50 protein-coding genes, 4 tRNA genes and 1 pseudogene are annotated in these 54,909 nt (G+C 67.0%); 34 read left to right on the forward strand and 21 right to left on the reverse strand.

What is annotated here, in order from left to right; genetic code table 11:
- On the forward strand, positions 1–1,042 hold a 1,042-nt coding region (locus AC32QD_RS14525; protein ID WP_492011226.1), incomplete at its 5' end, for a hormone-sensitive lipase.
- Between the two features lie 395 nt (positions 1,043–1,437).
- Here AC32QD_RS14525 and AC32QD_RS14530 read toward each other — a convergent pair.
- The gene (locus AC32QD_RS14530; RefSeq protein WP_492011227.1) at positions 1,438–2,115 is read right to left on the reverse strand and encodes a sulfotransferase family protein; all 678 of its coding nucleotides are present in this window, start codon (positions 2,113–2,115) and stop codon (positions 1,438–1,440) included.
- Between the two features lie 420 nt (positions 2,116–2,535).
- Between AC32QD_RS14530 and AC32QD_RS14535 the strand changes: the two genes are divergently transcribed.
- The 3 genes from AC32QD_RS14535 (at position 2,536) to AC32QD_RS14545 (ending at position 6,349) form a co-directional block, all read left to right on the forward strand.
- Positions 2,536–4,560 (forward strand): hydantoinase/oxoprolinase N-terminal domain-containing protein, encoded by a 2,025-nt coding sequence (locus AC32QD_RS14535; RefSeq protein WP_492011228.1) that lies wholly within the window; start codon positions 2,536–2,538, stop codon positions 4,558–4,560.
- 217 nt (positions 4,561–4,777) lie between these two features.
- Positions 4,778–5,332 (forward strand): phosphatase PAP2 family protein, encoded by a 555-nt coding sequence (locus AC32QD_RS14540; protein ID WP_492011229.1) that lies wholly within the window; start codon positions 4,778–4,780, stop codon positions 5,330–5,332.
- 102 nt (positions 5,333–5,434) lie between these two features.
- Positions 5,435–6,349 (forward strand): carbon-nitrogen hydrolase family protein, encoded by a 915-nt coding sequence (locus tag AC32QD_RS14545; RefSeq protein WP_492011230.1) that lies wholly within the window; start codon positions 5,435–5,437, stop codon positions 6,347–6,349.
- Positions 6,350–6,501: 152 nt separating this feature from the next.
- Here AC32QD_RS14545 and AC32QD_RS14550 read toward each other — a convergent pair whose 3' ends face one another.
- From AC32QD_RS14550 to AC32QD_RS14570, 5 genes are all read right to left on the reverse strand, one after another.
- Positions 6,502–7,683 (reverse strand): diaminopropionate ammonia-lyase, encoded by a 1,182-nt coding sequence (locus tag AC32QD_RS14550; protein WP_492011231.1) that lies wholly within the window; start codon positions 7,681–7,683, stop codon positions 6,502–6,504.
- 359 nt (positions 7,684–8,042) lie between these two features.
- Positions 8,043–8,483, reverse strand: coding sequence for a nuclear transport factor 2 family protein (locus AC32QD_RS14555; protein ID WP_492011232.1), 441 nt, complete (start codon positions 8,481–8,483; stop codon positions 8,043–8,045).
- Between the two features lie 58 nt (positions 8,484–8,541).
- Complete coding sequence (locus tag AC32QD_RS14560) at positions 8,542–9,375, reverse strand: GNAT family N-acetyltransferase (protein ID WP_492011233.1); 834 nt, start codon at positions 9,373–9,375, stop codon at positions 8,542–8,544.
- Positions 9,376–9,565: 190 nt separating this feature from the next.
- The gene (locus tag AC32QD_RS14565; protein WP_492011234.1) at positions 9,566–10,060 is read right to left on the reverse strand and encodes a CoA-binding protein; all 495 of its coding nucleotides are present in this window, start codon (positions 10,058–10,060) and stop codon (positions 9,566–9,568) included.
- A gap of 252 nt (positions 10,061–10,312) precedes the next feature.
- Positions 10,313–11,170, reverse strand: coding sequence for a TrmH family RNA methyltransferase (locus AC32QD_RS14570; RefSeq protein WP_492011235.1), 858 nt, complete (start codon positions 11,168–11,170; stop codon positions 10,313–10,315).
- A gap of 67 nt (positions 11,171–11,237) precedes the next feature.
- Between AC32QD_RS14570 and AC32QD_RS14575 the strand changes: the two genes are divergently transcribed.
- The 8 genes from AC32QD_RS14575 (at position 11,238) to AC32QD_RS14610 (ending at position 18,603) form a co-directional block, all read left to right on the forward strand.
- Positions 11,238–11,723, forward strand: coding sequence for a GNAT family N-acetyltransferase (locus tag AC32QD_RS14575; RefSeq protein ID WP_492011236.1), 486 nt, complete (start codon positions 11,238–11,240; stop codon positions 11,721–11,723).
- A 65-nt stretch (positions 11,724–11,788) separates the two neighbouring features.
- Positions 11,789–11,874 (forward strand) — tRNA-Tyr (locus AC32QD_RS14580).
- Positions 11,875–12,177 (forward strand): universal stress protein, encoded by a 303-nt coding sequence (locus tag AC32QD_RS14585; RefSeq protein ID WP_492011237.1) that lies wholly within the window; start codon positions 11,875–11,877, stop codon positions 12,175–12,177.
- A 281-nt stretch (positions 12,178–12,458) separates the two neighbouring features.
- Positions 12,459–13,535, forward strand: a complete 1,077-nt coding sequence (locus tag AC32QD_RS14590) for an AI-2E family transporter (protein WP_492011238.1) — start codon at positions 12,459–12,461, stop codon at positions 13,533–13,535.
- Positions 13,536–13,820: 285 nt separating this feature from the next.
- Entirely contained in the window at positions 13,821–15,392 is a 1,572-nt protein-coding gene (locus AC32QD_RS14595; protein WP_492011239.1) for an ABC transporter substrate-binding protein, read from the forward strand.
- Between the two features lie 60 nt (positions 15,393–15,452).
- A complete protein-coding gene (locus tag AC32QD_RS14600; RefSeq protein ID WP_492011240.1) occupies positions 15,453–16,373 on the forward strand; it encodes an ABC transporter permease in 921 nt (306 codons plus the stop codon).
- Positions 16,363–17,211, forward strand: coding sequence for an ABC transporter permease (locus AC32QD_RS14605; protein ID WP_492011241.1), 849 nt, complete (start codon positions 16,363–16,365; stop codon positions 17,209–17,211). Before AC32QD_RS14600 ends, AC32QD_RS14605 begins: the two co-directional genes overlap by 11 nt.
- A gap of 75 nt (positions 17,212–17,286) precedes the next feature.
- Positions 17,287–18,603: an amidohydrolase gene (locus AC32QD_RS14610; RefSeq protein ID WP_492011242.1), complete on the forward strand. Its 1,317-nt coding sequence runs from the start codon at positions 17,287–17,289 to the stop codon at positions 18,601–18,603.
- Between the two features lie 18 nt (positions 18,604–18,621).
- Here the strand turns inward: AC32QD_RS14610 and AC32QD_RS14615 are convergent, their stop codons facing one another.
- From AC32QD_RS14615 to AC32QD_RS14630, 4 genes are all read right to left on the reverse strand, one after another.
- Positions 18,622–19,722, reverse strand: coding sequence for an ABC transporter ATP-binding protein (locus AC32QD_RS14615; RefSeq protein WP_492011243.1), 1,101 nt, complete (start codon positions 19,720–19,722; stop codon positions 18,622–18,624).
- The gene (locus tag AC32QD_RS14620) at positions 19,719–20,744 is read right to left on the reverse strand and encodes an ABC transporter ATP-binding protein (protein ID WP_492011244.1); all 1,026 of its coding nucleotides are present in this window, start codon (positions 20,742–20,744) and stop codon (positions 19,719–19,721) included. Before AC32QD_RS14620 ends, AC32QD_RS14615 begins: the two co-directional genes overlap by 4 nt.
- Before the next feature lie 203 nt (positions 20,745–20,947).
- Positions 20,948–21,706: a dienelactone hydrolase family protein gene (locus AC32QD_RS14625; protein WP_492011245.1), complete on the reverse strand. Its 759-nt coding sequence runs from the start codon at positions 21,704–21,706 to the stop codon at positions 20,948–20,950.
- Positions 21,707–22,029: 323 nt separating this feature from the next.
- The gene (locus tag AC32QD_RS14630) at positions 22,030–22,416 is read right to left on the reverse strand and encodes a helix-turn-helix domain-containing protein (RefSeq protein ID WP_492011246.1); all 387 of its coding nucleotides are present in this window, start codon (positions 22,414–22,416) and stop codon (positions 22,030–22,032) included.
- A gap of 766 nt (positions 22,417–23,182) precedes the next feature.
- Between AC32QD_RS14630 and AC32QD_RS14635 the strand changes: the two genes are divergently transcribed.
- From AC32QD_RS14635 to AC32QD_RS14660, 6 genes are all read left to right on the forward strand, one after another.
- Complete coding sequence (locus AC32QD_RS14635) at positions 23,183–23,716, forward strand: TadE/TadG family type IV pilus assembly protein (RefSeq protein ID WP_492011247.1); 534 nt, start codon at positions 23,183–23,185, stop codon at positions 23,714–23,716.
- Positions 23,717–23,720: 4 nt separating this feature from the next.
- Positions 23,721–24,116 carry a TadE/TadG family type IV pilus assembly protein gene (locus AC32QD_RS14640; RefSeq protein ID WP_492011248.1) on the forward strand — a complete coding sequence of 132 codons (396 nt, stop codon included), beginning with the start codon at positions 23,721–23,723 and terminating at the stop codon, positions 24,114–24,116.
- A 20-nt stretch (positions 24,117–24,136) separates the two neighbouring features.
- Positions 24,137–25,552, forward strand: coding sequence for a TadE/TadG family type IV pilus assembly protein (locus AC32QD_RS14645; protein ID WP_492011249.1), 1,416 nt, complete (start codon positions 24,137–24,139; stop codon positions 25,550–25,552).
- A 205-nt stretch (positions 25,553–25,757) separates the two neighbouring features.
- Entirely contained in the window at positions 25,758–25,982 is a 225-nt protein-coding gene (locus tag AC32QD_RS14650) for a hypothetical protein (protein WP_492011250.1), read from the forward strand.
- 553 nt (positions 25,983–26,535) lie between these two features.
- On the forward strand, positions 26,536–26,868 hold the full coding sequence (locus AC32QD_RS14655; RefSeq protein ID WP_492011251.1) for a hypothetical protein: 333 nt from the start codon (positions 26,536–26,538) through the stop codon (positions 26,866–26,868).
- A gap of 331 nt (positions 26,869–27,199) precedes the next feature.
- The gene (locus AC32QD_RS14660) at positions 27,200–28,174 is read left to right on the forward strand and encodes an isoaspartyl peptidase/L-asparaginase family protein (RefSeq protein ID WP_492011252.1); all 975 of its coding nucleotides are present in this window, start codon (positions 27,200–27,202) and stop codon (positions 28,172–28,174) included.
- Between the two features lie 32 nt (positions 28,175–28,206).
- Here the strand turns inward: AC32QD_RS14660 and AC32QD_RS14665 are convergent, their stop codons facing one another.
- The gene (locus AC32QD_RS14665) at positions 28,207–28,542 is read right to left on the reverse strand and encodes a cupin domain-containing protein (protein WP_492011253.1); all 336 of its coding nucleotides are present in this window, start codon (positions 28,540–28,542) and stop codon (positions 28,207–28,209) included.
- 199 nt (positions 28,543–28,741) lie between these two features.
- On the opposite strand from AC32QD_RS14665, the gene AC32QD_RS14670 reads away from it, so the two are divergent.
- The 9 genes from AC32QD_RS14670 (at position 28,742) to AC32QD_RS14710 (ending at position 40,843) form a co-directional block, all read left to right on the forward strand.
- The gene (locus tag AC32QD_RS14670; protein WP_492011254.1) at positions 28,742–29,632 is read left to right on the forward strand and encodes a class I SAM-dependent methyltransferase; all 891 of its coding nucleotides are present in this window, start codon (positions 28,742–28,744) and stop codon (positions 29,630–29,632) included.
- A gap of 456 nt (positions 29,633–30,088) precedes the next feature.
- Positions 30,089–30,583, forward strand: a complete 495-nt coding sequence (locus AC32QD_RS14675) for a chemotaxis protein CheW (RefSeq protein ID WP_492011255.1) — start codon at positions 30,089–30,091, stop codon at positions 30,581–30,583.
- Positions 30,580–31,998: a CheR family methyltransferase gene (locus AC32QD_RS14680; protein WP_492011256.1), complete on the forward strand. Its 1,419-nt coding sequence runs from the start codon at positions 30,580–30,582 to the stop codon at positions 31,996–31,998. Before AC32QD_RS14675 ends, AC32QD_RS14680 begins: the two co-directional genes overlap by 4 nt.
- Positions 31,995–32,537: a chemotaxis protein CheW gene (locus tag AC32QD_RS14685; RefSeq protein ID WP_492011257.1), complete on the forward strand. Its 543-nt coding sequence runs from the start codon at positions 31,995–31,997 to the stop codon at positions 32,535–32,537. Before AC32QD_RS14680 ends, AC32QD_RS14685 begins: the two co-directional genes overlap by 4 nt.
- Positions 32,534–34,213 (forward strand): methyl-accepting chemotaxis protein, encoded by a 1,680-nt coding sequence (locus tag AC32QD_RS14690; RefSeq protein WP_492011258.1) that lies wholly within the window; start codon positions 32,534–32,536, stop codon positions 34,211–34,213. The genes AC32QD_RS14685 and AC32QD_RS14690 overlap by 4 nt, the downstream gene beginning before the upstream one ends.
- Before the next feature lie 13 nt (positions 34,214–34,226).
- Positions 34,227–36,572, forward strand: coding sequence for a hybrid sensor histidine kinase/response regulator (locus tag AC32QD_RS14695; RefSeq protein ID WP_492011259.1), 2,346 nt, complete (start codon positions 34,227–34,229; stop codon positions 36,570–36,572).
- Between the two features lie 26 nt (positions 36,573–36,598).
- Positions 36,599–37,657, forward strand: coding sequence for a chemotaxis-specific protein-glutamate methyltransferase CheB (gene cheB, locus AC32QD_RS14700; RefSeq protein ID WP_492011260.1), 1,059 nt, complete (start codon positions 36,599–36,601; stop codon positions 37,655–37,657).
- A complete protein-coding gene (locus AC32QD_RS14705) occupies positions 37,654–39,402 on the forward strand; it encodes a response regulator (protein WP_492011261.1) in 1,749 nt (582 codons plus the stop codon). Before cheB ends, AC32QD_RS14705 begins: the two co-directional genes overlap by 4 nt.
- Complete coding sequence (locus AC32QD_RS14710; RefSeq protein ID WP_492011262.1) at positions 39,380–40,843, forward strand: ATP-binding protein; 1,464 nt, start codon at positions 39,380–39,382, stop codon at positions 40,841–40,843. The genes AC32QD_RS14705 and AC32QD_RS14710 overlap by 23 nt, the downstream gene beginning before the upstream one ends.
- A gap of 216 nt (positions 40,844–41,059) precedes the next feature.
- Here the strand turns inward: AC32QD_RS14710 and rfbA are convergent, their stop codons facing one another.
- The 6 genes from rfbA to AC32QD_RS14740 all read right to left on the reverse strand — a co-directional run bounded on the left by rfbA (position 41,060) and on the right by AC32QD_RS14740 (position 46,578).
- Positions 41,060–41,950 carry a glucose-1-phosphate thymidylyltransferase RfbA gene (gene rfbA / locus AC32QD_RS14715; RefSeq protein ID WP_492011263.1) on the reverse strand — a complete coding sequence of 297 codons (891 nt, stop codon included), beginning with the start codon at positions 41,948–41,950 and terminating at the stop codon, positions 41,060–41,062.
- The gene (gene rfbD, locus AC32QD_RS14720; RefSeq protein ID WP_492011264.1) at positions 41,947–42,831 is read right to left on the reverse strand and encodes a dTDP-4-dehydrorhamnose reductase; all 885 of its coding nucleotides are present in this window, start codon (positions 42,829–42,831) and stop codon (positions 41,947–41,949) included. The genes rfbA and rfbD overlap by 4 nt, the downstream gene beginning before the upstream one ends.
- Positions 42,828–43,871, reverse strand: a complete 1,044-nt coding sequence (gene rfbB, locus AC32QD_RS14725; RefSeq protein ID WP_492011271.1) for a dTDP-glucose 4,6-dehydratase — start codon at positions 43,869–43,871, stop codon at positions 42,828–42,830. The genes rfbD and rfbB overlap by 4 nt, the downstream gene beginning before the upstream one ends.
- The gene (gene rfbC, locus AC32QD_RS14730) at positions 43,871–44,428 is read right to left on the reverse strand and encodes a dTDP-4-dehydrorhamnose 3,5-epimerase (RefSeq protein ID WP_492011265.1); all 558 of its coding nucleotides are present in this window, start codon (positions 44,426–44,428) and stop codon (positions 43,871–43,873) included. Before rfbC ends, rfbB begins: the two co-directional genes overlap by 1 nt.
- Before the next feature lie 385 nt (positions 44,429–44,813).
- Positions 44,814–45,383 (reverse strand): LbetaH domain-containing protein, encoded by a 570-nt coding sequence (locus tag AC32QD_RS14735; RefSeq protein WP_492011266.1) that lies wholly within the window; start codon positions 45,381–45,383, stop codon positions 44,814–44,816.
- A gap of 262 nt (positions 45,384–45,645) precedes the next feature.
- Complete coding sequence (locus AC32QD_RS14740) at positions 45,646–46,578, reverse strand: glycosyltransferase family 4 protein (RefSeq protein ID WP_492011267.1); 933 nt, start codon at positions 46,576–46,578, stop codon at positions 45,646–45,648.
- A 426-nt stretch (positions 46,579–47,004) separates the two neighbouring features.
- Here AC32QD_RS14740 and AC32QD_RS14745 point away from each other — a divergent pair.
- The 3 genes and pseudogenes from AC32QD_RS14745 to AC32QD_RS14755 all read left to right on the forward strand — a co-directional run.
- Positions 47,005–47,119: pseudogene (locus AC32QD_RS14745) on the forward strand (IS3 family transposase); the annotation flags it as partial.
- Positions 47,120–47,272: 153 nt separating this feature from the next.
- The gene (locus AC32QD_RS14750) at positions 47,273–47,656 is read left to right on the forward strand and encodes a type I restriction-modification enzyme R subunit C-terminal domain-containing protein (RefSeq protein WP_492011272.1); all 384 of its coding nucleotides are present in this window, start codon (positions 47,273–47,275) and stop codon (positions 47,654–47,656) included.
- Between the two features lie 60 nt (positions 47,657–47,716).
- Complete coding sequence (locus tag AC32QD_RS14755) at positions 47,717–48,169, forward strand: tyrosine-type recombinase/integrase (protein ID WP_492011273.1); 453 nt, start codon at positions 47,717–47,719, stop codon at positions 48,167–48,169.
- 66 nt (positions 48,170–48,235) lie between these two features.
- On the opposite strand, the gene AC32QD_RS14760 is transcribed toward AC32QD_RS14755, so the two are convergent.
- Positions 48,236–48,311: transfer RNA gene (locus AC32QD_RS14760), tRNA-Phe, on the reverse strand.
- Positions 48,312–48,953: 642 nt separating this feature from the next.
- Between AC32QD_RS14760 and dgcN the strand changes: the two genes are divergently transcribed.
- The 3 genes from dgcN to AC32QD_RS14775 are packed head-to-tail and all read left to right on the forward strand — an operon-like array spanning position 48,954 to position 51,809.
- Positions 48,954–49,949, forward strand: a complete 996-nt coding sequence (gene dgcN / locus AC32QD_RS14765) for an N-acetyltransferase DgcN (RefSeq protein ID WP_492011268.1) — start codon at positions 48,954–48,956, stop codon at positions 49,947–49,949.
- Between the two features lie 5 nt (positions 49,950–49,954).
- Complete coding sequence (dgcA, locus tag AC32QD_RS14770) at positions 49,955–50,932, forward strand: N-acetyl-D-Glu racemase DgcA (RefSeq protein WP_492011274.1); 978 nt, start codon at positions 49,955–49,957, stop codon at positions 50,930–50,932.
- 22 nt (positions 50,933–50,954) lie between these two features.
- A complete protein-coding gene (locus AC32QD_RS14775) occupies positions 50,955–51,809 on the forward strand; it encodes a D-amino-acid transaminase (protein WP_492011269.1) in 855 nt (284 codons plus the stop codon).
- 47 nt (positions 51,810–51,856) lie between these two features.
- On the opposite strand, the gene AC32QD_RS14780 is transcribed toward AC32QD_RS14775, so the two are convergent.
- Positions 51,857–51,933: transfer RNA gene (locus AC32QD_RS14780), tRNA-Arg, on the reverse strand.
- A gap of 70 nt (positions 51,934–52,003) precedes the next feature.
- On the reverse strand, positions 52,004–52,735 hold the full coding sequence (gene radC / locus AC32QD_RS14785) for a RadC family protein (protein WP_492011275.1): 732 nt from the start codon (positions 52,733–52,735) through the stop codon (positions 52,004–52,006).
- 201 nt (positions 52,736–52,936) lie between these two features.
- Here radC and AC32QD_RS14790 point away from each other — a divergent pair.
- Positions 52,937–53,021 (forward strand) — tRNA-Leu (locus AC32QD_RS14790).
- Positions 53,022–53,178: 157 nt separating this feature from the next.
- Here the strand turns inward: AC32QD_RS14790 and AC32QD_RS14795 are convergent.
- The gene (locus tag AC32QD_RS14795; RefSeq protein ID WP_492011270.1) at positions 53,179–54,687 is read right to left on the reverse strand and encodes an amino acid permease; all 1,509 of its coding nucleotides are present in this window, start codon (positions 54,685–54,687) and stop codon (positions 53,179–53,181) included.
- Positions 54,688–54,909: the final 222 nt, after the last annotated feature.

The following is a 54,909-nucleotide window of genomic DNA, read 5'->3' on the forward strand; positions in this document are numbered from 1 at the left end:
GCTGCGCAAGGTCGCCGCCCGCACCCGCGACAGGCTCTGGGCAGCCGTCGGGCGTATCCTTGACGACTTCACCCCGCAGGAGTGCGCCAACTACTTCACCGCAGCCGGATACGAGCCGGAATACACGGAAAATGCTATAGCCTTCCAAGTGGCGCCGCGGCAGCATGTTATCGCTCGTTGCCGTACGTCGACAGAACCGGGTCAGGGCGTGGATTGGGATGACGCCTACGACAACCGGGGCCATGTCCCGAACGCGGAGACCTACCCGCGACGCTGGGCGGAAACTGCTGCCGCCTTCCGCGACCGGCTGGAGCAGGCGGGTCGCGCCCGGCTCGATGTCCCGTATGGCACGCTGACCCGCGAGCGCTTCGACCTGTTCCTGCCCGAGGGAACCGCCCTGGGCATCGTCGGGTTCGTGCACGGCGGCTACTGGCGCGCCTTTTCGAAATCCGACTGGTCGCACCTGGCCGAGGGGCCGCTGGCTCGCGGTTGGGCCGTGGCGATGGCCGGATACACGCTGTGCCCCGCGGCGAGAGTGACTCAGATCAGCCGCCAGGTCGGTGCGGCCATCGCGGTCGTGGCGCGCCAACTCGGTGGGCCCATCCACCTTGCCGGGCACTCGGCTGGCGGGCACCTGGTGGCGCGCATGGTCTGCGAGGACGCCCCCCTGCCGGCGGCGGTCGCTCGGCGGATCGCCTCGGTGCTTTCTATCAGCTGTATGCACGACCTGCGTCCTCCCATGCGCACCACCATGAATCGCGATCTCCGGCTCGACCGCGCCGAAGCCGCCGCAGAGAGCCCGGTGCTGCTCAACCCGCGCGAGGATGTCCCCGTGACCTGTTGGGTCGGCGCCGAGGAGCGCCCCGAGTTCCTGCGCCAGACGGCGCTTCTTGCCAACGTCTGGACCGGGTGCGGGGTGTCCACACACGCGCACGAGGAGCCGGGCCGCCACCATTTCGACGTGATCGATGCGCTGGCCGAGCCGGACAGCACGCTCGTGCACGCTCTTATGGGCCGCCGCGATGGCGAGGCGCCGGAATAAATTTTGCCGATACGGCGGGGGACCGTAATGGCAAGCACGCCGATGGCTAAGCAAAATCGGTCAGGGGTCTGCCCCTGCAAGCTGCGGTGCATGGCCGCCCAAAACACCCGGTCGAAAGCCGGCTTGTGTCGGCGGGCGTAGTGCCGGCACCCGGAATGTGGCCACGGAGGCTCAGCACGACCGGCATCCAAGGGTCCGCCACCTCTGCGCCAGCTATGACGACATGCAGCCATGGCGTCTCCGACCGGCACGTGATGCGGTCGGGCCCGTCTCCCTTGGGTCAGAGGCACAGGTCGGCGAAGCCGATGTGCCGACCGACGGGACCCCGCGTTTGACTGAGACTTGAGCTGTCTGACAAAGGCTTGAAGAAGACGTCAGCACGAGATGCAGACATTTCAGAAATCGTAGCCGAATTTTTCGATCACCGGAGCAAAGACCTTTGCAACCCAGTCCCGCGTCTGTGGTGTATAGTAGGCACGGTAGTCGGCTTCCTTGCGCCATTTGACCTTGTGGCGCGGGAGGTCGGCCTCACCGAGCTTCAGCTTGTCGACCAGATCCACCATGTGGGTGTCGAGATCCTCGAAGCGATAGACCGCGTCGACTGCGACCTGCCCGTCAATGGTGTAGAGATCCCAGTTCCGTTTGATCAGACCAGATTCGAGAAAGGCGTCGAAGTCCGGCCGTCCGCCGGGTCGTTTAGAGCCTCGGTAATAGTAATGATACATTGAAACAACATAATCCCACGGATTTCTCTCGAAGCAGAACTTGAAATAATTTCTGAAGCGGCGCGCGCCATATCCCCGATAGAGTCGCTTCAGGCTGGCGTGATCATCCAAAAAGCGGAAATAGACGGGGCTCCTTTTTCCGAGACGCCGGCGTACCGGTTTGAACCTCGCGGCCGCGAGATCGAATGGCCAGATGGAATAGTAGCGGTTGCCCGGCACGACAGGTTCAGACAGTGGTGTCCATATATCCTCGCGATCCAGGTAGGGATGCAGGAAGATTTCCACACTTGTGGAAGCCGTCTTACGCGTCTTGACAAAGACGAATTTTCTGCTGTTGCAGACAATCATCAGATCATTCGCTCAAACACGCAGGATGTCATGGCTGCTGCTCCCCGACGAGTGGCCGTCAATTCCCTGAAATCGAGCCAGTATGCCAAAGATGCACTGCGCACAAGCGCTGCGCAACCCGGCTAGCCACCCTGGCCGTGGCGTTTGGATCGGCTCGCCCCAGTGACTGGTCCGACATTGCCTTGCCGGCGAAAATGCGTTCCCGAGCGCCGCGCACTCGCCCGCCCCCCCGGGAGTCGGATCTCGCTCCGGCACCGCTGCGCTCGCTGCAGGCAAGCATCGCCAGGATTATCGCCGCCTCGGCCCTTCGCATTTGCGCGCACAAGACGAATCGTTTGGGAAAGCCAGACATCGCGCTTGCATCGCCGCGCGTTCGAGTCCATGAGGCCGGGCGTTGCGCCGTTCGTTGGAGCTTGCGCCATGTCCCAGCCCGCCCAGCGCGTCCTTCTCGGTGTCGACACCGGCGGCACCTATACGGACGCGGCATTGCTTGACGAATCCAGGCTCGTCGAGGGCCCGGCGGCCATTATCGCGTCGGCCAAGAGCCTGACCACGCGTGATGACCTCGCCCGGGGCATCGGCGCCGCCGTAGATGCCGCAATGGAGACGGCGGGGATAGCCCCTGACCGGATCGCTCTGGTATCGCTTTCCACCACGCTCGCCACAAATGCCCTGGTCGAGGGTCAGGGCGGCCGCGTCGGCCTGGTGATGATCGGCTTCGATGAGGCGGATGCCCGCAGAGCCGGCGTCGCGGAGGCGCTCGGCGGCGATCCGACGCTCCTCATCGCCGGCGGTCACGCGCCAACCGGCGAAGAAATTGCGCCCCCGGACCTGCCCGCGCTGGAGGCCTGGCTGTCGCAAACGCACGCCGATGGCTTTGCGGTATGCGCCTATTTCGCCGTGCGCAATCCCGCCCACGAGGCGCTCGCGCGCGACCTCATTCGCGCCCGGACCGGGCGTCCCGTCACCTGCAGCCACGAGCTCTCGGCGAAGGTCGGCGGGCCGAAGCGGGCGCTGACGGCTCTGCTCAACGCACGCCTGATCGGCCTGATCGACCGGCTGATCGCTTCTGCTCAGAGCACCCTCACGCGACGCGGCATTGCTGCCCCGCTCATGGTGGTGCGCGGCGACGGGGCGCTGGTCTCGGCCGATTTCGCCCGCCTGCGCCCGATCGAGACCATCCTGTCCGGCCCTGCCGCTTCCCTGATCGGCGCCTCCTGGCTGACAGGACGCCCGGACGCCGTGGTCTCCGACATCGGCGGCACGACCACGGACATTGCGGTGCTCGCCGGCGGGCGCCCGCGTCTCGACCCTGCCGGCGCCCGCGTCGGCGGCTGGCGCACGATGGTCGAGGCGGTGGAGATGACCACCCACGGCCTTGGCGGCGACTCAGAGGTCGGGCTTGCGCCATCGGGCCTCGAGAGCCGCCTCGTGCTCGGCCCGCGCCGCCTGGTCCCGGTGTCGCTGCTCGCCGCCGAGCACCCTGCGGTCGTCCACGACTCGCTCGACCGTGATCTCGCCGCCGAGTATGTCACCGATCTTGCCGGCCGTTTCCTGCTGGCCCCCGATCCCGGCCGCGCACATGGGCTCGACGCCCACGAAGCACGCGTCTTCGCGGAACTTGATCGCGGGCCGCGGCCCGCCGCCGAGGTGCTGCGCACCCGTCTGCTGCGCACTGCGCTCACGCGCCTGGTCTCACGCGGCCTGGTCATGGTCTCCGGCCTGACGCCCTCGGACGCCGCTCATGTCCTGGGCATCCACGCCGCCTGGGACGCGAGTGCCGCCGCCAAGGCCGTCCGACTGTTCGCGCGCCAGCGCGCCAATGACGGCCGACCGCTTGCCCCGGATGCGCAGACGCTGGCGCGCCGCATCCAGGACGCACTGACCCGCCGCTCGGCACAGCTGGTGCTCGACGCCGCCTTCGCGGGGGACGGGTTCGATCAGCCCGAGCCCAGCCAGACCTTTCTCGTCGAGGCCGCGCTCGACCGCCATGCGGGCCTGATCCGCCCGCGGCTGTCGCTTGGCGCCCCTCTGATCGGCCTCGGGGCCTCCGCGCCGGCCTACTACCCCGCGGTGGCGCAGCTGCTCGATGCCGAGAGCGTCGTGCCCGAGCACGCTGGCGTTGCCAACGCCGTCGGGGCCGTGGTCGGGCAGGTGCGCGTCGCGCGCTCGGCCACCATCACCTGCCCGGCCGAAGGCAAATTTCGGGCCCACCTTCCCTCTGGGGCACGCGATTTCGCGAGCTATGACGAAGCGCTGGCCGAGGCTGAGGCCGTTCTTGGCGCGCTCGCCCGGGGCGCGGCGGCCGAGGCCGGGGCCGCCGAGGTCCAAATTACCCTAGGCGTCGAGGTTCAGGATGCGGATATCGAAGGGAAGCGCTTGCTCGTCGAAGCGACCGTCACCGCCACCGCAACGGGACGGCCACGTCTTGCCGAGCCCGCCTAGTTGCCGGGCGCCTTGCATCCTTTCTTTCGTCCGCCTGTCGCCGTGACGTCAGCGCGCATGGCCCGCCAATAGGCGATGACATATCTTGCGTTTCGTCATAAAATCGACACGAAACTGGACGGGCTGTCGCGGCAGTGGCGAAGCAGGCAGGCGAGGCGCCGGAGCAGCCGCGAATCCGGTGACAGCGTCCGGGCTCACATCAATTGAACCGAGGCCCATGTATCACCTCGATGCCGTCCTAACGCACTGGATCAATGGATTGTCGGGCCAGATCGGCGCCGTGGACACGCTGATGGTCTGGGTCACGACTCTCGGCGTCCCTCTGATGGTGCTTGCGACCGCCGGACAGTGGTGGGTGCGTCACGACCGTTCGCACGTGCGGCACGTGCTGGTGGCGGCAGGGCTGTCCTTTCTGCTGGGCCTCGCTATCAACCAGCTGATACTTCTCTTCGTCCACCGGCTGCGGCCCTACGATGCCGGCCTGACCCACCTGCTGATCCCGCCAAATCCCACCGATTTCTCGTTTCCGTCGGACCATGCCACCGCGACCATCGCAATTGCTGCGACCTTTCTTCTCCATGGCATGAAGCAGCGCGGGCTCGCCTTCCTCGCCGCTGCCGTCCTGGTGATGTTCTCGCGGGTCTTTGTCGGCACACATTACGTGAGCGATGTGCTCGGCGGCGCCGCTACCGCCCTTTTTGCCGCCTGGCTGGTCCGTGTCGGCTATCGGGAGGGCACGGGTCTCGACCGGCTTGTCACGCGGATCCTGTGAGGCGGGTTTGACCGTACCGTCGGGGCCGACCTTTTCCTTCCGGGAACGTGGCGATAGCATGTCGGCTCGCGCTTTCGCGCCGTTGTCGATGAGGGAGTCCTGATGGTTTGCATCGCCGCTGCCGCCTATCCGTGCGAGTTCCTCGGCGCCTGGTCCGCCTACGAGGACAAGATCTCGCGCTGGGTCGCCGAGGCTGCCAGCCAGGGCGCCGACCTCCTCGTCTTCCCCGAATGGGCCGGCCTCGAGCTTGCCACCCTCGAGGGCCGAGAAACCGCAGCCGACCTGGTTCGCTGCATCGATGCACAGGGCGAGTGGCTGACCGAGGCCGATGCGCTGCACGCCCGTCTCGCGGCCCGGCATCGAGTCCACATTTGTGCCGGTAGCGCGCTGGTCCGCCGTGCCGATGGCAAGGCGGTCAATCGCGCCCGGCTGATGACGCCGGAGGGCGCAGTCGGGGTGCAGGACAAGCTCATCATGACCCGCTACGAGCGCGAGGTCTTCGACATTCATGCCGGCCGCGAGGCCCGCGTCTTCGACACCGCGCTCGGCCGCATCGGCATCGCCATCTGCTACGATGTCGAGTTTCCGCTGATAGGCCGCGCCATGATCGAGGCCGGTGTGGAGATCATTCTCGCGCCCTCATGCACCGAGGCGCTCTCGGGTGCGACCCGTGTCCGCATCGGCGCCCGCGCCCGTGCGCTCGAGGGGCAGTGCATATCCGTGCAGGCGCCGACCGTCGGGGCGGCAGACTGGAACGAGGCACTGGACGTCACCACCGGGGCCGCCGGCATCTTTTGCCCGCCTGACCGCGGCTTCCCCATGAGCGGCATTCTGGCGCAAGGCGAGATCGACCGCGCCGGCTGGGTAATCGCTAATGCCGATCTCGACGCCGTGGCCCAGGTTCGCCGCGACGGCGGCGTGCTCAACATGGCGCACTGGCCGGAGCAGGCCGATGGCCGGCTCGCGCGGCTGGCGGCGATCGATCTCATCTCTGCGCCAATACGGGCTGCCGAGTAATCGACGCAAGACCGGGCCGGATCGCGCTTGTCGATTCCGCGACGGCACAGCACAGGAGAGTCCCGCGTCGTGGTTTCGCGCCCAGGCGTGTGCAAACTCGCGACAGGCCTTGACGGGGACAGAACCAGCCGGACGCTTCAAAAGAGTCGGCGCTATTTTTCGGTCGTCTCGCCCAGGTCCGGGACTGCCTCCGACCCCTCGGTGCCGACAAGCAGGACCCTCGCATCGGCGTTCAGCGCCATTGCCTCGCGGACCTCCGGCATACAGGCAGCACCCATAAGGGCCAACACGCCGGCGGCGGAACAGGGTCCGGCCGGAACCGGTCCGCCTCCCGCGTCTCCGGAGGCGAGCATCTTCAGCGCCGACGCGACCGGCGCATCCGCTACGGTGACGAAGTGCGAGGCGGCCCGGCGCACGATTTCCCATGCGATCAGCGAAGGCGCGCCGCAACTGATACCGCCCATGACTGACTCGTGGCGCACCTTGATGGGCGTCGCACGGCCGCGCCGAGCGCTTGCCATCAGGCACGCGGCGCGCTCGGATTCGACGATCACCAGCCGCGGGCGGGCCTCGCCCATATCCATCCAGAAACGTGCCGCCAGTGCGGCCGCCAGTCCGCCGACCCCCGCCTGCACGAAAACATGCGTGATCGGCTCGGGGGCTTGCTCGGTGGCCTCCGCAGCCAGCGTCGTGTAGCCGGCCATGACCAGGCGGGGCACCTGAAGGTAGTTCTCATAGGAGGTATCCGACACCACCAGCCAGCCATTCCTGGCGGATTCGGCGGCGCAAATCCTGACTGCGTCGTCGTAGTCGCCGCTGATCCGAACGACCTCGGCTCCAAGAGCCTCGATGGCAGTCGCGCGTTGCTCTGGCACGGCGGCATGTACGTAGACCCGACACTGGCAGCCGGCCATGCTGGCTCCCCAGGCAACCGAGCGCCCGTGGTTGCCGGCCGTGGCCGTGGTTACCGTCAGCGCGGCCCCTTGCTCCCCGATACGGCCGGCGCGCAGCCGATCCGTGGTCGTTCCCAGTCGCTCGGCCAGCAATCTCAGGACCGCATAGGCACCGCCCAGCGCCTTGAAAGAGCCGAGCCCGAAGCGCTCGGCCTCGTCCTTATAAAGCACTGACCCGACGCCGAGCGCTGCAGCCATGCGATCCATGCTCCTCAGCGGCGTCGGCGCGTATCCGGGCCAGGTCCGGATCTCCTCTGTGGCCGCTTCCGCCATGGCACGGGAGAACAATGCATCGAGCCGGTCGGGATAGGGGCCGGGGACCGGATTCGTGGCGAAGTGGTCGACAATCCTGGGCGGTTTTCGAAAATGTAAAAGGGGCATACGGACGCAACTCCCTATTTCGAATGTTATTTGCCTAGAACGGATTTCCATTGAAGGTCCAGCAGAAATGCGCCCGACAGTCGAAATCGGGCGCGATGACTCGCCTCTTGCGAGCAAGATTCGCGCGGTCCCACACGGGTAGCCCGTTCCGCCGGACAAGCTCGCTGAACGCGACGCGCGGGCGGGCAACGCATGGCAATTGGGACACGCGCCGGGGGGTTGACGGACAGAAATTTCTGATGGCGTGAGCCGGGGTGCAGCGCCCTATGCGGAGCGTCCAAATTTGGACGCATGGCAAGTGCTTGATCTTGAATGATTTTCCAAATCAGTGTTGTTTGGACGGCATCCCGGGCGGGCTCCTAGGGGGCGAGGTCGGTGGGCACCGGTCGCCCTGCCCCGGCGTTATCCCAGGCCTGGGCGACGATGCGCCAGCGGCCGGCGTCCTTGACCAGCAGGATGGCCTCGACGACACGGGCTCTCCCGGTTTCGTTCTCGGTGTGCTCGGAGGCGGCGAGCGCCACCGCGACATTGCCGAAGACGCGGATATGGGTGCCGAGCACCTGCTCGCGAAACGAGGTCAGGGTGGTGTCCGCGAGCCCCTGCATGCGCTCGATGAAGTCGGCCACGCCCCGCGCCCGCGCCGGCCGCACCGAGGGCCAAAGGGTGGCGCCTTCGGCGAAGTCGGCGGCGAAGGCGTGCCAGTCCGAGGGGCGCCCGGGCGCCCAGTCGAGGCTCGCGAACTGGCGCGCGATAAGCGCCTCGATGGCGCGGATGTCGTCGTCGCAGGCGTGAGTGGGCATGGCTGGCCTCCCGGCGGCATGATGGGAAGGCGCGCAACTCAGGGGTCCCTGCGCGCCATCACCCTAGCTCGAAGCTCGTGATCCCGAAAATATGGTCCAGTGGCAGGTCGGGCGCGGCGCCGCGGTACATGCGCGCGGTCTCGAAGACGGGCGCGAGGCCGTGGCGCTCGGCCAGCCTGAGCGCGGCGGCGTTCGGCTCGGGCGGGTCGAGGAAGACCGGCCCCGGCGGCGCATTGGAGGCCAGTGCGCGGAACAGGAGATCGGCATCGGCATCGGACCGCGCGAAGAGCGGGCCGATCTTCGCGCCCTCGCAGCAAGGCCGGAGCACGCCGTAGCCGGTCACCGCCCCGTCGTCGACGAGGCAGCGGACCACATGTCCGGGCGCGGCCAGCCAGGCGGCGAGGAAGCGCGCGCGGGGCGCCGCGAAAAAGGCACGGTCGAAGTCGATGACGGCGGCGGGGTCGCCCGGCGCGACGAGGCGGGGGTCGCGCGGCGGCTCGATCGCCACCGGGCCGCCATAGCGGATGTTGCGGTGGGCGAGGACGAAGCCCGACCTGGCGTAGTTTCCCTGCTGGGCCACCACCCCGTCGAGGCCGACGGAACGGCCCTCGAGCCGGGCGAGCCCCGCGCGCCAGATGGCGATCCCACGGCCCTTGCCCCGCTCCTGGGGCACCACGATGTAGAATCCCAGGAAGCCAAAGGATCGCCCATAGCGGACCACCGAGATCGAGGCCACCGGGCGGCCGTCGAGCCAGCCCATCAGGAAGCCATCCGGGTCCTCTGGGCGGAAGGGGCCGGCATCCGAGAGGCCTGGGTTCCAGCCCTCGTCCGCCGCCCAGCCGACGGCCGTGGCGAGGTCGGCCTCGGACATCGGGCGGATCTCGAGCGGCATGGCGGGCCTCCGTATAACGGGCAGCCGTCAGGGTGCCCGAACCGGGGCGCGAGTTCCAGCGGCAAGGCCAAACGCGGGAGCCGTGCCGGGTGTCCACGCGTGGACACATGGTCAAGCTGTTGATTCGAATATAGTTTTCGAATCAGCTGGTTCTGCGCGGAGCCGCGATAACCGGGCGCGACCGGCCCGCTCAGCGCAGCTTCGAGGAGATCACGCCGGTGTTGAAGCCGCCCCAGCGCAGCTCGCCCCACAGGCGCTGGTACTCGATCTTGGGGCAGTGGTCCATGATCACCGTGAGGCCCTTCGCCTCGGCGCGGCGGGCGGCCTCCCAGTTCACGATGCCGATCTGCATCCAGATCACCTTGAGCCCGCGGTCCATCAGCTGCTCGATGGCCTCGTCGACCACCCCGCCGGCCTGATCGGAGCGGCGGAAGATCTCGACCATGTCGATGGGGTCATGCGCGCGCGGGATGGCCTCGAGCGACTCGTAGACCGGCTGGCCGAACGCCTCGGCCCCAGCATAGCGCGGGTTGACCGGAATGACCGTGTAGCCCTTCAGCGTGAGATAGCGCGTGACGTAGTAGGATGGCCGCACCTCGTTGAGCGAGACGCCAACGGCGGCGACGGTGCGCACGCGCTCGAGGATCGCGCGGATCTGCTCGTGACTGTAGGTCGGGGGCTCCATGGGGGCGTTGTGCCACAGCCCGGCGCCGGGCGCGAGGGGGTTGGGGGGCAGCTGCAGGCAAAAAAAGTCCGCCGGATTTCCGTGTGGGGGAGAGGTCCGGCGGACGTCAAGTCGGAACGAGGGACAGTGAGTACTGAGGCGGGACGTTCAACTCCGCCTCACGCTTCATAATATGGTCGATGCGTTGCGATTTTGTAACCCTCTGTCGCAATTTCGTGAGCGAAAAATCCCGGCCCGGCGGGTGCGCGGCGCTCACGGCCCGCCGGGGTTGCCCGGCGCCGCGCCGGCTCGCCCTGCGGCTGCATAGAGGGCGACGGCGGCAGCGGTCGAGACGTTGAGCGAGGTAAAGCGGGCGGCGGGCGTGATTCGCGCAAACCGGGTGCAGAGCGCGCGCGTGCGGGCGCGCAAGCCGGGCCCCTCGGCGCCGAGGACGAGCGCCAGCGGGCGCCCGGCGGCCGCGGCGACAGCGTCCTCCAGCGGGGTCTCGGCTTCGCCGGCGAGGCCGACCAGCTCGTAGCCGAGGTCGGCGAGGCGCTCCATGGCGTCGCCGAGATTGGTCACCCTGAGGTAGGGCTGACGCTCGAGCGCGCCCGAGGCGGCCTTGGCCAACGCCCCGGTCTCGGGCGCGGAGTGGCGCGCGGGCGCGACCACGGCGCGGGCGCCGAAGACTTCCGAGCTGCGCAGGATGGCGCCCACATTGTGCGGGTCGGTGACGCGGTCGAGCAATACCAGGGTCGGGGCGGGCGCGCCCGGGGCCGGCGCGGCGAGGTCGGCGAGCGGGCCCCAGTCGAGCGGCTCGGCCTCGAGCGCGGCGCCCTGGTGCACCGATTGCGGGTCGAGCGGCGCGGGGAAGCGCCGCGGGTCGGCGATCTCGGGCTCCAGGCCAGCGGTTGCAATCGCCTCGGCCAGGCGCTGGCGGGCGTTCGGGGTGACGATCAGCCGGCGGCGGCGACGGCGCGGGTTCATCAGCGCGTCGCGCACGGCATGCAGCCCAAACAGCCAGACAGTGCCGCCCTGCGAGGCGGCGGGCCGCCGGTGCCGCCCCGGTCCGCCGCCGGACGTGCCGCGCGAAGGCTTGCGGGGCGGTCTAGGGGGTCGACGTCCAGCCATGCGGCTCTCCGGTTCCGGCGGCGGGCGAGATTAGGCATGATGGCGCCGCAAGGGAAAGGGAGAAGCCATGGCCGAACCCCAGAAAGACGCCGCGGACGCCGCGATCCGTCCCGCCCGAGTCGCGGATCAAGGCGCCATCGAGCGTGTCGCCCGCGCGGCCTATGCGCGCTACGTGCCGCGCATCGGGCGCGAGCCGGCGCCGATGGTGGCCGATTTCGCGGCCGCCATCGCTGCCGGCCGGGTCTGGGTGCTGGGCGAGCCACTCGCCGGCTATGTCGTGGCCTATCCGCGAGCAGACCACTGGCATCTGGAGAACCTGGCGGTCGACCCGGCGGCGCAGGGGCGTGGGCTGGGTCGGGCGCTGATCGCCCATGTGGAAGCGCTGGCCCACCGTCACGGCGCCCGCGCGGTCGAACTCTACACCAACGCGAGGATGACGGAGAACCTGCGCCTCTACCCCCGGCTCGGCTATGCCGTGACCGCTCGGCGCTTCGAGGAAGGCTTCGACCGAGTGTTCTTCCGCAAGGCGCTGGCGGCGGGCGAGGAGTGTTGACACCGCGCCTGCACGCGTCCTACATGCCGCGCGTCGGCGGCACCGCCCGCCGGCCGCCCACCCGTGGAGGGGTGGCAGAGCGGTCAAATGCAACGGACTGTAAATCCGTCGGGGAAACCCTACGCTGGTTCGAATCCAGCCCCCTCCACCAATGACCTGGCAGAAGTCGACCTGGCTCCTTGAGCAGTCCGAGCATTCCTCGGGTCACTGCTTCTCGTTCCCGTACCCGGCAGTGGCGGTTCGCGCCCTTCCCCTGCTTTGCCACCATTCCGTGCGGCTCGAGTCGCGTGACGGCGATGTCGCGCAGGCGATCCTCGATGTCGCCCGGGAAACGCCGCCCGACGTGGTCGTCGTGGGTAAGCGCGGCACCGGGCGCGTTGCCGGACTGCTGATCGGCAGCGTGTCGCAGAAACCGGTCAGTCTCGTGAACAATGTCGTGATTGTCGTTCCCTGAATGCCGCAGAATCAACCTTTTGCCGGCGATGCGTGCCCGCAGACCGGCCGGGCCGAGCAAAGGCAAGACGCACCGCGCCGTGCTTTTCTAGCAGCCGGGGGACGGACCGCGCGCCGGGAAAAGGCGCCATGCATCGGCCAAATCATTGAGCATCAGGGCCAGACGGGTGCATCATCGGCGGCGATGTCGATATTCACAGCAAGCCTCGGACCGACCTGCGTTGCGCTGCCATCTGGCGAGCGGGCAGCGGCTTTCCATCGCCCTTGCCGGATTTTCCAAGCATGACGAACCAGGCGACGCAAGACGAGCCGGAGGACCGCGAGCCATCGTCGGGCCGCAACCTGGCAAGGATCGAGACGCTTCTTCGCGCGACACTGATCGGCGGCCTGATCCTCATTGCGCTTTGGAGCGTCGGCCGGGTGCTGCTGGTGATCTTTGCCGGCGCGCTCTTCGGTGTGCTGCTGAACGGCCTTGTCCGGCTGACCCAGGAGGCCAGCAAGGTCTCTCGATCCTACGCCTTCACGGCCGTGATAGCGGCCCTGGCCCTGATGGTCGCCGGCACGGCCTATTTTCTGCTGCCGGGGATCATCACGCAGACATCCGAGCTCGCCGACAGTCTGTCCTCCGCCTTGGCCAACATCTCGCAGTTGCTGGCCAAGTACGCGCCCAGCCTGCAGGTCTCTCTCGGCCAGATGCTCGGCGCCGCCAACCTGCCTTTCCGCCTGTTCGGGTTCACGTCATCCTTGACGACGGCGCTGATAACCGTCGCCCTGGTCATCTTCATCGGCTTCTATGGCGCGCTGGACGCCTCGCTGTACCGCAGCGGCCTGTTGCGCGTGGTGCCGCGGGCCCGGCGCGACGAAGCAAAGGTCATTCTCACATCCCTGTGCAGCACCCTGGAGTGGTGGCTGCTGGGCCGTGCCATCACCATGAGCGCGGTCGGGCTCATCACGCTGGTCTGTCTTCTCCTGCTCGGCATCCGGCTGGCCGTCACGCTGAGCCTGATCGCCGGGCTGCTGACCTTTATCCCCTATCTCGGCGCCATCGTCTCGGCGATCCCCGCTGTCCTGGTGGCCTTCGTGCAAGGCCCGACGATCGCGCTCTATGTCGTCCTCGTCTACGTCGGGGCCCATACCGTCGAGGGGTATCTGCTGGCGCCGCTGGTGCAGCGGCGAACCGTGCATCTTCCGCCGGCCCTGATGCTGGCCACCCAGGCCCTTCTGGGCACGCTGTTCGGGATTGCCGGCCTGGCCTTGGCCGCGCCACTCGCGGCGGCCGCAGTGGTGCTGGTGCCCGTGCTCGCCGGCCGAGATGACGAGACAGAGGAAGACCAGAGGCTCAGCCTTCGCGGGCGGTAAGGCAAAGTTGTGCGGTCATGCGCAGGCGGGTCTCTGGGTTTGCCCTTGGTGCCAACCCTCCGATGACATGCGCCTATCGACCGAGAGGGCGCGCTCTGCGAGTGGTGTTGACGTTGCCCGGTACCTAATATCCGGCACTTCGGTGATCGGGCGACAGGCGACCCGGCCCGGGGCCGGCGGGCCCTGTCCGGCCAGGGCGCGAACTTTCGCTTGATCGCCGCCATCGTCGGCAGCACGATCACCGCCCAGCATGAAAATGGGAAACGTCAGGAGGAGACACACGTCATGCGCATCCATCCGATGATCCCGGCCTCGCTCGTCGCCCTCGCGCTCTCGGGAGCTCCCTGCGCCCAGGCCGCATCCGATGTCGGCAGCTCGGCCGACAATCCGCTGGTGGTCGCGTTCCAGGGCGGGGCCGTGACACTCGATCCGATCATGCGCAGCGAGAGCACGGCCTATTCATGGCAGCGTCACATCTTCGACACGATCACCATGCGCGACCGCACCGGCAAGCCGGTGCCCCGGATCGCCGTGTCGTGGGACAACCTGTCGCCGCTGCAGTGGAAGCTAACGCTGCGCAAGGGCGTGAAGTTCCAGGACGGCAGCGAGATGACGCCCGATGACGTCGGCCAGTCGATCCTGGACGCCGGGAACAACCCCAAGTCGCAGGTGCGCAACTTCGTCAGCGACGTCAAGGGCTACACGGTGGACGACGACCACACGATCACCGTCAACTTCAAGACACCGGACCCGTTCTTCCCGACGCACCTGTCGAACATCCCCGTGATGCCGGAGAAGGAAATCGCCAAGGAGGGCCGGGAGGCGTTCGCCAACCACCCGGTCGGCACCGGCCCCTACAAGTTCGTCAGCTGGCTCGCCGACGACCACCTGGTGCTGCAGTCTTGGGACGGCTTCTGGGGCGACAAGCCGGCGTTCGATCACGTCAAGCTGGAGGGCATTCCCAACAACGCGACCCGGGTCGCCTCGCTGCTCTCGGGACAGGCGCAGGTGGTCGAGAAGGTGGTGCCCAGCGACTTCGACCGCGTGAGGAAGAGCGGCAAGGCCTACATCACCAACGCGCCCGGCGAGCGCACCATGTACCTGGCGATGGACTACCACAACAAGTCGAACTCGCCCGGGATGCCCGAAGGCGGCAAGAACCCGTTCATGCAGCCGAAGGCGCGCAAGGCGATCGACCTGGCGATCAACCGCAAGCTCATCAACCAGAAAATCTTCGCGGACACCATGACCGTGACCAGCCAGTTCCTGCCGCCCTCGATGGAAGGCCATGACCCGAACGTCAAAAGCGTCCCCTACGCTCCGGATCAGGCCAAGAAGCTGCTGGCCGACGCCGGCTTCCCGAAGGGATTCAAGACCAGGCTCGACGCCCCGAACGACCGCTATCTGTACGATTCCCTGGTGGCGCAGGCGCTGTCGGGGCTTTTGGCCGACGCCGGCGTCACCGTGAAGGTCAACGCGATCCCGAAGGCGGTGTTCTTCCCACAGCTCAACAGGGGCGACTTCACCATGTACTTCGCCGGCTGGGGCAGCACCGACCCGGTGTCGACCTGGAACGCCCTGTTCCACTGTCGGGACAAGGCGCTCGGCTTCGGTCACGTGAACCGCGAGCACTATTGCGACAAGAAGGCCGACAAGGTGATGGCCGAGGCCGCCCAGACCTTCGATGAGGCCAAGCGCGTGAAGCTGATCCGGCAGGCCTACGCCATGGCGCGGAACAAGGATTACGCCTATCTGCCGCTTTACTATCAGAACGTGATCGCCGGGGTCTCGAACGACGTGAACTGGAAGTCGCGTGCCGACGAGCTGATCTTCGCGTGGCAGATGACGCGCAAGTAGCCTGATGGCGCGTGGCCCGGCGCCCTCCCGCCCGGGCCACCCCGAGCCGGCACAGCCGCAATGTGGAAGTTCGCGCTCAGGCGGATCCTCCAGGCCGCCGCCACGGTGATGGTGGTGCTGACCATCGTCTTCGGCCTGATCCATGTCAGCGGCGACCCGATCGAGGTGCTGGCGCCGCCGGAGATGAACCAGATCGACCGCGCCCATCTGCGCCAGACCCTGGGCCTCGACCAGCCGATCTGGGTGCAGTACGGCCGGTTCCTCGAGGGCCTGGTGCACGGCAATCTGGGCGTCTCGTACTACAGCAACGTGCCGGCACTGCCGCTGGTGGCGGAACGGTTTCCGGTCACGCTGAAGCTGGTGCTGCTGGCCGTCGCGATCGCGACCGTCGCCGGCATACCCTTCGGCATCCTGTCGGCGGTCTACGTCAACTCGCCGCTCGACGATCTCTTGCGCTGGATATCGGTGCTGGGCTCGTCGGTGCCCACATTCTTCCTCGGCATCCTGTTGATCTTCGCCTTCAGCGTCGAACTGAACCTGCTGCCGGCCTCGGGCGCCGGCTCGTTCGCGCATTACCTGCTGCCCGCGGCGACGCTGGCCTTCTTCCGCATCGCCCTGTTCACCCGCATGATCCGCAACAGCCTGCTCGACTCGCTGAGCGAGGACTACGTGCGCACCGCAAGGGCGAAGGGCGCGGGCGAGCTGTCGGTGGTGATCCGGCACGCGCTGAGGACGGCGCTGATCCCCTTCGTCACCGTGTTCGGCCTGCAGTTCGGGCAGCTGCTGGCGGGCGCGGTGGTGACCGAGACCATCTTCGCCCTGCCCGGCATGAACCGGCTGGCGCTGAACGCCCTCTATCGCCTCGATTTCCCGGTGATCCTGTCCTACATCGTCATCGTCGCGGTGCTGTTCAACGTGATCAACGCCATCGTCGACCTGACCTACGGCTTCCTCGACCCACGGGTGCGCGATGAGCGGTAGACAGCGACGGCTGCCGTGGCTCTCGCTCGGCGTTCTTGCGGTCCTGGTGGCGTCGGCCGCCTTCGCGCCCTGGATCGCGCCGCACGACCCGGAGCGGCAGAGCCTGCTTGCCCGCTTCACCCCGCCCGTGTGGATGGCCGGCGGCGACTGGAGCCACATCTTCGGCACCGATGCACTTGGCCGCGACCTGCTGTCGAACGTGATCTTCGGCCTGCGTATCAGCATCCTGGCGGGCTTCCTGGCCGTCACCATCAGCGTTGTGACGGGGGGGCTTCTGGGCCTGCTCGCGGGCAGCCGGAGCGGGCGCTGGCTGGACAGCCTGATCATGCGCGCGGCAGACGTGCAGCTGTCGCTGCCCGCGGTGCTGATCGCGCTCGGCGCCCTGGCCCTGTTCGGCCGCGGGCTGGGCAAGGTGATCCTGGTCATCGGGCTGGTCGGCTGGGCACAGTACGCGCGGCTGATCCGCAGCAGCGTTCTGGTCGAGCAATCGAAGGACTATGTGGCCGCGGCCGAGGTCATCGGCGGCTCGCGGCGGCGCGTCCTGTTCCGGCACATCCTGCCCAACGTGCTGGGGCCCATGCTGGTTCAGGTCTCGGTCGACATTCCGCGCGCGGTCGAGCTCGCGGCCACCCTGTCGTTCCTGGGCCTCGGCGTGGCGATCACCACGCCGTCGCTCGGCCTGCGCATCTCGGAAGGCTACCAGTACCTGCTGAGCGGCGTCTGGTGGCCCTCGATCATCCCGGGCCTGACCCTGGTTCTGCTGGTGCTGTCCGAGAACCTTGTGGCCGACTGGATACGTGATAGGCTCGATCCGCGCTATGACCTGAAGCGGCGCTGACACGGAACCGGCCGCCCCGAGCGGCGGCCCGCGGCGCCGGCCATCTCTCAGATCCCCGCCAGGAAGGTCGAAGCCATGCCCACCGAGATCGCCTCCGACGTTCTGGAAAGCGCGGCGCGGCGCGCCGTCGCTACCCGCCGCGACCTGCACCGGCATGCCGAGCTGGGCATGATCGAGTTCCGCACCGCCAGCCGCGTCGCCGCCCGGCTGGACGAGCTGGGCTACCAGGTCAGGCTGGGCCGCGACGTAATGGACGCCGACGCCCGCCACGGCCTGCCGCCCGCGGATGAGGTGCGGAGGGCCTTCGCCGCCGCCCGTGAGGAAAACGGCGCCAACGCCTATCTGCCGGCCATGGAAGGCGGCTTTACCGGCGTGGTCGGAATCCTCGATACCGGCAGGCAGGGCCCAACGGTGGCAATGCGGGTCGACATGGATGCGCTGCCGATCCGCGAGGCGCGGGGCGAGGACCACCTGCCGGCGCGCGAGGGCTTCCGCTCGGCCCGCGACGGCGTGATGCACGCCTGCGGGCACGACGGGCACACGGCGATCGGCCTCGCCGTGGCCGAGCTCGTCGCCGGCATGGGCAAGGACCTGCGCGGCCGGATCAAGTTCCTGTTCCAGCCCGGCGAAGAGGGCGGACGCGGCGCCCTGCCGATGACCAAGGCCGGCGTGGTCGACGACGTGGACTATTTCGTCGCCATCCACCTGGGCGTCGGCGTGCCCAGCGGCACGCTGCGCACCGCGGTGACCGGCCATCTCGCCAGCACGAAGATGGATGTCAGCTTCCACGGCCGGGCGGCGCATGCCGGCGGCTGGCCGAACAATGGCCGCAATGCCCTGATCGCGGCATCGCACGCGGTGCTGGGGCTCTATGGCATCGCCCGCCATCGCGACGGGCGGTCGCGGGTCAATGTCGGCGTTCTCAGGGCGGGCTCGGGCCGCAACGTGATCCCGGACGAGGCGACGATGCTGGTCGAGGTACGTGGCGAGACCGAGGAGATCCTGCACTACATGGTCGAGCGCGCCCGCGCGGTGATCGCCGGCGCCGCCACCGCCGAGGAGGTCGAGCATCGCATCGAGCTCATGGGATCGACCACCACGGCGTCCTCGGACGCCGCGCTCGCCCAAATCGTGGCGCAGGCGGCGCAGGCTGTGCCGAACCTCACCGTCGTCACCGACCCGCACGTCACCGGCGGCAGCGAGGACGCGACCTACTTCATGCGCCGCGTCCAGGAGCGCGGCGGGCAGGCCATCTATTGCGTGATCGGCACCGACCTGCCGAGCGGGCATCACACCCCGACTTTCGACATTCAGGAGCGCGACCTGCCGGCGGGGATCCATGCCCTGGCGCTGTCGCTGGCGCGACTGACCGAGCAGCCGCCGCGCGCTTAACGGCGCGGGCCGCATGGGTCACGCATCCGGCGGCGTCGCGGCACGGGCATGAAACCGCTCGATCAGGCGGCCGACATAGGGGTTGCCCTGCGCCGCCGTCGGGTCTGCGGTGACCGCGGGGGCGGTGCGCGCGATCTCCTCCCAGAAATGGCAGGCAACGCGATGCGTGCCCCTCTCGAGCGGCGGCTCCTCGCTGCGGCATCGTCCTTGCGCGAACGGGCAGCGGGTATGGAAGCGGCAGCCGCGCGGCACGTTCATCGGGCTGGGCACATCGTCGTTCAGGATCATGCGCGCGACTTTCGCACGCGGGTGCGGGCGCGGCACCGCCGAAAGCAGGGCGCGGGTGTAGGGATGGCGCGGGGCCGCGAAGAGAGAACCCTTGTCCGCCAACTCGACGACCTTGCCGAGATACATCACGGCGACCCTGTCGGCGATGTGGTTCACGACCGCGAGGTCGTGCGCGACAAACACATAGGTCAGCGCGAACTCGCGCTGCAGACGCAGCAGCAGGTTGATGATCTGCGCCTGCACCGACACGTCGAGGGCGGAGACGGGCTCGTCGCAGACGATCAGCTTGGGCTCGACCGCGAGCGCCCGGGCGATGCCGATGCGCTGGCGCTGGCCGCCGGAGAACTGGTGCGGGTAGCGCCGGGCGTGGCCGGGCGACAGGCCGACGATCTCCAGCAGCTCGCGGACTCGCTCGGCGCGCCGGGCGGCGTTGCCGAGGCCGTGGATCCGCAACGGCTCGGACAGCGTGCTTTCCACGGTCATGCGCGGGTTCAGCGACGAGTACGGGTCCTGGAAGATCAGCTGCAACCGCTTGCGTGCGGCGAGCCGTTCCTCGTGACTCCACGCGAAGACGTCCCGCCCGGCGAGATAGACGTGGCCCGCCGTCGGCCGCAGCAGCCCGACCATCACCCGTGCCAGGGTCGACTTCCCGCAGCCGCTCTCGCCCACGACCGCCAGGGTTTCCGAGCGCCGGACGGAAAAGCTCACACCGTCGACCGCCTTCACCAGGACGGTGTCAGTCTGCAGCCAGCCCTTCCCGATGCGGAAATGACGCTGCACGTCCTCGACCGCGAGCAGGTCCGCTGTGCCGCCGCGTGCCCTGACCGTCATGTCAGTTGCTCCAGCGGGGCCCGCCAGCAAGCGGACCAGTGACCGGGCTTGACCTCGTTCAGCGGCGGCGATTCACGATGGCACCGATCGACCGCGAAGGGGCAGCGCGGATGGAATCGGCAGCCGCCGGGAGGGGTCGCGGGGTCGGGAACCTGCCCGCCGATCGAGGGCAGACGCGCGACGCTGCGGCCGAGCTTCGGCGCCGCCGCCAGCAGGCCGACGCTGTAGGGATGTTGCGGATTGTCGAACAGGTCGATCACGGCCGCCCGCTCCACCAGCCGGCCCGCATACATCACCACCACCTCGTCGGCGACCTCGGCCACCACGTTCAGGTCGTGCGTGATCAGGATGATGGCCACCTGGTACTCGTCCTGCATGCGGCGGAGCAGATCGAGGATCTGCGCCTGCACGGTCACGTCGAGCGCGGTCGTGGGCTCGTCGGCGATCAGCAGGCTCGGGTTGCAGGCCAGCGCCATGGCGATCATCACGCGCTGGCGCATGCCGCCCGACATGCGGTGCGGATAGTCGTCGACGCGGCGCTCGGGATCGGGAATCCGGACCCGGCGCAGCATCTCGATCGCCCTCGCCCGCGCCTCCCGGCGCGAGTCGGCGCCGTGCAGGCGGATCATCTCGATGATCTGGTCGCCGACCGTGTATGCGGGGTGCAGCGAGGTCAGCGGCTCCTGGAAGATCATCGAGATCTCGCCGCCGCGCAGCCGGCGCATGTCGCGGCCCGGAATCCGCAGTATGTCGCGGCCGTTGAAGACGACCTGGCCACTTGTGACGCGGGCCGGCGGCGTCGCCAAGAGCCGGGTGATGGCGAGCGCAGTGACGCTCTTGCCCGAGCCGGACTCGCCGACCAGCGCCAGGGTGCCACCGCGCCTCACGGCGAGGCTCACGTCCTCCACGACACCGATCTCACCCTCGTCGGCGCCGAAGGACACGCTGAGATTCCGCACGTCGAGGAACGGCGTCGTGGTCTCGCACCCCTGAATCGGCGCCGTGCTGGCGATAGGTGGCATCGGAACGGCTTCCTCAGCGGTGCGGCAGGCTCGCTTGGCCGGCCAGGTCCATCCCAGCCTGCCCTTCGGCGACGACGCGAAACTCTAGACCAGCCCCGCGCGTGCCGGAAAGGCTGGATCCGAGACTTCGGCAAGGCCGGATTCCTTGCGTCCCGAGCGCCGCACACATCCCGTCCGAGCGTCCGGCCGACCGGCGTTCAGCGTCAGCGCGAAGGCTCGTGCAGCGTTTCCGCGAAGAGCTGCAGAAGCCGCTTCCAGTGACGCTCGGCGCCCTCGGGATGGAACACCCGGTGGTCCGGCACGGCCCAACCGTGCTCCATACCGACATAGTTCTCGATCACGTGATCGACCTCGGCCTCGCGCAGGGCCTGCGCCAGCCGCGCCGACTGCTCGGGCGGAAAGCTGCGATCGACGCCGGCGCAGCCGACATAGACGCGGCCCCGGATCTGCGCGGCGCGCCGGTGCGGGCTGTCGGATGCCTCGCTGGCGAGGTTGCCGCCGTGGAAGCTGGCAGCGGCGGCGATGCGGTCCGGGTAGGCGGCGGCCGCTGTGAGTGCCCGCGCCCCGCCCATGCAGTAGCCGACAACGCCGACCGGACCCGAGGCCCCTTCGCGCGCCAGCGCGTCGAGAAAGGCGGCGCTGTCGCGCTCGGTCATCGCCTGGGTCGTCGTCTGGACCATGCCCATGATCTCGGCGCGCCGCGCCTCGTCGGAGAAGGCGGTGGCCGCATCGAAGGGACCGTATGCGCCCATGCGATAGAACAGGTCCGGCACGAGCACCACGTGGCCGGCCAGGGCCAGGCGCTCGGCCATCCGGTCGAGGGCGGGCCGCGGGCCGAACGCGTCCATGTAGAGGATCACGCCCGGATTGGACTTGGCCGCTGCCGCCGCCCCGTCCGGCACGAACACGCCGGCGCCAGTTTTGCCATCGCCGGTCTCGACGAGAATGTCTCGCTTGGTCAATGGATTCTCCTTTCGCATGCCGCGCACCAGACCGTCGCGCTAACCGGACAGGATGGTCCGGGTTGGCCGGCGGTCAAAGACCGGATAGGCCGTGCCTCTCTCGGCGGCGTTGAAATGGCCGGAGTGGCGGCGGCAGCGATTGCGCAGGCGACAGGCCCGATCGGGTTTTGATACTCGGATTCCCCCCGGAAATCCCGGCTCTCGCAGGCGACGATCGTTCAGGGGCAATCGCTGGTCATGACGCGCCGCGCGGTTGATCGGGCTGAGCCGGAGCGGAACGCGCGAGCGATCCGCCTGCGCGGTAGCCGATCCTTGCGACGGATCTACGCGGTCGCGGCAGCGCGCTCCGGCTCCTGCACGGTCAGCACCCGCGCGAGGTCGAACAGCCGCCGGCGCTGCGGTTCCGGGATCGCGTAGTAGGCGCGCACCAACTCCAGCGCCTCCTTGTCGGTAAGGATATCGCCGCAGGCCTCGCCCGTTTCGCTCGTCTGCCCGGCTAGTCCCTCGAAGAAGAACGCCACGGGCACTCCGAGCACCCCGGCGATGTCCCACAGACGGCTGGAGCTGATCCGATTTGTCCCCGTTTCGTATTTCTGGATCTGCTGAAACCTTACTCCGACCTGATCCGCCAGCTGCTGCTGGGTCACTCCGCTCATCCAGCGCGCCTGACGCACCCTCTGGCCCACATGCACATCGACTGATCTTGGCATGGTCGAAATCCTCGGCTACCCGCCCTTGCGGTCCCCCGCTGTGGGTTCATCATCGCCGGCGCAACGATCTGTGCGATTCGTTGGCTCGCCCGATCCGGAAAAAAGGCGCCGGGCTTCGGGCCCCGGCGCCGACTCGGAACGCGACTCCAAACATGCCTGCAACGGCAGACAACGCATGCGAACCTGATCAGGGGAACCTGCCGGATCCGTCACTCTGCACCGACACCCCCCAAAGGGTCCGGCACAACAGTAGCCGCCGCGTGAACGGCCGCTGTATAAATCGTCACACCTTACAAAACGGCCGGGAGGCCGGGCTTCGCTGCGAACGGCGCCGGGGCCGCCAAGGCGGGGATGAGGAACGCGCGTCTTCCACGCGCAGGCCACCGAACGCGCGGGGCCCGCGGGACGGCCCGAGCGGGCCGGCAACATCGATCCCTGCCCTCAATCGCCGCAGAATTTGGCGCAGAATATCGGCGATGCTGCGCTTGAACTATACCTGCCGTTGAACCCTGTCATCTGCAGAGCAAGCACAAGTTGAATCCAAATTGCTGGAGTTGAATGTGGCAACTTTGTGTTGACTTTACATCGGCTTGGAGTCATTCTCTCGCTTCATGTAGGTATTCGCTCACCTGTCATCTTGTCTGTATTTAAGAAAGTCAGGCTTTCAGTTTCACCAAACCGTAAGTAACCGGCGACTCCTTCCACAAGGAGCCCGGAAATCTCCGCGTAGCGTGCTCCCCGACATATCAAGTTATCGGGAGTTCGCATGACGTCGCACAGGCAGACGGACCTGGTCCTCGTGGGCGCTACGTGCAGCGCCCCCGCGATCGCGACCGAGCGATCCGCAGAGCCGACGGGCCGCGCGGCGAGGTGCCCGATCTGCCGCCTCGACCAGTTCCTGAGGGACGACCGGGGCGCGATGACCATCGAGTTCGTCCTGTGGGTGCCGTTCATCGTCGCGCTGCTCACCATCGTGATCGATGCCACGACGCTTTATTTCACGCACACCGAGATGTGGAACGTGGCCCGCGACACCACGCGTCGCATGGTCGAGGGGTCGATCCTGACGGTGTCCGGGGCCGAGGCCTATGCCGCCAGCGCGATGAAGGCGCCCGACTACCCGTACTCGATAAAGGCGTCCTACGACGTGAACAACGGAGCGCAGGTCACGATCTCGCTCGCGGTGCAGGACATGTCGATCATCAGCTACTTCTCCCCCCTGACAATCTTCGGCACGACGATCGTGGCCCGGGTTGTGATGCGGGTGGACCCGAGCATTCCTTTCCAGACCACGGGTTGATCCGATGCCAGCAATTCGCCAGTTCCTGAAAGACACAAGGGGCGCCGTGACCGTCGAGTTCACGTTACTGGTCCCGTTCTTTCTGTTGCTGATGATGTTCTTCGCCGACGCAAGCGTCCTCTACCAGACCAATTCGGAGATGTACAACGCGGCACGCGACATCGCGCGGCGGATGGCGACAGGCGAGCTCGCGACCGTCCAGCAGGTCCGCGACTACGCGGCGTCGCATCTCTACCTGCACGACCGCTACTACGTCATCTATCCCCATTTCGGGAGCAACATGACGCTGACCATCGCGGTGGCGGTCGACCAGGCCGTCTTCTTCGGGACGTTCTTCCGGCCGATCCTGGGAAAGACCATGACCGCCAGTTCGACCATGCGGCGCGAGCCGCGCCTTTGAGCAAAGGGGATAATGGTCCGATGACCCGTCATCCACGAGCCGAAGGAGACCTCGCTGTATCGAGCGCCTCTCTTGGACGGTTCCTGCGCGACGAGCGCGGCAGCTTCACCCTTTGGTCCCTGGTCTGGTTCCTGCTCTACGCCGCAATCGGGGGGCTTGCGGTCGACGTCACAGACGCCTTCCGCAACCAGTCGATGCTTCAGTCGACCGCCGACGCCGCGGCGTTGGCCGGGGCGCTTTCGCTGCCGAATCAAACCGACGTGGTCGACCAGGCGACGGCCTATGCCCGCATGAACATGAACCCCGACACCAACGGCGTGGTGCTGCCGGATGCGGAGGTCCATGTCGGCACCTGGGACTTCGGCACGGAGACCTTCTCGCCCGGCGGCTCGCCGCCGAACGCCGTGGACGTCATCACCCAGCGGGCTGCCTCGAACGGCAATCCGGTGCTGACCAACTTCCTGCGCGTTATCGGACTGCGGCGCTGGGACGTGAACGCCGAGGCCATCGCCGTGCGCGGAGTCTCCGAGTGCAGCAATAACGGCCTGATCGCCGGGGACGTCCTCGACCAAAGAACCTCGAATGGCTACTACAACGACATTTGCATCCACGGCGTCAAAGGCATGAAGCTGCGGCAAGCGAACTATTTCGAGCTCGGCACCGCGGCGAGCACGACCTGCAGCAACTGTCTCGGGCCCTACACCCTCGCAGATACCATAGCCAGCAATCAGGGCTTCGGCGACGCCTGGGCGGCGGGCGGCGAAGGCGCGCCACTGTTCCCACTGGACGCCTATGCGGTCAACGACTACGTGAACGTGCTGAAGTCCCTGCCCAGCACGCTGAGCTATAGCAGCATGGTCCAGACGGACGGCGAGATCTACGCAAAGTGGGCCTACCTCTACCATCCGGACGGCTCGCCCCCGGCCCTCTACCAGGGATCGACACTGCCCGCGACGCTGAACCCTTACACGGTCTACAGCATCAGCTGCACCAGCCAGATCGGCCTGCCGAGCACGCCGGTCCGCAACGCCGCGATCATTTCCACCTGCCCCATCCAGGTGCCGTCGAGTCAGACCGTCGACATGCAGGACGTCGCAATTGCGGTGGACTGGCATCCTGCGGACAAGACATATCAGGGTATCCACTTCGCCGCCGGCGGAAGCTTCGGCAACGGCGTTTGCGGCAGCGGCGGCAAGGCGGTCGAACTCTATACCAACGGCTCCTCGGTGCTGTTCGCCGCGTCCGGCCAGATCAGGAACCTGCGCATCGTCTCTGGGTGGGATGTGACGTGGGCGGCCCAGGCCGATGGCAGGGTCGGCGCCTCGGTCGAGGCGGTCGATGACATCATCATCCGCACCCAGTCCAATTTCGGCTTGTGCCCGAACACCGGCGTGCCAAACGGTCCGCACAAGTGGACCTACCGGCTGGTGCGCTGAGCCATGCGGGGCGTGGGAGCCCGGACAGAGTTGGGCCGAAATCCTCTCTGGCGGTGCATCGACGGCTCGTCGCGGATACCGGGCGTCGCTTGAGAACCGATTTGCGTAAACTCGATAGAACCAGTCGCTTTTTCGTGGCAAATCCGACGGGCTACTCCGTCATGCGCAGGGCCGATGATCCTGCCGGGACAAGGAGAAACGCGCTATGTTTGCCTTCTATTTTCGCATCCATCCGTGGCACCGGATTTCGCTTGGCGGGCTTGTCTACGCCTTCGTCGCGACGGCGATCCTGGGCACGCTGACCATCGAGCAGGCAATCGGCTTGCCCATCGGCGCCACGGTCATGTGGGCGAGCGGCTGGGCCGCCATCGGCATGTGGAGCGTCGTTCGGAGGAATCTCGGACAAATCCGCACGCTGCGCAACGCATAGCGAGTCCGCGTGACCGAGGTGCATAGTTCGCAGCGCCAGGCCGGGCGGCCACGCGATCGGGATGGGCCGATCGTCTGCTATGGCTCGATTTAAAGGTCGATGTGCCGAATTGGGTTGGCGACGGCGGACTGTGTAACGTCACACGGATGAGAAATTCGGCCATGACTTGCTGTCGGAGATTCATCTGATCTTCAGAAAGATTCAAGCCGATATGCGCGTCTGTCTCTTAATTGCGGGACACGATTTCTCTCCAGCGGGCCGGCTCATGGTGGCGGGAAGCGTATTTTCGTAAGTCCCGATGAATCGGGCCGCGGTGCCACCGCGTTGACCGAAGTCCAGAGAATCTCGGGGGGTGCAAATGTTTGTCTTGCGATCTCACGAGCCGGAGCCCGGCTCCGGTCCCGCGCCCGACCAGGAGCGCCTTCGCATAGTCCGGGAGGCGGGCGAGCCCGGCCCGGAGGGCGCCGACCGGGACCCGCGGCATGCGACGGGGCGCGAGATTGGAGCCGCCGGCCCGCGGCAGGCACCGGCCGGTCAACCGCGCGGCGCCTCGATGCCGATGCCGCTCTTCGCCGCCGCCTTCGCCGTCAGGTTCGGCGGCGCCACGGCGGCGTTCGAATGCCCGAGGCACTTCGCGGATGTCCAGGCGTTGATCGACAGGGTCGGTGCCAGCGTCGACAGGGCCCGCGATTGCATGGACTGGCAAAGCATTGCGCTGGTGCACGGGCTGCTGGACGACGCGCGGATGCTGCTGGAATCTGCCAAACGCGACCACCAGCGGCCCCAGGCGCCCTGGGACCATGCCCGCGCCTTTGCCAAGGCCGACACGGCGCTGGGCTACGCCCGCGCAGCGCAGATCGCCCAGTCGCGGTGCACACATCCGTGAGCCACCGCCCGGTGCGTTCCTGCACGCGGCCGGATGCTTGCTCCGCCGCACTGATGGGATCGCAGCCTCGAGGCGGGGGCTGTACGCTGACACCCCCCGCGCTGCACAGGGCCGCCCCCGCGCCGGCTATGCCGACATCGTGGCGCGGGCCTTCGCGCGCCCCTGATACCGAGCAGCTGCCGCCCCGGAGCGTGGTTCTGACCACCCTCGCACGAACAACCTCGCCGGAACGCCGGGTGGGCAATTCCGAGCCCAGGGACCTTCGCGGGCCGGGAATCGTGGGCGCAGGGCTGGCGCGGCGCCGCGAGGCTGCATTAGGATCCGACTCCGGATGACCGACACGCGGGGCGGGATGACTGGCGGATACGCATTGGTGCTCCATGGCGGTGCTGGGGCGGTCTCGCCCGAGGCCGCCGAAGCGGAGGACGGCCACCAACGGGGCATGCTCGCGGCGCTGGCCGCCGGGCGCGCCGTGCTGGAGGCCGGGGGGCCGGCACTCGACGCCGTGGTCGCGACTGTCAGCTCGCTTGAGGACTGCCCTCTCTTCAATGCCGGGCGCGGCGCCGTCTTCAACGCCGATCAGTGCCACGAGCTCGACGCCGCGGTGATGGAGGGGACCGGTCTGCGAGCCGGCGCGGTCGCCGCCACCAGTCGCATACGCAACCCGGTGCTGGCGGCGCGGGAGGTCCTGCGCGCGGGACGCAGCGTGCTCCTGGCGGCCGAAGGGGCCGAGCGCTTCGCCTCCGGGCGCGGGCTCGAGATGGTCGAGCCCGACTATTTCTCGACGCCCCAGCGGCTGCGCCAGCTCGAGTCGCTGCGCGCGCGCGACCGCAGCGCCCAGGCGCTGGACCACGACATCGCGCTGCGGAAACCCGGGGAAACTGAAGGGCACTTCGGCACTGTCGGCGCGGTGGCGCGTGACCGCGCGGGGCACTTGGCGGCGGCGACCTCGACCGGAGGCATGACCAACAAACAGGCCGGCCGGATCGGCGACACGCCGGTGATCGGCGCGGGCACCTATGCCAACGACCGGACCTGCGCCATCTCGGCCACCGGCACGGGCGAGCATTTCATCCGAGGCTGCGCCGGCCACGATGTGCATGCGCGCATGCTTTATGGCGGCCAGCCGCTCGAGGCGGCGATGGCGGCCAGCCTCGCCGAGTCGGTCGCTCCGCTGGGGGGCAGGGGCGGCCTGATCGGCGTCGACACCCGAGGCAATATCGCCATGCGGTTCAACTCGGACCGGATGTACCGCGCCTGGGTGCGCGAGGGCGAGGAGGGCGCCTGGGCGATCCTTCCCGACTGAGCGTGCTGGCCAGCGGGTCGGAGGTGACGCCCTCAGGAGCGCAATCGGTAGCGGTCGGGCTCGGCGAAGACATCCATCAGCCGGGCGCCGGCGAAGAGCTGTGCGGCGTGCGGGGCGCCGGCAGGAATGTCCCAGGTGTCGCCAGGCCGGCAGGTGCGGGTCTCGCCGTTCACTGTCAGTTCGATCCGCCCCTCGAACAGCGCGCCCCATTGCGGCCCGTGGCTGTGCTCGGGGACCTCGACATCGTGGTGCACGGTGAAAAAGACCACCAGCCCGGCCTCGGAGCGCACCGCGTTGAGGCTGATCCGCTCCTCGGGGAACGGCACGTCGAGCCCGGGAAAATCCCGCATGAAATCCGGATAATCCATCGTCTCGTCTCCCTTCGCCCGCGCCTCCGGCGCGGTCCGCCCATATAGCCTTGTCCCGCCAACCAAACGCAAGGTTGCGTGCGGAGTCGGCGCGTGCCGTATTGCCAGGCGCGGCGATCCGCATAAGCTCGACTGCATCGATGGGCGCAATTCGGGGAATGATCCTCCTTTTCTCCGGGGACATCGGCGGGTGCAAACGATGGCACAGGAACCGTGGCAGCTGACCGGGAGCGGTCCAGAAAGCTACGAGCGCTACCAGGTACCGAGCGTCTTCGCCCCCTTGGCGAGAACCTTCCTCGGCCACGTGGCGCTCAGGCCCGGCGAGCGTGTGCTCGACGTCGCCTGCGGCACCGGCATCATCGCCCGTGAGGTCGCGGCGAGCCTTGGTGCGCGGGGCGCGATCGTTGGACTCGATTTCAACGCCGGGATGCTCGAGGTCGCCCGCCGGTGCGCGCCCCGCGGCGGTGCCGCGATCGAGTGGCGCCACGCAGACGCTGCAGCGCTGCCCTGCGCCGACGACGAGTTCGACGTCGTGCTGTGCCAGCAAGGGCTGCAATTCTTCCCCGACAGGGCCGCGGCGCTGGGCGAAATGCTGCGGGTGCTCAAGCCAGGCGGCAGGCTGGCCCTGTGCGTGTGGCGGGGCACCGAGCACAGCCCCTGCCACGCCGCGATCTCGGCGGCGCTGCAAAGGCATGCCGGCGCCGACATCGCCCGCCGTTTCGAAGCCCCGTTTCGCTTCGGCGACCGGCGCGCCCTGCGTGCCGTGATCGAGGATGCGGGATTTACATGTCGAGATCGCAACCGATGCGGTGTTGCGCCGCCTGCTGCCCGCTGCGGAATCGGTGCCGGGCATGCTGGCAAGCACCCCGGTGGGGCCGGACTTCGCGCGACTCGGCCCTCAGGCACGCGCGGCGGTCGTCAGCGAGGTCGACGCCGCGCTGGCCGATTTCCGCGACGGCGACGGCTTCGTGGTGCCGCAATCGACCCACGTCGCCCGGGCCGTCAAGACCTGACGGCGACGACGCGCGCCGGGAGTCGGCATGGCCGACACGTTGCCGACAAACCACGCTGCGGCAAAGGCACACTGTAAAATATCATTGAGCCCGCCGGTTCGGATTAACCGCGCTTCCGTCCTGCAAATATAGTAAATGGAACCACTGTCCCGATAGCGTCATCTTTCTGCTTTTAACGCACCGTTAGCATTTCCCGAAAGACACGGCGCGTTTACCAGAATTTCATGCCTTCACCCAATCTATCTTGCATCGCGGCACCGACGAGACTTGTTGGAGAGAGCGGATGGCGATGTCGATGGAGAAAACTCCTCCGGGGCGGCGGGCGGCCCGGCAGAGCATGGCGCAACTGCGCGACAGGAATCGGGCCCGGCGTGCATTCGCCTGAGCTTCGCTGGGGAGGCTTTTCTCGACCCATGCCGGTTTCCTGAGCGGCCGCGCGCAGGTGCCCGACATCGCCTCGCGCCCAGCCACACCAATCATCGAAAAGGCCAGGCACCGACAAGATCGCCTGCCATCATCCGGAGTGAGCCTCGATGCACGCCGAGACGACCGTAATCTTCCAGGCCGGCGGGGCGCGCTTCGCGATCCGCGGCGACGAGGTTGTGCGGATTCTCGCCGTGCCGCGGCTCAGCGTGCCCCCCGCGGCACCGCCGGCGCTTGCCGGCTTCTTCGCCGAGGGAGACGAACTCGTCTGCACGCTCAGGCTGAGCGTCCTGCTCGACCTGACCAACCCCGAGGAGCCGGGGCTCTACGACCACCTGATCCTGCTGCGCCGCGACGCGCCGCGGATTGCCCTGCTCGTTGACCGGGCCCAGTCGGTCCTGGAAGCCGGCAAGCAGGAGCTGAGGCCGCTGACACAAGGCCTGACGCATCGCGAGTTCATCACCGCCCAGCTCAGCCGGGACGGCGAGACGATTCCGCTCATCGACACGGAGCGCCTGATCTCGGAGTTCGAGCGGGGCTGCGTCGCGCACTTCCTGGCCGAGGAGGAACGCCGGCGCAGAATCTTGGCTGAGGCTGAAGCGTGAGCGTCGCGCGCCATCTGGCGGCACCGGCGCAAACCGTCTCGCCGCTCGAACGCATCGCCGCGGAGGTCGTGCGGCGCACCGGGCTCGAGAACGTGCAGACGCGCCGAGAGTTTCTGGCCGAGAAGGTACGCCAACGCCTCGGCGCGCTGCGGCTCAGCACCGAGGCAGACTATCTCGCATGCCTGCTCGCACCGGGCAGCGAGGACGAGTGGGAGGCCCTGCTCGAGGCGATCAGCATCGGGGAGACCTCGTTCTGGCGCTATCCCGCGCAGTGGGAGGCGATGCGCGACGTCGTCCTGCCGGCGCTTCGCGCTACGCGGCGGGGCAAGCCCCTCCGGATCTGGTGTGCGGGATGCTCGACCGGCGCCGAGCCCTATTCGCTTGCCATCCTGCTGCGCCAACACGAACCGAATGTCGAAGCCGGGGCCGTCGAGATCGTCGCAACCGACATCTGCGGCGCGCGGCTGGCCCGGGCCCGCGCCGGGCTCTATTCATCGTGGGACCTGCGCGCCATCGCACCAACGCTGCGCGATGCGTGCTTCATCGCCGAAGGGCCGCGCTGGCGCCTGCGCGAGGAATACAAGCAAGGCGTCCGGTTTCACCGGCACAATCTGGCCGAGTTCGCGGCTGGCGGCGCCCCCGCGGAGCCTGGCCCTTTTGATCTCATCCTTTGCCGCAACGTGATGATTTATTTCCAGACGGACCTAGTGCGCCGCCTTCTGCGGCGCTTCCACGCCTGCGCGGCCGACGGCGGCTGGTTCCTGACCGGCCACGCCGAATCCTATCTCGAGATCGTCAGCGTGTTCGAGCCGGTAGCGACCGAGCAGGTGACGCTCTACCGCAAGCGGGCGGTCGCCGCACAAGCCACGCAGGCCGCGTGGTCAAAGCCCGCAGCGCGGGCGCAGGTCTCGGGAGAGTCGGCGGCCGGGCGTTTGTGCGGCCCGGTCAGAAAGTCGAGGCCGCGGGCGCAGTCGGGCGCGGCAAGCCCCGTGTCTGCCCCGGCTGGGCCGGAGGCTGGCGTCGCGCGGCTGCACAGGCTCGCCGACGCGGGCCAGTGGAGCGAGGCGGCATGCCTGGGCGAGCAGCTTGCCGAGCGCGACGAATTCAACGCGGAGATCCACTTCTTCGTCGCGCTGGCGCACACGCATCTGGGAGATATCGCGGCTGCCGAGGCTGCGTTTGGGCGTGCGCTTTATCTCGATCCGGACTTTGCGCTGGCCCATTTCCATCTCGGCATGACCACCGGCGCGCGTCGGCGCGAGCGGGAGGCCGCGCGCTGCTTTCGCAACGTGCTCTCGAGCCTCAGGGACCTGGCCGACGAGGCACCGGTGCGTGCCGGTGACGGCGTGACCGCGGGCGACCTTCGGCAGTACGCCCGGGTCCAGCTTGGCGAAGCACCGGGGGCGCCAGGATGACTCGCGCGCCCGCCGGCATGGACGCGGCACGCGCGGAGGCGACCCTCGACGCGCGCACCGCCTGGCTCGCCGCCGGCGCTGCGGCCACCCCGACAGCGGCTCGGGCCATGCCGGGCGCCCTGATCGCCTCGGCCGGCGGCCAACGCTTCGCCCTGCCGTTCGACATGCTCGCGCAGGTACTGCCGCCCCGACCTTTGCACGCCTTGCCCTTGCGCGACGAGGCCGTCACTGGCGCCGTGCACGAGCGCGGGCAAATCTGGATCGTCTACGCACTGGCGGCCCTGCTTGGCGCGATGGAAGCCGGTGCAGGCTCAGGGCCGATACTGCTGCTGCGCGGCGCGGGACGGCCCGCCGCACTCCAGGTCGACGCGCTGGAGGGCGCGGCCACGATCGACGACGCCACGCTGTTCGAGCCAGGCAGGCCCGGCGCTCCAGCCAGCGGCGGCCTGGTCCGGCAGGCGACCTCGAAAGGCCTCATGATCCTTCACGAAGCGGCGCTGCGCGAGCGCCTCGAACAGACACGCAGGAGCGCCTCATGAACATCAATATCGGCACGCGGATAATCATTGGATTCCTTGTGGTCCTTTCCCTTATGGCCGGGCTGGCTGTCTATCAGCTGGTCGCGATGGGCCAGTTGCGCGCGAGCATCAACGCCATACTCGAGTCGAACCTGGCCGCCACGCGGCTCATCGGCGAGGCATCGGCCTCACAACAGGGAATGCGGGTGCAGACGGAGCGCGCTATCGCGCTTCACTTCATGGCGTCGCAGAACACCAGCACGCAGTCCCCCACGGTCGCACAACAACTTTGGGAGTTGAAGCGGGCCGCGACGAAAGGCGCGCTCGAGCGGCTCATCGCCCTATCGAGCACGCGCGAAGGCGAGGCGAAATACCTGGCGAACGAGGCGCGCTGGAAAAAAATAGCGACCGACGCCGCGCAGGCCCGGACGACGTTAAAGGAAAACGCCCAAATCGTCGCGACCGTCTTCGACGCGCTCAACTCCGGCCAGGTTGGCAAGTTGGTGGACCGGCTTCAGGTGCTCGACGAAAATCGCCAGCGGTTCAGCAATGAGATGGACAAGCTGAAGGCGGATGTCGACCAATCGGCCCGCGCCGCCAAGACGACAGTCAACCGGACGTACCAGGATGTGCGGCAGATCTTCATGTTCGCTCTCGGAGCGGCGATCGCCGCCACGCTGTGCGCCATCTGGCTCCTGCACCGGACCATCGCGCCGCCGCTCGCGGAACTGGTGGCCTCGGTCGAGCGGGTCGGCCGCGGTGACCTGACCCGGCGCGTGCGCGACTTCGGATCGGACGAGATTGGACGTCTCGGGCGCCAGATCAACGACATGATCGACAGCCTGGCGAAGACAACACGACAAATCGTGTCGGCGGTTTCCAATGTCAGCGGCGCAACCTCACAGCTCGAGGCCTCGGCGGCGCAGCAGGCCGCGAGCGCCAACCAGCAGCGCGCGGCGGTGCAGGAGATCACCTCGACGCTCAGCGAGATCGCTCAGTCCGGCAGCCAGATCTCGGAGCGGGCCAAAGACGTGGCATCCTCCTCCGAGATGACCTTGAGCGCGTCGGAGGCCGGGCTGGCGGCGGTCGGGGAGACGCACAGCATCATGGGCAAGATCGGCGAGCAGTCCGAGACGGTCGCGACGAACATCGTCTCCTTGACTGAGAAGACCCGTTCGATCAGCGGCATCATCAGCACAGTCAACGACATCGCCGAACGCTCGGACCTGCTTGCGCTCAACGCAGCCATCGAGGCTTCGGCCGCCGGCGAGCCGGGGCGCAGCTTCACCGTCGTCGCCGACGAGATGAAGAACCTCGCGGCCCAGGCGAAGGAGGCGACGGGCCAGGTCCAGGCACTGCTCAACGACATCCAGCAGGGGATTGCGACCTGCGCAATGCAGACAGAGGAGTCGGTGAAGCGCACCGAGCTGGGCAAGCAACAATCGGCGAAGCTCAAGGAGTCCATCGAGCGCCTGGCCGAGAGCATCAACGTAAACGTCCAGGCGTTCGAGCAGATCATCGCCGGGACGAACCAGCAGCAGATCGGCGTCGAGCAGGTGACACAGGCAATCAAGGAGATCAGCAGCGCCAGCGGCGAAGTCGCTGAGGGCACCCGCGGCCTTCAGGGTGCCGCCGTAAGCTTGAACGCCCTGAGCGCGCAATTGCGCAGCTCGGTCGAGGGTTACGTGGTCACATGAGGAAGCCCCTCGGGTGATAGATCTGCAGCAAAAGTTGCTCGCGGCCTTCGATGCCGAGCACCGCGACCACCTCGAGGCAATACGAGCCATGCTCGACGCCTGGGAAGAGGCAGGGAGGAGCAGCCCGCCCCACTTCGTCGAGCTGCACCGGCGTCTGCACAGCCTGAAAGGCGCGGCACGCGCCGTGGACATGCTGGCGGTGGAACAACTGGCGCATACGCTCGAGGGCCTGGTCCAAGACTGGCAGGCGGGCACCGCGCCGATGGATACCGGTGCTACGAAGACGCTGCGCCGCGCGCTGGACGCGATCGAGGACGGTGTCGTCGCCACGATGGCGGGTACGGATGGTCCCGACTTCGACGAGGTGCTTGCCGCCGCGCGCGCCTGCCGCACTGCGGGCACCGCCACCGCGCGCCCGGGTCAGGATGCGCAGTCGCAGGGGGGGGCCGAGACCGGCGCGCGGGAAGCGACCAACACGGTGTCGAAGGCGGCCTCTGCGAGGCAAGCCGAACCTGCCAGAAGCACGCCTGACGGAAGCGGGCAGAGCAAATCCAGACCATCCGCTGCAGGATTGCCGGGGGAGATATCCGCGGACCAAGGCAAGATACCCGACGCCGACCCGGCCCGCTTGCCGACACTGGCCCGCGTGGAGATGCGCCACCTGGACGCAATCGTGCAATGCTCATCCGAAATCATCTCCAATCTCGCCGCGGAAAGCCGAATGTTCGCCGATATCCGAACGGCCCACGAGCTTCTGGCGGCCGTGGAGAGCCCTTTCTTGAAGCTGCCGCGCGAGGCGCGAGCCGAGACCGACGCGTGGTCAGGCCCGATCGGTGCAGCGGGCGTGGCCGATCGCTTGCAGCGGGTCGCCGAACTCCTGCGCGACGCGGTGCGGCGCCAGCAGGACCACGCCTGGCGTGTGCGCCGGATGGGACGGGTGCTGCAAAGCCAGGTGAGGCAACTCCAGACCATACCGGCCGACGTCGTCTTCGGCGGCACGCGAAAAATGGTTCGAGATATTGCGCGCGCCGAGGGCAAGGAGGTCAGGGTAGCCCTGCGCGGGCTGGATACGCCCGCGGACCGAACGGTGCTCCAGCGCCTCAAGGACCCGGTGCAGCACATGCTTCGAAACGCCGTCCACCACGGGATCGAACCTCCCGAGGAGCGGGCCCGCCATGGCAAACCTCCGGAAGGCGTGGTCTCGCTCACTTTGGAAACGCGCGGTAGCGAGCTGGCGGTGACCGTGGAGGACGACGGCCGGGGCGTCGATCGTGCCCGGGTGCTCGGGGCTGCGCGCCGCAAGGGCCTGCTCGAGTCCGTGCCGGACACTGCTGTCAGCGACGCGGCCCTGAACGAGCTGCTCACCCATCCGGGACTTTCGACGGCGGAGACGGTGAGCGAAGTCGCCGGGCGAGGCATCGGGCTTTCGGTGGTGGCGGAGGCAGCGGCGCAGCTGGGGGGCATGTTCAGCATCGCCGCGCATGCGCCACACGGCACCCGCAGCACCCTGCTGGTGCCGACCTCGGTGCTGGCCATGCGCTTCGCCCTGATCGAGTCGGGCGGCGAGACGAGCGGCATTCCGGTCAGCCGGATCGTGCGCATCCACCGTATCGCAAAGGCACGAATCGAGACGATCGATGCGCGCGCCCATGCTCTGGTGGACGATTCCCCGCCAATGGCCGTAGCGGCGCTCACCGACCTGACCGGCCGAAAGCTCGAGCGGCCGGCCAAGGACAAGGCATCGCTGACCGTCGTCGAGCTCAAGCTCGCGGAAATGCGCTTCGGCGTCGTCGTCGACCGGGTCATGGGCGTGTTCGAGGGAGTCATGCGAAGCCTCGAGGTCAATCCGGAAAAGGCCGGCTGCGTCGCCGGCGGGCTCGTTCTGGAGGCCGGAGCGGTCGTCCCGGTGCTCGATGCCGCCGCCCTTCTGTCGAGCTATCTCGGATCCGAAACCGGCTGCGGCCTGAACACCGCCCGCGCAGAGCCCGACCGGACGCGGCAGACCATCCTGATCGTCGACGACTCGATCACCACGCGCACGCTCGAGCAGAGCGTCCTGGAGGCCAGCGGCTACCAGGTCCGGGTGAGCGCGGACGGCGCCGATGCGCTCAGACGGCTGCGCGCGGAGGGCGCCGACCTAGTGATCTCGGACGTGGAAATGCCGAACCTGGATGGCTTCGGCCTTATCGCCGCGATGAAGCAGGCGCCGGAACTGGCGCGCATACCCATCATCCTGGTCACTTCACGCAAGGACGACGCCGATCGCCGGCGCGGTCTCAAGCTGGGCGCCAGCGCCTATGTGGTCAAGCAGCGATTCAGCCGGGCCGAGCTTCTCGAAACCGTCGGACGCCTGCTGTGACCGGCTTATCCGGATCGCCAATCCGCGTGCTCATCGTCGAGGACTCCGACACCCAGCGGCGGCTCATCGAGCAAGTCATCATTGCCGATCCGCGCTTGGCGATCGCCGGCGTCGCGCCGACGGGCGAGGCAGCCCTCCACCTGGTTGAGCTACTGCGCCCGGACGTCATAACGATGGACGTGCGACTGCCGGGAATCGACGGCATCGCCGCGACAAAACGCATAATGCGGCATCGACCCACTCCGATCGTGGTCGTCGCATCGGACGCCGAGGAGGACAGCCGGCTCCATTTCGAGGCGCTGCGGGCGGGAGCGTTGTCGATCGTGCAGAAGCCGCGCGCTTCGGCGAAGCCGGACTTCGCGCCGATCGCGGCACGGCTGTGCCGCCAACTCGTCTCCATGAGCAGCGTCCGCCTCGTGCGCCAGCGCGGCAGCGAGCCCGGCCAGCTGCAGGCATCCGCGCCCGTTGCCAAGGCCCCGTCGGCACCGCTCTGTCGCATACCGACCGAGATCGCAGTCGTCGGTCTGGCGGCCTCGACCGGAGGCCCGGTGGCGCTGACCCATGTGCTGGCCGGCATGGGCGCGGGGTTCCCCGCCCCGGTCCTTCTGGTCCAGCATATCGGCGCGGCGTTCTGCGCCGGTTTCGTGGACTGGCTGGACGGCCAGGTCCCACTGCCCGTCAGACTGGCCGCACAAGGCGAGCGCATGGTTCCCGGCGGCGTTTACGTGGCGCCGCCCGAGACTCATCTCACGGTAGAGCGGGGACGGCTCGTCCTGACGGCCGGCGAGCTCGTATCGCAGCAGCGGCCGTCCGCGACCGTGCTCTTCAATTCGCTCGCCGCCGAGTTCGGCGCGGCTTGCATCGGCGCGCTGCTGACCGGCATGGGCGACGACGGTGCGGCCGGGCTCAAGGCGATTCGCGACGCAGGCGGACATACCATCGCCGAATCCGAGTCAACGGCAGTGGTTTCCGGCATGCCCGGCGCCGCGCGTGCGCTGGGCGCTGTCTGCGAGAGCCTGCCCCTGCCCGAAATCGGGCCGCGGCTGCGCCAGACCGTGGCCCTGCAAAGCGGGGTGCCCTGTTGACCAATCGCGCCCAGATCCTGATCGTGGAGGAGTCCAACACCCAGGCTCTGAAAATGCAGACCCTGCTGCACGACGCGGGTTTCGGGACCCACCGCAGCAAAAACGCCGAAGAGGCGATGGAATATTTGCAGGCGCACGGGACCAACCTCGTCGTCGTCGATTATCATCTGTCCGGCATGGGTGGTGCCGAATTCTGCCGCCAGATCAGGCTGCGCCCGAGGTTCGAGGCGATCTCAATCCTTATGCTGACCGACGGGACCGAGTCCGAGAGCGAGCACCAGGATCTGGACAGTGGCGCGGACGATCATCTGGGCAAATCGGCCGACGACGACGTGCTTCTGGCACGCATCGAGGCGCTCTTGCGTGCGCAGCAGGGTCAATCGAGCGTCGGGCCCGTGCCATCACGTCATTCTCCCTCGCGCGGCGTCCTGATCATCGACGACAGCCCGACCTTTTTGACCTTTCTCTCGAAGGCTCTCGCAGCGGAAGGCTACCATGTGCGCGCCTTCGGGGACCCGGCGCTGGCAATAGCCCTGATCGAGGGGCACCAGGGCAAAAACGGCGAAGCCGATCCGGGAGACGCGGCCGAGGAGCCGATCGACTGCGTGGTCGTCGACCTGGTCATGCCGGGAATGGATGGCATCGAGGTTTGCCGGCGGCTCACTGCGATGCAGCGGAACACACATACGCTGCTGCCAATCCTGATGGTTACCAGCCACGACTCCAACGAGGAGATGATGCGGGCGCTCGAAGCGGGTGCCGACGATTTCGTCGCCAAGTCCCACGACACCGCCTTGCTCAAGGCGCGCATCAGGGCGCTGATGCGCCGCAAGATTTTGCATGACCAGCACGAACGCGTCCTCGCCGAGTTCAAGAACAAGGAGCTTGAAGTCGTGCAGGCCCGCGCAGAGCGGCAAGCCGCTCTGGCCCGCGCCGAGCTGGTCGAGGAGCTCGAACGCACCAATGCCGAGCTGCGGCGGACCCACGCGCAACTGGTGCAGTCGGCGAAGATGGCAGCGCTCGGCGAACTCGTCGCGGGCGTCGCCCACGAGATCAACAACCCACTGGCATATTCCGTCGCGCACCTCCATACCGTCGCGCGGGCTCTGGAGACCTTGGCAACGGATGCCGGCGTGGTCATTCCGGATCCCAGTCGAGGCAAATTGGAGAAGGCGCGGCGCCGCGCGGCGGAGGCGATCGACGGTCTTGGCCGGGTCGCCGACCTCATCGTCAAGTTGCGAACCTTCTCGCGTCTCGACGAAGGCGAGTTCAAGCAAGCTGACATCCGCGAGTGCATCGAGGCGACGCTGCCGCTGGTGCAGCACCGGCTGGCGGGCAGCATCAAAATCGTCACCGACTATGCCCAGGACAACCGGCTCTATTGCGCGCCGGGGATGCTTAACCAGGTGATTCTGAATTTCTTAACAAACGCGATCGATGCTCTCGAAGGAGAGGGCGAGATCCGCATCAGGACGCGCCGAACCGCGGATCGTTTCTGTCTCTCGATCGCCGACACCGGCCCCGGCATCGCCCCCGCAGCGCAGGAGCGGCTGTACGAGCCATTCTTCACGACCAAGGGAGTAGGAGAGGGGACCGGTCTCGGCTTGGCAATCAGCTATCAGATCGTGCAAAGCCATCATGGCTCGATCGAGGCCCGCAACCGCGACGAATGTGGCGCCGAGTTCCTGGTTTCCCTACCGACGGACCTCGCGGAACGAAGCCATGAGCATCGACCGGCCCTGTAAAAAGGACAGCATTCTGGTCCTTGACGACGAGCCGCACATCGTTGCGGCCTTGGGAGACGTTCTGGAGGACGATTACACTGTTTTAGGCGAAACCTCGCCCCGGCTGGCCCTGCAGCGCATAAGCGAAAACGACGCCATCTCCGCGATAATCTGCGACCAGCGCATGCCCGAAATGATGGGCGACGAGTTTCTCAAGCGCGCGAAGGCACATAGCGACGCCACGCGAGTTCTCCTCACCGGGTACGCCGACCTGGAAGCGGTGATCAGGGCTGTCAACGAGGGAAACATCTTCGGCTACCTGACCAAGCCCTGGAAGGTCGAAGCGTTAATCAGCACCGTAAAGGGAGCGGTCGAGGCCTGCCATCTCCATCGCGCGCTCCTGAGCGAGCAGGCGCTGTTCGAGGACCTGATGTGCTCGGTCTCCGATGGAGTCTTCATCAAGGACCGCACCGGGCGTTACATCCGCCTCAATGAGGTCGAAGCCCGGATTCTGGGACTCCCGTCAGCGCGAAACGCTATTGGCAGGCGACTCGATGACCTTCTGCCCGAAGCGGTAGCCTCGCGCTGGCGCGAGGACGAGCGGCAGGTGATCGAAGGGAAACTGCCCGCGTGCAGCGTCATTCGCGAGGTCGCGATGGCAGATGGCTCGAACCGGTGGTACGCAGTGAACCTGGCGGTACGCCGCGGCGCGGATGGCAGTCTCGCAGGGCTGGTGGGGGTCAGCCATGACATCACCGAGGCACACCGCGTTGAGCGCATGAAGGACGAGTTCGTCTCGACCGTCAGTCACGAACTGCGAACTCCGCTTACCTCGATACTGGGCTCATTGTCGATGCTGCGCGCCGGGGTTGCCGGCGAGCTCAATGCCTCGGCGGACCAGATGGTCGAGATCTGCTGCCGCAACGGCAACCGCCTGCTCGGACTGGTGAACGACGTTCTGGATCTGGAGACGATCAAGCGTGGCAGCCTGGCGATCGATCGCGCGCCGGTCTCCGTGCCCGAGCTGCTCGCCGACGCCGTCGCCGCAAACGAGGGTTTCGGCCGGCCCGAAGGCAAACGCATCGAACTCGCCGAGCCCGTGCCACGCGTCCGCGTCGATGGCGACCGTGGGCGATTGTCGCAGGTGCTCTCCAACCTCATATCGAACGCGCTGAAGTTCTCGCCGCCGGGCGGGCGAATACGGCTGCGCGCAACCGTGCGCGCCGAGCGGCTGCGGATCGCTGTCATCGACCTCGGCGGCGGAATCCCGCCCGAGTTCGAGAGCCGGATTTTCAGCTCGTTCAGCCAAGCCGACTCAAGCGATGCCCGGGCCAAGGGCGGAACCGGGCTGGGACTGAGCATCAGCCGCTCGATCATGGACACCCACGGGGGCCGGATTGGCTATCGCACGCGCCGCAACTGCGGCTCGAAATTCTTCATCGAGCTGGCCGTTCTCGACTGAGCGGGTGGTACCGTTGGCGGGACGCCCGGCTGCCAATTTGACCGTCCACCCTCACAAAAGCTGGCTGCGAACCAAGCTCGGTCGTTGTCACGATGCAGTTGCTGCCGATCTACGACAAGCGCCGACCGGCCGAGAGCAGTGCGCTACGCGAAAGCACGCCTGCAACAAAAACCAGACAGAGGCGGCACGCGCTCGGTGACGTCGCCCGCCCCGCTCTCACGTCGCCGGCCTGGCGCCCGGGCCGGGACCCAGGAGACTCAGCAGATAGTGGCCATAGCCCGATTTCGCTAGCCGTTCGGCAGCCTCGGCCAAGGCCGCATCGTCGATCCATCCCTTGCGCCAGGCAATCTCCTCGGGCGCCGAGATCTTCAGGCCCTGCCGCGCCTCGAGCGTCTGCACGAACTGCGCCGCCGCCAGGAGCGAGTCGAAGGTCCCGGTGTCGAGCCAGGCTAAGCCGCGGCCCATGACCTCGACACGAAGCTTCCCGCGCGCGAGATAGGCACGGTTGACGTCGGTGATCTCAAACTCGCTCCGCGGCGAGGGACGGATCGAAGCGGCGATGTCGAGTACGTCATTGTCGTAGAAATAGAGCCCCGTCACGGCGAACTGCGATTTTGGCCGCGCCGGCTTCTCCTCGATGGCGGTCGCGCGGCCCTCGGCGTCGAAGCTGACAACCCCGTATCGCTCCGGGTCCTGCACCTGGTAGCCGAAGATCGTAGCGCCTCTCTCGCGCTGCACCGCTGCGTTCAAAAGGTCGTAGAGTCCCTCGCCGAAGAAGATGTTGTCGCCAAGGACCAGGGCCACGCGGTCCACCCCCACGAAGTCGTGCCCGATGATGAAGGCCTGCGCCAGTCCCTCGGGCCGCGGCTGTTCCGCATAGGCGAGCCGAATCCCCCACTGCGCGCCGTCACCGAGAAGCTGGCGAAAGAGCGGCGCATCGTGCGGCGTGGTGATCAGCAGGATGTCGCGGATCCCGGCCAGCATGAGAACCGACAGTGGGTAATAGACCATCGGCTTGTCGTAGACCGGCAGCAACTGCTTCGATATCGCCAACGTCAGCGGGTGCAGGCGCGTGCCGGAGCCGCCGGCGAGGATAATGCCCTTCACTGCCCCACCTCCGCACCCATGCGCTCGAGCGTCTCGGACAGCATCTCCTGCCAGGTCCGAGGCGCCAGCCCGAAGGTCCGCGCGAACTTCGCGCAGTCGAGTGTCGAGTTCGCTGGTCGGCAGGCAGCGGTGGGATAATCGGCCCCGCCGATCGCCTCGACCGTGGGGGCCCGGACGATCAATCCGCGCGCGGCGGCGCCGGTGAAGCTCTCGGCGGCGAACTCCGCCCAGGTCGCCGCCCCGCGCCCGGCATAATGATAGATGCCCCAACGGCCGTCCCCGGCCGGCGCGAGATCGAGCAGCTCGACCACGCGGCCGCAGGCGCGGGCGAGATCGAGCGCCGAGGTCGGGCTGCCCCGCTGGTCGCCGACGATCCGCAGCCGCCGACGCTCGGTCGCCAGGCGCAGCATGGTGCGCACGAAGTTGCCGCCCCAGGGCGCGAACAGCCAGGCGGTGCGCAGGACCACCGTGCGAGGGTTCGCGGCGAGCGCGAGGCACTCACCCTCGAGCTTGGTCCGTCCGTAGACACCGAGAGGGCCGACCGGGTCCGCCTCCTGCCAGGCACCACTCTTGGTGCCATCGAAGACGTAGTCGGTAGACACGTGCAGGAAGCCCGCGCCCGCCTCGGCCGCTGCGGCGGCGATCTCGCCGACCGCCTCGGCATTGATGCGCTTGGCCAGCACCGGCTCGCTCTCGGCCCGGTCGACGGCGGTGTAGGCGGCGGCATTGACCACCCAGGCGGGCCGTGCGCTTGCCACGGCGCGGGCTGCGGCGCCCGGCTCGGCAAGGTCGGCGTCATCTCGGCCGATGCAGGGCCAGGCGCAAACTTCCGACAGTGCCTGTGCGAGCTGGCCCGTCCGTCCGATCACCAAAACGGTCATCGATCGACCACTCCCAGGCGCTCTCCGCCATAGCCGCGCTCGCGCACCCCGCGCCACCACGGCTCGTGCTCCAGATACCAGCGGATGGTGCCCTCCAGCCCGTCCTCGAGGGTGCGCCTGGGCTCCCAGCCGAGCTCACGACGGAGCCGGGCGCCGTCGATGGCATAGCGCCTGTCGTGGCCGGGGCGGTCGGCGACGAAGCCGATCAGCCGTTCGTGTGGCGCGCCGGCCGGGCACAGATGGTCCATCGTGCGTGCGATGGTGCGAACGAGATCGATGTTCCGCCGCTCGGAATTGCCACCGATATTATAGCTGCGCCCCGGACGGCCATGCTCGAGCACCCGGCAAAGCGCGTCTGCGTGATCCTCGACGTGCAGCCAGTCGCGCACATTCTCGCCGGCGCCGTACACCGGCATCTCCCGCCCGTCGCAGGCGGCGATGACCATAACCGGGATCAGCTTCTCCGGGAACTGCCAGGGGCCGTAGTTGTTCGAGCAGTTGGTGATGATCACCGGCAGGCCATATGTCTCGCCCCAAGACCGCACCAAATGGTCCGAGGCGGCCTTCGACGCGGCGTAAGGACTGTTGGGGCGGTAGGGCGAGTTCTCGGTGAAGGCCGGGTCATCGGGCCCGAGACTGCCATAAACCTCGTCGGTCGAGACATGATGGAAGCGGAATTCGCCGCGGCGGCCGGCCCGCCAGCGGCGGACCGCTTCAAGCAGCGTGAAAGTTCCCTGAACGTTGGTTTCGAGAAAGGCGGCCGGCCCGTCAATCGAGCGGTCGACATGGCTTTCCGCCGCCAGGTGCACGACCGCATCGGGGGCGGTCTCCTCGATCAAGGCCTCGACCGTCGGACGGTCACAGACGTCGCCCTCAGCCAAGCGGTAACGCGGACTCTCGGCCGCATACTCCAGAGCTTCGGGCGTTGCCGCGTAAGTCAGCTTGTCGAGGTTTACAACATCGGCGGCCGAATGGCGTACGAGCCGTCGGATCAGCGCCGAACCAATGAATCCCGCGCCACCCGTCGCCAGCAACCGCATCAGCCCCCCCACGAAAACGGGCTGGTCCATTCGGCCAGGCCCGGTGCTGCCCGGTCCTTTGCCGACAGGTGCGGCGTCTTATCGAGTGGCCACTCGATGGCGAGCCCGGGATCATTCCAGGCGATCGCCCCCTCGGCCGCGGCATCATAGGGGTGATCGACCTTGTAGATCACCTCCGTGTGCGGCTCGAGCGTGAGAAAGCCGTGCAGGAAGCCACGGGGCACCAGGAGTTGATGCCAGTTCGCCGCCGAAAGCTCGACGCCGAACCACCGCCCCTCGGCCGGCGAGCCCCGCCGAACATCGACGGCCACATCCCAGATGCGCCCGCGCGTGCAGCGCACCAGCTTCGCCTGCGCGGCGGGGGGGGCCTGGTAGTGCAGCCCGCGCAGCGTGCCCGCTTGGCGCGACATCGAATGGTTGTCCTGGCACCAGTCGAAGTCGAGGCCGGCCTCGCGGAAGGCGCGCCGCGACCAGACCTCGGAGAAGAAGCCGCGCGCGTCCTCAAGGCAGCGCGGCTGGACAAGCGCCAGCCCCGGCAAAGGCAGCGGATCGAACATTACCTGTCCGTCCTTACGGGCCCGTCCGGGGGCTCGCCCAAATTCCGCACCCGGCGCTAGTCCCACATCCGCCGCATCGATTCACCATATCAGATCACCCTGCTTCCTTGAGGCAGCGCTCTGTGTCGGCGCAGCGCCGGGCAGCGCCCAGCACAGCAGGGGATCGATCGTCTTGTCTGTTGGTAAAGAATTCGTTCACGTCGAGGGAGAGCAATGATCGTCCGCAGCCCGACCGGACCTTCACGCGCTTCTCGGCGCAGGTGGTCTAGTTGAAGGACTGTAGGGCGAAGCAGTCGAACAACGCATGAGTCAGTGGACCGACGCATCGGCCCCGGCCGCGGGACGCCGGGCGCGCAGGCTCAAATTGAGACCAATCATCGGCCGGTCACGGCCTTTCAAATCGGGTCCGCGGGCCTTTCCGCTCCGCCGGGTTGCCGCGATAGACGGTCCACGGCTCGAGGTCGTGGAAAGCAACAGCCCGCGCGGCAAGAACGGCGCCCTCCCCGATCTCGACCCCCGGCCCGACGAAAGCCTCGGCGCAAACCCAAGCATGGGCACCGATGCGGATCGGAAGAGCCTTCAGCTGGAAGGCGGCTTCGTGGATCTCGTGCGTTGCGGCGCAAAGATGCGCACCCTGCGAGACCACGGCGTATTCCCCCAGCGTGATCGGAGCAACGCAATAGCAGTTGACCTTCGGTCCTAGCGTCGAGCGGGCGGCCATCGTCAGGTTCGCCGGGTACCAGATGCGGACCGACCCGTAGAGGGAGGCACCCTTGTGGATTCTCGCACCGAAGAGATTGGCGATCGATATCCGCCAGCGGTTCAGGTTCGGCGGCGTCCAGGCTGCAAGGAACAACCAGGTCAGTTGCCACAACAGCCTGAAGGCGCGGTTCCGCAAGGCAAAAGTTGCCTCGCCGTTGAACGTATCGGGCGTCGTCTCTTGCCGTTCGATCATGGCAATTGGCGGCCTTCTCGGATCGGGGCGCTCAAATGTCGTTCGGGAGTGCTAACATTGTTGCCCGATCGGGTCGACCTGTTCGGCACAGCGTAACTGGCGGGCTGTCGGCCGGACCGTCCTTCGTCATGGCAGCGGTATTCAGCGCCCTCTCGCGAACAGGTCGGAGGGTCCGCGCGTTGTGCTGCCCGGCTCGCGATCCGGCGAGGTGACATGGACACGTTGCCCGCAGTCGAGAAGGCGTGGGCACGGAATGTCGTGGTCATCTGTTGCCGCCGACGCGGACGCCCGCGCCACTGGAAAATGTTTCGACTATTCGGTCGACCGCATCTGCAAACGGTTCAGGCCCGAACTGGCGCGCAACTTGACGCGAGGCGGCCTCTGCGGTTCGCCACAGCGCCGAATCCCAACCCGCGATCCTGCACAAGGCTTGCTCGATCTGTGTTTCGCTTCCGGGTCGAAACAGAACGCCGTTTTTGGAGGTTGCCAAGTCAACGCCTGCCCCCACGACATCGCTGAGCGCCAGGGCACAACCGGATAGTGCGGCCTCATGCACCACAAGGCCCCAATGTTCATCGAGCGACGGCAGAACCAGACAACGCGCCCCGCGCAGAATTTCGGCTAGTTGCGGCGGCTGGACAAAATCCGAAACGAGGATAGACGGATGCTCGGGAATTTTATCCCGTTGGACTCCCGCGCCGCACATGCGCAGGCGCCAGTCTGGATGCGTCGCAACGAAGCGAAGAAACGCATGGGCAAGCCCCAGGCAATTCTTGCGCGCTACGAACTGGCCGATAAAGATGAAAGTCTTGGAACGTTGATCCAGGGGCGGACCGCCGTGAAAAAGACTGCCATCTGCTCCGTACAATCCAGCAAACACGCAATCAGGCGGATAGCCCATTCTGCGAGAGAACTCTTCGCCTGAAGCCCCAGGGACAAAAATGATGTCAAAATTTTTTTCGATAAAAAGTCGGTGCCGCAAAAGATCAATGGTGCGCTGACGCAGCGTTCCATGCCAGTTCTGGTCGCTCATTAGGACAATTTTCTTGCCGACTTTACGACATTGCTTTCGCAGTGCGTTGAATGCAGGAATGTAATAGCCACCCTGAAACACAATGTCCGGAAGCGGCAAGCCAAGCCCTTCCCACGACACGGATCTCGCCGCGGAATCGACCCAGGTCACCGGTTGGCCCAAGGAAACTTCTGCCCCTTCTATGGGCACATTGGGTCGCGTCGCGATTACAGAGACTGAATATTTTCCGCGATCGATGACTCGCCGAACACAGCGGGCGGCATAGTCCGGGAACCCAATCCAAAGAAAACCTAGACTTGTCATCAATGTGAGCCTGCTGCCGCCACCGGAGTTTCGTTTTCTGCGAAAATTGAGATGTCTTTTGCAGGATGCCGGTCCGCCGCAGCAGCTGCATACGTCCTCTTGGACAGTCGCTGGCCAGGCGGTGGTCGAATGTGCCGCTTCATCGTTTCCGCGCCGCGAGTTTTAAAGCCTTCACGCCGGACAAACTAACAAAACCCCGACGTGGTTGCAGTCTTTGAACAACGCGGCATGATACCCTTTTCGCCGTTTCATTCGCCAAGATTCCTGAAGAAAGCGATGGTCTGTGTTCCCACCTTCATCCGCTCGGACAACGGCCCAGAGTTCGTCGCCCAGGCAGTCCGGGACTGGATCACTGCCCTCGGCGCGAAGACCGCCTTCATCGAAGCCAGGAAGCCCCTGGGCTGAGACCGTCAATCAATCCGGTGGATCGATTGTAGGTCGAACCCCGCGCAATCTGGCGAACAGCCTGCTCGACGCCATCGACCCGGACAAGCGCGAGGCGACCATCGCTGCCCGTCACGGCACCGCGCTGACGCCCGACCAGACAGCGGCGGTGATTGAAGAATTGACCGAGGCTGCCTGTCAACCGTTCGACGACCACAGGGCCCGCAACTTGCTGAAGGACATCAAGCAGAAGACTGACATCGTCATCGACGAGGTGACACCGGATGTCGTGACCGGTGCAGGCTTCGACCTGAAGAAGGCCGAGGAGACGGTCACCAGCTTCAAGGCCTTCATCGAACAGAACCGCGACGAGTTGACCGCGCTCCAAATTCTCTACAACCAGCCGGTTGGGCGGCAGCGGCTGACCTGCGCGGCCATCCGCGAGCTGGTGGAGCGGCTGACCGACCCGCCGCTCTACCTGACCACCGCGACGGTCTGGCAGGCCTACTGGGGAGCCCCCACTGAGTGGTCCGACTTGATTGTTAGTGCATGAGGGGCCTTTGGTCCATCTGGACGATGGCTGCCGGAGCTGGCGGCTTCCAGCCGCACCGATATCAATCTTGATCGCCACGTTATCTGGATACCCAAGGCCAAAGCCGGGGCACGAGAACAGCCCATCACCTGCGAATTAGCCGGCTACCTAGCAACCCGGTTGAGCATGCTTCCGCCCGGTTGCCCCTGGCTGTTTCCCTCTCCAGCCAGCCGAGAGGGACACGTTCACACCATCCGGAAGGCTTTCCGCCGTTCAGCAGAGCGCGCCGGGCTCGATCCAGATCAGTTGACGCCGCACACGCTGCGACATACTGCCGTGACCCATCTTGTTCAGGCTGGCGTCGACCTTCCGACCGTTCAACGAATTTCGGGTCACAAGACGCTCGCGATGGTCGCGCGGTATGCCTACCAGAACGGCTCGCACATTAGGGCAGCGATGGATAAGTTAGGCCAGCGGATCGAACAGGCGGATTATTCCGAGAGGGTCGACGCTAGCCCCAAAAAGGTGTCCTAATTACACCGAAATTACACCGGCGCGGTTAGCGGCACGCCTCCAAGCCAGATAACTGGTTGAAAAGTATGGTGCCCAGGGGCGGATTCGAACCACCGACACGCGAATTTTCAGTCCGCTGCTCTACCAACTGAGCTACCTGGGCAACGCGGCCTGCCCTGCGGGGCGCCGTCCGTGCGGCCTTTTAGGAGAATGGCCAGCGACTGTCCAGCGGCAAAATCGCCGGCGGAATTTGCCGCGCCACATGCGGCTGAGACCAGGCGGGCCCCGAGGTGATGAAGGGCGCGATCCAGCCCCAAGCCGCGTACACCTTGCTGCTTGCCCGGATTAATGCCCCTACGGCAAGAGGAGCGCGAACACAAAGCTCGGCAGATTTTCATGGACCATCGCCGTGCCGGCGGCGCTATTGCGAATCCGCAGAAGCGTTCGTGGCCTCCATCGTCGCACCGCAACCGATCAGCCTTCGGCCGCGCCGATCTTAGCCAAGTGATCTTGTCAATTTCTTTCGAGGTCCCGACTGCCGACCCGACTTTCGGGCAACAGCTGGCACGTACGAGCCTTTTTGCTGTCCCCGAAGAGTTGGCCATGCCCGCCACCCTCGAACGGATGAGAGACAATTGGACGGGACCCGGAGAGCGCCAGGCGCCGCCCAGTCGAGCCGCCTGACGGGCGGCGGGGCGCCCTTGACGGGCGCGCCGGTTCCCTGAATTCTCGCAGCTGGCGTCATGATCCGGTCCTCGATCGTCGATGAACCGGCCAAACATCTCTGCCGTCGGGGAACAAGTGGATGTCGATCCCGCAGCCTTATCTCCTGTTTTTGGGCGACGCGCCGGACCAGCTCGCGGCCAAGGTCGCGCAGGGCATCCGCGACTGGCGCCCGGGCGCGAGCGTGGGCCAGTATCGTCTGCCCGGGTGCAAGGCCGACATGGAAATCCCCGACATGACGATCACCCAGGCCGCCACCGCAGGCGCGAAGACCCTGGTGATCGGCGTCGCAAACCGCGGTGGCTTGTTTTCCGACGCCTGGAAAGCGGTGATGATCGAGGCGCTCGAGGCGGGCATCGACATCGCGGCGGGGCTTCACACGCGGTTGAATGCAGACGCGGACCTCGTCGCGGCGGCGAAGCGCAGCGGACGCACGCTGCACGACGTGCGCGTGCCGAACCGCAAATACCCCGTCGCCGATGGTATGCGCCGCGCAGGCAAGCGCCTGCTCGCCGTCGGAACCGACTGTTCGTGCGGCAAGATGTACACCGCACTTGCCATCGAGAAGGCCATGCAGGAGGGCGGTATGAACGCCGATTTCCGCGCCACCGGGCAAACCGGCATCCTGATCGAGGGCGAGGGCGTGCCGCTCGATGCCGTGGTCGCCGACTTCATGGCCGGCGCCGTGGAATGGCTGACGCCGGAGAACGACCCCGACCACTGGGACATCATCGAGGGGCAAGGCTCGCTGTTTCATGCCTCCTATTCCGGTGTGACGCTGGCGCTCATCCACGGCGGCCAGCCCGACGCACTGGTGCTGTGCCACGAGCCTACGCGCACGCATTTGCGCGGCCTGCCGAACTACCCCGTGCCGTCCCTCGAGGAGCTGCGCGATCTCGCGCTCCGCATGGCGCGGATCGTCAACCCGGACTGCCGGGTGATCGGCTGCGCCATCAACACCAAGGCGCTGAGCGGGGCCGACGCCGAAGCCTGCCTCTCCGGGACGGAGGCGCGCCTCGAGCTGCCCTGCGTCGATCCCTACCGCCACGGCGCCGGTCGGCTTGTGGAGGCGCTGTGAGCTGCATCGTCCTCACCGCCCGGATCGAGCGGTTCCCCACGGCCGGCGCCTGGGTCATATCGCGCGGCAGCGTGAACGAGGTCGAGGTGGTGACCGCCGAGGCCCGGCTCGGCGATGCCATGGGCCGAGGCGAATGCCGCCCATACCCGCGCTACGACGAGTTCGCCCAAGGGGTAGTGGCCGATATCGAGGCGGCGGCAGGCGATCTGGGCAGCGACCCCGAGGCCGTCGATCTCGGCCGCCTGATGGCCGCTGGGGCGGCGCGCAACGCGGTAGACTGCGCGCTTTGGGACCTGCGGGCCAAGCTGGCCGGGCAGCGTGTCTGGGCGCTGGCCGGACTGCCCGAGCCGAAGCCGCTGCTGACCGCCTATTCGCTGTCGCTCGACGCGCCCGAGCAGATGCGGGCAAAGGCCGCCGCGAACGCGCACCGTCCGCTCCTGAAAGTCAAGCTGGGTGGCGAGGCCGACCTCGAGCGCATCCGTGCTGTGCGCGCCGGCGCGCCGAAGGCGACGATCATCGTCGATGCCAACGAGGGCTGGACGGCCGAAAGCTATGCCACGCTGGCGCCGGAAATGGCGGCCCTGGGCGTCGCCATGGTCGAGCAGCCACTGCCGGCCTGGGACGATAGTGCCCTCGCAAGCATGGAACGCCCGCTACCGGTTTGCGCCGACGAGGCCTGCCACGACACCGCTTCGCTCGCGGGCCTCGCCGGCAAGTACGACATGGTCAACATCAAGCTCGACAAGACCGGCGGGCTGACCGAGGCCATGCGCCTCAGGGCCGAGGCCGAGCGCATCGGCCTGCGCATCATGGTCGGCTGCATGTTGGCGAGCTCGCTGGCGATGGCGCCCGCCGTGCTGCTGGCGCAGGGCGCCGAGATCGTCGATCTTGACGGACCGCTGCTGCTGGCGAAGGACCGTGACACCCCGCTGATATACGACGAGGCAGGCGTGCACCCCCCGAGCCCCGCGCTGTGGGGATGACCGATCGGACAAGGAGCGAGAGATGAGCCGCACAGTCTACGTGAATGGCGACTACGTGCCCGAGGAGGAGGCCCGGATCTCCGTCTTCGACCGCGGCTTCCTGATGGCCGACGCGGTCTACGAGGTGACCTCGGTGCTCGATAGCAAGCTGGCCGACTATGCCGGACATATGGCGCGGCTTCACCGATCCTTGGGCGAGCTGCAGATGGCGCAGCCGGTCAGCGACGACCAGCTTTTGGAAATCCATCGCGAGCTGGTCCGCCGCAACGGGATCGATGAGGGACTGGTTTACCTCCAGATCACTCGCGGCGCCGCCGACCGGGATTTCGTTTGGCCTAAGAATGCCGCTCCCGGCCTGGTCATGTTCACGCAGAAAAAGGCGTTCGAGGACGCCGAGGGTCCGAAGCGCGGGATCAGGGTCGTCTCGCAACCAGACCTGCGCTGGGGACGGCGCGACATCAAGACGGTGCAACTCCTCTACTCGTCCTTCGCCAAGATGCAGGCGAAGGCGCAAGGCGCCGACGACGCCTGGCTCGTCGAAGACGGCTATGTCACCGAAGGCACCTCGAACAACGCCTATATCGTGACCAGGGACGGCACCATCGTCACGCGCGAGCTCTCGCACGAGATCCTGCACGGCATCACCCGCGCCTCGGTGTTGAAGCTCGCGAAGGAGGCGCAGATGAAGGTGGTCGAGCGCCCGTTCACCATTGCCGAGGCGCAAGCCGCGGCCGAGGCCTTCATCACGGCGGCCTCGACCTTCGTGTGCCCGGTGGTGGAGATCGACGGCACAACCGTGGGCGAGGGCCACCCCGGACCGGTGGCGAAGCGGTTGCGCGAGATTTACCTCGCGCACGCGCGTGCAAGCGCCATCTGAAGCAAGCAGAGCGGCCATCCAACCGGTGGCGCTCGGGGCTGGGGAACTGGCGCACCCGACAGGATTCGAACCTGTGACCTCTGCCTTCGGAGGGCAGCGCTCTATCCAGCTGAGCTACGGGTGCCCGGCGCTCGCGTATATACCGGGGCGTGGGGGCGTGCAACCGCAGCGTCGATCATGCGCACCAGCGCATGTCAAAGCAGTGCCTGGGCACGGAAGCTCACGTCTCGCTCCTTGCCGACGACGACATGGTCGTGCACCGTGACGCCCACGGCGCGGGCGGCCATCTCGATCTGGCGGGTCATGTCGATGTCGGCCTGGCTGGGTGTCGGATCGCCCGAGGGGTGGTTGTGCACCAGGATGAAGGCGGACGCGTTGAGCTCGAGCGCGCGCTTGACCACCTCGCGTGGATACACGGGCACATGGTCGACGGTGCCGCGGGCCTGCTCCTCATCGGCAATCAGCACGTTCTTGCGATCGAGGAACAGGATGCGGAACTGCTCGGTTTCCCGGTGCGCCATGGTGGCCTTGCAGTAGTCCATCAACGCCGCCCAGCTCGTGATCGCGGGACGGTTCATGACGCGTGCGCGGGCAAGACGATGCGCGGCGGCCTCGATGACCTTGATCTCGCAGATCGCCGCCTCGCCGACGCCGGGTACCTCGCAAAGCCGGGCGGCGGGCGCGGAAATCACCCCGTTGAAGTCGCCAAAGCGGGCCAGGAGCTGCTTGGCCAGCGGCTTGACGTCGCGACGCGGTATGGCGCGGAACAGCACCAGCTCGAGCATTTCATAATCGGCGAGGCTGGCCGGCCCGGCTGAGAGGAACCTTTGCCGAAGGCGCATCCGGTGGTCGTGGAAATGCGCGGGCTCCACGCCAGCCGCCTGAGGCTCCGGCTTCGAGCGGGTCGAATGGCCTTCCCCGGGGATCGTATCGCCGGCGAAAAGGTCCACCGAAGCGCCGTCGCCGAATCCGCCGGTCGCCCGACCCGCTCCGGCTTTTTCCTTCCGCACGGCAAGCCCCCCGAATTCAGACTTCCACCAAACAGCTGGCCGATTTTGGTTACCATGGGGTTACCGCGGCTGCTCCCGGTTGCCCGGGAAGCGATTTCGGCTATCGTGGCCGCCGCTCCGGGCGTGGCGGAATTGGCAGACGCAGGGGACTTAAAATCCCCCGGCTACGGCCTTGTGGGTTCGAGTCCCACCGCCCGGACCAGGGTCAGATCAAAAAGGAAAAGGCGCCTTAATGCCCGATCCCCGAGGGGTCTCGGACGGCGCCTTTCCACATTCGCGCGATCGGGCGAAGAACCGCGACCCCGGCCCTGCTCGCCGGCCTCACTTGGGCCGGTTTCTGCCCGACTCCCCCGCCCGCGTTACTTCATGCCTTCGCGGTGCTTCACCGCGAACTCCTCCTCCGGCGAGAACACCAGGGTGCTCCGGCCATAAAGCGCGAAGTACAGGATCAGCAGTAGGTACCAGATCGCTACGCCGATGATGCCCTGCTGGTACAAGGGATCGCTGAGCTGGAAGATGATCGTGACGATGGCGATGATCGCCGTCAGCGTCGCACCCAGCGTGCCGAACGGGCTGGTGTAGGGCCGCTCGATGTTGGGGAAGCGCCGACGCAACTGCAGGAAGGTCAGTGCCTGCAGGAGGTAGGAGAACATCGCGCCGAACACCGCCATGTTCAGAAGCGTGCCGCCGATGATGGTGCCGGCCGCCTCACCGCCCTCGGCGAACCAAACCACGAGCATCACCAAGAAGCCGATGATGGCGCCGGTGAAGAGCGCGATGTTCGGCGTCTTGTGCTCGCCATGGGTGACCGAGAGGAAATGCGGGATATAGCCCGCGCGGCTGAGCGAGTAGATCTGCCGCCCGAAGGCGAAGATGATCGAGTGGAAGCTCGCCACCAGCCCCGCCACCGCGAACAGCGCCAGGAGCTTGCCCCAGCCTGCCCCGTAGATCACCGCGAAGCCGTCCAGGATCGGCTGGCCCGAGCTGCCATAGGCGAACGCGCCACCCGGGATCGCCGGGTTGATCACCAGGATCAGGAAGCCGAGCCCGATCAGGGTGAACATGCCCAGCATGATGCCCTTGGGCATGTCGCGCTTGGGATCGACCGATTCCTCGGCTGCCAGCGGCAGCTGCTCGATGGCGAGGAACAGCCAGACGGCGAAGGGCAGCGCAGCCAGCACGCCATGCACCCCCATCGGCAGGAATGGCCCGCCGCCGCCCTTGAGCTCGACCGCGGCCCCGTTCGGCCCGGCGCCCACGTTCATGGCCCAGTGGCTGAAGCTGAACTGGCCCGAGAACAGCGCGCTCAACATAAAGAAGGCGAGGATCGCGATGGCGATCAGCGTCACCGTGACCGTCACCTTGAACGACAGCGATACCCCGCGCGCGTTGAGGCCGACGAAGATCACATAACCGACCAGCCACCACAGCGGCTGCCACGAATCGGGCGTCGAGGTGATCTGCGTCATGTAGGTGCCGATGAAGTAGACCACCACTGCCGGGGTCAGCACGTATTCGATGTTCTCGGCGATCCCGGTGATGAAGCCGCCCCATGGCCCGAAGGCGGTGCGGGCGAAGGAATAGGCGCCGCCCGTGTGCGGCAGCGCCGGGCTCATCTCGGCGATCGAGTAGGTCAGGCCGAGATACATGATGGCGATGATGATGGTGGCGACGAACATGCCGCCCCAGCCGCCGACGGCAAAGCCGAGGTTCCACCCCGAGAAGTCGCCGGAGATGACCGCGCCCACTCCGAGCGCCCACAGCGAGAAGACGCCGGCGTGTCGATTGAGGTGGCGCTTCTCGAAATATAAGCTGTCCGGGATGTGGTAGCTTATCCCGCCCTCGTGTCTCTTGGATTCATTGGCCATGATACGGTCCCCCCGTCATTGATGGCGTGCTACGCTGGTCTTACTTGTGTTGAGTCTTCGATTGGGTTTCGCCCGAAGGCGCCGCGCCGGCGGCGCTTCGGGGCCTTTCAGATTCACCCTTTGCCATTTGCCCTCCGTCACAGGACACCAATGAACGGCGCGCTCACGGCGTTCCCCGCGCCGTTCGCGCCCATTCTGCCAGGTCGGCCTCAGCCGGGCGAC

The sequence above is a fragment of the Thermohalobaculum sp. genome (assembly GCF_058622915.1).

Coding starts and splice junctions, on each gene's coding strand:
- AC32QD_RS14530 (WP_492011227.1), bottom strand. CDS start 2,115: ATGATTGTCTGCAACAGCAGAAAATTCGTCTTTGTCAAGACGCGTAAG.
- AC32QD_RS14535 (WP_492011228.1), top strand. CDS start 2,536: ATGTCCCAGCCCGCCCAGCGCGTCCTTCTCGGTGTCGACACCGGCGGC.
- AC32QD_RS14540 (WP_492011229.1), top strand. CDS start 4,778: ATGTATCACCTCGATGCCGTCCTAACGCACTGGATCAATGGATTGTCG.
- AC32QD_RS14545 (WP_492011230.1), top strand. CDS start 5,435: ATGGTTTGCATCGCCGCTGCCGCCTATCCGTGCGAGTTCCTCGGCGCC.
- AC32QD_RS14550 (WP_492011231.1), bottom strand. CDS start 7,683: ATGCCCCTTTTACATTTTCGAAAACCGCCCAGGATTGTCGACCACTTC.
- AC32QD_RS14555 (WP_492011232.1), bottom strand. CDS start 8,483: ATGCCCACTCACGCCTGCGACGACGACATCCGCGCCATCGAGGCGCTT.
- AC32QD_RS14560 (WP_492011233.1), bottom strand. CDS start 9,375: ATGCCGCTCGAGATCCGCCCGATGTCCGAGGCCGACCTCGCCACGGCC.
- AC32QD_RS14565 (WP_492011234.1), bottom strand. CDS start 10,060: ATGGAGCCCCCGACCTACAGTCACGAGCAGATCCGCGCGATCCTCGAG.
- AC32QD_RS14570 (WP_492011235.1), bottom strand. CDS start 11,170: ATGGCTGGACGTCGACCCCCTAGACCGCCCCGCAAGCCTTCGCGCGGC.
- AC32QD_RS14575 (WP_492011236.1), top strand. CDS start 11,238: ATGGCCGAACCCCAGAAAGACGCCGCGGACGCCGCGATCCGTCCCGCC.
- AC32QD_RS14585 (WP_492011237.1), top strand. CDS start 11,875: ATGACCTGGCAGAAGTCGACCTGGCTCCTTGAGCAGTCCGAGCATTCC.
- AC32QD_RS14590 (WP_492011238.1), top strand. CDS start 12,459: ATGACGAACCAGGCGACGCAAGACGAGCCGGAGGACCGCGAGCCATCG.
- AC32QD_RS14595 (WP_492011239.1), top strand. CDS start 13,821: ATGCGCATCCATCCGATGATCCCGGCCTCGCTCGTCGCCCTCGCGCTC.
- AC32QD_RS14600 (WP_492011240.1), top strand. CDS start 15,453: ATGTGGAAGTTCGCGCTCAGGCGGATCCTCCAGGCCGCCGCCACGGTG.
- AC32QD_RS14605 (WP_492011241.1), top strand. CDS start 16,363: ATGAGCGGTAGACAGCGACGGCTGCCGTGGCTCTCGCTCGGCGTTCTT.
- AC32QD_RS14610 (WP_492011242.1), top strand. CDS start 17,287: ATGCCCACCGAGATCGCCTCCGACGTTCTGGAAAGCGCGGCGCGGCGC.
- AC32QD_RS14615 (WP_492011243.1), bottom strand. CDS start 19,722: ATGACGGTCAGGGCACGCGGCGGCACAGCGGACCTGCTCGCGGTCGAG.
- AC32QD_RS14620 (WP_492011244.1), bottom strand. CDS start 20,744: ATGCCACCTATCGCCAGCACGGCGCCGATTCAGGGGTGCGAGACCACG.
- AC32QD_RS14630 (WP_492011246.1), bottom strand. CDS start 22,416: ATGCCAAGATCAGTCGATGTGCATGTGGGCCAGAGGGTGCGTCAGGCG.
- AC32QD_RS14635 (WP_492011247.1), top strand. CDS start 23,183: ATGACGTCGCACAGGCAGACGGACCTGGTCCTCGTGGGCGCTACGTGC.
- AC32QD_RS14640 (WP_492011248.1), top strand. CDS start 23,721: ATGCCAGCAATTCGCCAGTTCCTGAAAGACACAAGGGGCGCCGTGACC.
- AC32QD_RS14645 (WP_492011249.1), top strand. CDS start 24,137: ATGACCCGTCATCCACGAGCCGAAGGAGACCTCGCTGTATCGAGCGCC.
- AC32QD_RS14650 (WP_492011250.1), top strand. CDS start 25,758: ATGTTTGCCTTCTATTTTCGCATCCATCCGTGGCACCGGATTTCGCTT.
- AC32QD_RS14655 (WP_492011251.1), top strand. CDS start 26,536: ATGCCGATGCCGCTCTTCGCCGCCGCCTTCGCCGTCAGGTTCGGCGGC.
- AC32QD_RS14660 (WP_492011252.1), top strand. CDS start 27,200: ATGACCGACACGCGGGGCGGGATGACTGGCGGATACGCATTGGTGCTC.
- AC32QD_RS14665 (WP_492011253.1), bottom strand. CDS start 28,542: ATGGATTATCCGGATTTCATGCGGGATTTTCCCGGGCTCGACGTGCCG.
- AC32QD_RS14670 (WP_492011254.1), top strand. CDS start 28,742: ATGGCACAGGAACCGTGGCAGCTGACCGGGAGCGGTCCAGAAAGCTAC.
- AC32QD_RS14675 (WP_492011255.1), top strand. CDS start 30,089: ATGCACGCCGAGACGACCGTAATCTTCCAGGCCGGCGGGGCGCGCTTC.
- AC32QD_RS14685 (WP_492011257.1), top strand. CDS start 31,995: ATGACTCGCGCGCCCGCCGGCATGGACGCGGCACGCGCGGAGGCGACC.
- AC32QD_RS14690 (WP_492011258.1), top strand. CDS start 32,534: ATGAACATCAATATCGGCACGCGGATAATCATTGGATTCCTTGTGGTC.
- AC32QD_RS14710 (WP_492011262.1), top strand. CDS start 39,380: ATGAGCATCGACCGGCCCTGTAAAAAGGACAGCATTCTGGTCCTTGAC.
- rfbD (WP_492011264.1), bottom strand. CDS start 42,831: ATGACCGTTTTGGTGATCGGACGGACGGGCCAGCTCGCACAGGCACTG.
- rfbB (WP_492011271.1), bottom strand. CDS start 43,871: ATGCGGTTGCTGGCGACGGGTGGCGCGGGATTCATTGGTTCGGCGCTG.
- rfbC (WP_492011265.1), bottom strand. CDS start 44,428: ATGTTCGATCCGCTGCCTTTGCCGGGGCTGGCGCTTGTCCAGCCGCGC.
- AC32QD_RS14735 (WP_492011266.1), bottom strand. CDS start 45,383: ATGATCGAACGGCAAGAGACGACGCCCGATACGTTCAACGGCGAGGCA.
- dgcN (WP_492011268.1), top strand. CDS start 48,954: ATGTCGATCCCGCAGCCTTATCTCCTGTTTTTGGGCGACGCGCCGGAC.
- AC32QD_RS14775 (WP_492011269.1), top strand. CDS start 50,955: ATGAGCCGCACAGTCTACGTGAATGGCGACTACGTGCCCGAGGAGGAG.
- AC32QD_RS14795 (WP_492011270.1), bottom strand. CDS start 54,687: ATGGCCAATGAATCCAAGAGACACGAGGGCGGGATAAGCTACCACATC.